This is a genomic window from Paenibacillus urinalis (assembly GCF_028747985.1).
GTDB lineage: Bacteria > Bacillota > Bacilli > Paenibacillales > Paenibacillaceae > Paenibacillus > Paenibacillus urinalis.
Genome location: NZ_CP118108.1, coordinates 4,867,672 through 4,925,342, shown reverse-complemented (window position 1 = coordinate 4,925,342; position 57,671 = coordinate 4,867,672). Strand labels below are relative to the sequence as shown.

Annotated in this window: 42 protein-coding genes; all 42 read left to right on the top strand. The window is 45.4% G+C overall.

Features of this window, described 5'->3' with window-relative positions; all coding sequences use genetic code 11:
• Positions 1–346: 346 nt before the first annotated feature.
• The 42 genes from murA to PUW25_RS22635 all read left to right on the top strand — a co-directional run bounded on the left by murA (position 347) and on the right by PUW25_RS22635 (position 57,394).
• Positions 347–1,687 (top strand): UDP-N-acetylglucosamine 1-carboxyvinyltransferase, encoded by a 1,341-nt coding sequence (gene murA / locus PUW25_RS22840; RefSeq protein WP_047912387.1) that lies wholly within the window; start codon positions 347–349, stop codon positions 1,685–1,687.
• Between the two features lie 414 nt (positions 1,688–2,101).
• Complete coding sequence (spoIID, locus tag PUW25_RS22835; RefSeq protein ID WP_274338465.1) at positions 2,102–3,796, top strand: stage II sporulation protein D; 1,695 nt, start codon at positions 2,102–2,104, stop codon at positions 3,794–3,796.
• Between the two features lie 84 nt (positions 3,797–3,880).
• Positions 3,881–4,624 carry a M23 family metallopeptidase gene (locus tag PUW25_RS22830; RefSeq protein ID WP_047912386.1) on the top strand — a complete coding sequence of 248 codons (744 nt, stop codon included), beginning with the start codon at positions 3,881–3,883 and terminating at the stop codon, positions 4,622–4,624.
• Between the two features lie 204 nt (positions 4,625–4,828).
• Positions 4,829–5,116, top strand: coding sequence for a sporulation transcriptional regulator SpoIIID (gene spoIIID / locus PUW25_RS22825; RefSeq protein WP_047912385.1), 288 nt, complete (start codon positions 4,829–4,831; stop codon positions 5,114–5,116).
• A gap of 315 nt (positions 5,117–5,431) precedes the next feature.
• On the top strand, positions 5,432–6,430 hold the full coding sequence (gene mreB / locus PUW25_RS22820; protein WP_274338464.1) for a rod shape-determining protein: 999 nt from the start codon (positions 5,432–5,434) through the stop codon (positions 6,428–6,430).
• Positions 6,431–6,539: 109 nt separating this feature from the next.
• Positions 6,540–7,424 (top strand): flagellar hook-basal body protein, encoded by an 885-nt coding sequence (locus PUW25_RS22815; RefSeq protein WP_274338463.1) that lies wholly within the window; start codon positions 6,540–6,542, stop codon positions 7,422–7,424.
• 50 nt (positions 7,425–7,474) lie between these two features.
• Entirely contained in the window at positions 7,475–8,299 is an 825-nt protein-coding gene (locus tag PUW25_RS22810; RefSeq protein WP_274338462.1) for a flagellar hook-basal body protein, read from the top strand.
• 9 nt (positions 8,300–8,308) lie between these two features.
• The gene (locus PUW25_RS22805) at positions 8,309–8,512 is read left to right on the top strand and encodes a DNA-directed RNA polymerase subunit beta (protein WP_274338631.1); all 204 of its coding nucleotides are present in this window, start codon (positions 8,309–8,311) and stop codon (positions 8,510–8,512) included.
• Positions 8,513–8,803: 291 nt separating this feature from the next.
• Positions 8,804–9,235, top strand: coding sequence for a 3-hydroxyacyl-ACP dehydratase FabZ (gene fabZ, locus PUW25_RS22800; protein WP_047912381.1), 432 nt, complete (start codon positions 8,804–8,806; stop codon positions 9,233–9,235).
• Positions 9,236–9,331: 96 nt separating this feature from the next.
• Positions 9,332–11,047 (top strand): phospho-sugar mutase, encoded by a 1,716-nt coding sequence (locus tag PUW25_RS22795; RefSeq protein WP_274338630.1) that lies wholly within the window; start codon positions 9,332–9,334, stop codon positions 11,045–11,047.
• A 334-nt stretch (positions 11,048–11,381) separates the two neighbouring features.
• Entirely contained in the window at positions 11,382–13,400 is a 2,019-nt protein-coding gene (locus PUW25_RS22790; protein ID WP_274338461.1) for a DUF5693 family protein, read from the top strand.
• Positions 13,373–14,545, top strand: coding sequence for a polysaccharide pyruvyl transferase CsaB (gene csaB, locus PUW25_RS22785; RefSeq protein ID WP_274338460.1), 1,173 nt, complete (start codon positions 13,373–13,375; stop codon positions 14,543–14,545). Before PUW25_RS22790 ends, csaB begins: the two co-directional genes overlap by 28 nt.
• A gap of 114 nt (positions 14,546–14,659) precedes the next feature.
• On the top strand, positions 14,660–15,361 hold the full coding sequence (locus PUW25_RS22780; RefSeq protein ID WP_274338629.1) for a WecB/TagA/CpsF family glycosyltransferase: 702 nt from the start codon (positions 14,660–14,662) through the stop codon (positions 15,359–15,361).
• Positions 15,362–15,521: 160 nt separating this feature from the next.
• Positions 15,522–16,643 carry a glycosyltransferase family 4 protein gene (locus tag PUW25_RS22775; protein WP_076314504.1) on the top strand — a complete coding sequence of 374 codons (1,122 nt, stop codon included), beginning with the start codon at positions 15,522–15,524 and terminating at the stop codon, positions 16,641–16,643.
• 165 nt (positions 16,644–16,808) lie between these two features.
• Complete coding sequence (locus PUW25_RS22770) at positions 16,809–20,690, top strand: S-layer homology domain-containing protein (protein WP_274338459.1); 3,882 nt, start codon at positions 16,809–16,811, stop codon at positions 20,688–20,690.
• A gap of 147 nt (positions 20,691–20,837) precedes the next feature.
• A complete protein-coding gene (locus PUW25_RS22765; RefSeq protein WP_274337601.1) occupies positions 20,838–21,179 on the top strand; it encodes a hypothetical protein in 342 nt (113 codons plus the stop codon).
• Positions 21,180–21,719: 540 nt separating this feature from the next.
• A complete protein-coding gene (locus PUW25_RS22760) occupies positions 21,720–25,040 on the top strand; it encodes an S-layer homology domain-containing protein (RefSeq protein ID WP_274338458.1) in 3,321 nt (1,106 codons plus the stop codon).
• Between the two features lie 636 nt (positions 25,041–25,676).
• Positions 25,677–27,938 carry a hypothetical protein gene (locus PUW25_RS22755; RefSeq protein ID WP_274338457.1) on the top strand — a complete coding sequence of 754 codons (2,262 nt, stop codon included), beginning with the start codon at positions 25,677–25,679 and terminating at the stop codon, positions 27,936–27,938.
• Between the two features lie 91 nt (positions 27,939–28,029).
• The gene (locus tag PUW25_RS22750; protein ID WP_274338456.1) at positions 28,030–28,536 is read left to right on the top strand and encodes a hypothetical protein; all 507 of its coding nucleotides are present in this window, start codon (positions 28,030–28,032) and stop codon (positions 28,534–28,536) included.
• A 265-nt stretch (positions 28,537–28,801) separates the two neighbouring features.
• On the top strand, positions 28,802–29,080 hold the full coding sequence (locus PUW25_RS22745) for an alpha/beta-type small acid-soluble spore protein (RefSeq protein ID WP_274337597.1): 279 nt from the start codon (positions 28,802–28,804) through the stop codon (positions 29,078–29,080).
• Between the two features lie 224 nt (positions 29,081–29,304).
• A complete protein-coding gene (gene metK, locus PUW25_RS22740) occupies positions 29,305–30,507 on the top strand; it encodes a methionine adenosyltransferase (RefSeq protein ID WP_274338455.1) in 1,203 nt (400 codons plus the stop codon).
• A 235-nt stretch (positions 30,508–30,742) separates the two neighbouring features.
• Positions 30,743–34,510: a SwmB domain-containing protein gene (locus PUW25_RS22735; RefSeq protein WP_274337595.1), complete on the top strand. Its 3,768-nt coding sequence runs from the start codon at positions 30,743–30,745 to the stop codon at positions 34,508–34,510.
• 272 nt (positions 34,511–34,782) lie between these two features.
• Positions 34,783–37,491 (top strand): stalk domain-containing protein, encoded by a 2,709-nt coding sequence (locus PUW25_RS22730; protein ID WP_274337594.1) that lies wholly within the window; start codon positions 34,783–34,785, stop codon positions 37,489–37,491.
• A gap of 47 nt (positions 37,492–37,538) precedes the next feature.
• Positions 37,539–38,699 carry a sensor histidine kinase gene (locus PUW25_RS22725; RefSeq protein WP_076314513.1) on the top strand — a complete coding sequence of 387 codons (1,161 nt, stop codon included), beginning with the start codon at positions 37,539–37,541 and terminating at the stop codon, positions 38,697–38,699.
• Positions 38,700–38,703: 4 nt separating this feature from the next.
• Positions 38,704–39,426, top strand: a complete 723-nt coding sequence (locus PUW25_RS22720) for a response regulator transcription factor (RefSeq protein WP_047912369.1) — start codon at positions 38,704–38,706, stop codon at positions 39,424–39,426.
• Positions 39,427–40,134: 708 nt separating this feature from the next.
• The gene (locus PUW25_RS22715; protein ID WP_274337592.1) at positions 40,135–40,557 is read left to right on the top strand and encodes a hypothetical protein; all 423 of its coding nucleotides are present in this window, start codon (positions 40,135–40,137) and stop codon (positions 40,555–40,557) included.
• Positions 40,558–40,768: 211 nt separating this feature from the next.
• Entirely contained in the window at positions 40,769–43,018 is a 2,250-nt protein-coding gene (locus tag PUW25_RS22710) for an ATP-dependent helicase ComFA (protein ID WP_274337591.1), read from the top strand.
• Between the two features lie 205 nt (positions 43,019–43,223).
• Positions 43,224–44,216 carry a ComFC family protein gene (locus PUW25_RS22705; protein WP_274337590.1) on the top strand — a complete coding sequence of 331 codons (993 nt, stop codon included), beginning with the start codon at positions 43,224–43,226 and terminating at the stop codon, positions 44,214–44,216.
• Between the two features lie 184 nt (positions 44,217–44,400).
• Positions 44,401–44,808, top strand: coding sequence for a flagellar protein (locus PUW25_RS22700; protein WP_274338240.1), 408 nt, complete (start codon positions 44,401–44,403; stop codon positions 44,806–44,808).
• 132 nt (positions 44,809–44,940) lie between these two features.
• Complete coding sequence (gene flgM / locus PUW25_RS22695; protein ID WP_047912367.1) at positions 44,941–45,225, top strand: flagellar biosynthesis anti-sigma factor FlgM; 285 nt, start codon at positions 44,941–44,943, stop codon at positions 45,223–45,225.
• 15 nt (positions 45,226–45,240) lie between these two features.
• On the top strand, positions 45,241–45,741 hold the full coding sequence (locus PUW25_RS22690) for a flagellar protein FlgN (protein WP_274337589.1): 501 nt from the start codon (positions 45,241–45,243) through the stop codon (positions 45,739–45,741).
• 16 nt (positions 45,742–45,757) lie between these two features.
• A complete protein-coding gene (gene flgK, locus PUW25_RS22685; RefSeq protein ID WP_274337588.1) occupies positions 45,758–47,341 on the top strand; it encodes a flagellar hook-associated protein FlgK in 1,584 nt (527 codons plus the stop codon).
• 22 nt (positions 47,342–47,363) lie between these two features.
• The gene (gene flgL, locus PUW25_RS22680; protein WP_274337587.1) at positions 47,364–48,290 is read left to right on the top strand and encodes a flagellar hook-associated protein FlgL; all 927 of its coding nucleotides are present in this window, start codon (positions 47,364–47,366) and stop codon (positions 48,288–48,290) included.
• Positions 48,291–48,306: 16 nt separating this feature from the next.
• Positions 48,307–48,876 carry a DUF6470 family protein gene (locus PUW25_RS22675; protein WP_274337586.1) on the top strand — a complete coding sequence of 190 codons (570 nt, stop codon included), beginning with the start codon at positions 48,307–48,309 and terminating at the stop codon, positions 48,874–48,876.
• A 72-nt stretch (positions 48,877–48,948) separates the two neighbouring features.
• The gene (gene fliW, locus PUW25_RS22670) at positions 48,949–49,407 is read left to right on the top strand and encodes a flagellar assembly protein FliW (protein WP_274337585.1); all 459 of its coding nucleotides are present in this window, start codon (positions 48,949–48,951) and stop codon (positions 49,405–49,407) included.
• 1 nt (position 49,408) lies between these two features.
• The gene (gene csrA, locus PUW25_RS22665) at positions 49,409–49,660 is read left to right on the top strand and encodes a carbon storage regulator CsrA (RefSeq protein ID WP_274337584.1); all 252 of its coding nucleotides are present in this window, start codon (positions 49,409–49,411) and stop codon (positions 49,658–49,660) included.
• 140 nt (positions 49,661–49,800) lie between these two features.
• Positions 49,801–50,856: a flagellin N-terminal helical domain-containing protein gene (locus tag PUW25_RS22660; RefSeq protein ID WP_274337583.1), complete on the top strand. Its 1,056-nt coding sequence runs from the start codon at positions 49,801–49,803 to the stop codon at positions 50,854–50,856.
• A 117-nt stretch (positions 50,857–50,973) separates the two neighbouring features.
• Positions 50,974–51,351 (top strand): flagellar protein FlaG, encoded by a 378-nt coding sequence (locus PUW25_RS22655; RefSeq protein ID WP_274337582.1) that lies wholly within the window; start codon positions 50,974–50,976, stop codon positions 51,349–51,351.
• A 13-nt stretch (positions 51,352–51,364) separates the two neighbouring features.
• A complete protein-coding gene (gene fliD, locus PUW25_RS22650) occupies positions 51,365–52,888 on the top strand; it encodes a flagellar filament capping protein FliD (RefSeq protein WP_274337581.1) in 1,524 nt (507 codons plus the stop codon).
• A gap of 31 nt (positions 52,889–52,919) precedes the next feature.
• On the top strand, positions 52,920–53,318 hold the full coding sequence (gene fliS, locus PUW25_RS22645) for a flagellar export chaperone FliS (protein ID WP_274337580.1): 399 nt from the start codon (positions 52,920–52,922) through the stop codon (positions 53,316–53,318).
• Positions 53,299–53,634, top strand: coding sequence for a flagellar protein FliT (fliT, locus tag PUW25_RS22640; RefSeq protein WP_274337578.1), 336 nt, complete (start codon positions 53,299–53,301; stop codon positions 53,632–53,634). The genes fliS and fliT overlap by 20 nt, the downstream gene beginning before the upstream one ends.
• A gap of 265 nt (positions 53,635–53,899) precedes the next feature.
• On the top strand, positions 53,900–57,394 hold the full coding sequence (locus PUW25_RS22635) for an S-layer homology domain-containing protein (RefSeq protein WP_274338454.1): 3,495 nt from the start codon (positions 53,900–53,902) through the stop codon (positions 57,392–57,394).
• The last annotated feature ends 277 nt before the right edge of the window (positions 57,395–57,671 follow it).

Below are 57,671 nucleotides of genomic sequence, written 5' to 3'. Positions count from 1 at the left end.
TAATAAGTGTCCCTGTAAAATAAGGGTCAAACAAGTGTTAATGGAAGCCGGAGCTAGAATATTCTGCCTTATATGAAAAAATGCTTGTCTCCTTTATTTATCAGGTGTTATGATGGAATTTAGGGGATTAGCGAATGACTCGCTTTTTCTTCGATTTGTAGTGTAGTTACGATAAAATTATTCTAATAACAATGAAAACGATTCTTTTCTGAAGAAAGACATCTTGACGAACATTAAGTAATGATGTCGAATTTTCCGATTCATTCGGGCAAGCAACGGATGATCTGTTTTACAGGATCTAAGATTGTAAGCAGAAAAGGGAAAAAAACGCGCGGAGGGAACCATGATGAGCAAATTTATCGTCCGCGGAGGCAAGAGATTGACCGGAAGTGTCAAAGTCAGCGGCGCTAAAAATTCAGTTCTTCCGATCATCGCCGCCTCTCTCTTAGGGGAAGAAGGAGTAAGCACAATTATTGATGCGCCTCCTCTCGACGATGTGATGACAATTAACAAAGTACTGGAATCGCTAGGAGCGGAAGTACAATACCAGGATGAGGTAATTACCGTAAATGCAACGAAACTAACTTCGTGCGAGGCCCCTTACGAATGGGTTACGAAAATGCGGGCTTCCTTTTTAGTTATGGGTCCTTTGCTAACTCGGATGGGTTATACAAAAATATCTTTACCAGGCGGATGCGCCATTGGTACTCGCCCGATTGACCAGCATCTCAAAGGGTTTGAAGCGATGGGTGCAGAAATCAGTCTAGGTCAAGGTTATATAGAAGCACGTTCTAACGGCAAGCTGCGCGGAGCTAAGATTTATCTGGACGTAGCCAGTGTTGGCGCGACAGAGAATATTATGATGGCAGCTACACTTGCTGAAGGAACAACGACGATTGAGAATGCGGCAAAAGAGCCTGAGATCGTTGATCTAGCGAACTACCTCAATGGAATGGGAGCTAAAGTCCGCGGTGCGGGTACAGGCGTCATTCGTATTGATGGAGTTGATAAACTTCACGGCGTGAAGCACACCGTTATTCCTGACCGGATTGAAGCAGGTACGTATATGGCAGCTGCTGCTATTACAGGCGGCGACGTTTATGTCGAGGGAGCGATCTCGGATCACCTCGGTCCTGTCATCTCCAAGATGGAAGAAATGGGCGTAACGATTATTCCTGATGAGAATGGTGTTCGTGTGATTGCGGACGGCCCTCTCAAAGCTGTGGATGTCAAAACCTTACCATACCCAGGTTTCCCTACAGATATGCAGTCGCAAATGATGGCGCTCTTGCTTAAATCTGAAGGAACCAGTGTTGTAACGGAAACGGTGTTTGAGAATCGCTTTATGCATGTCGATGAGTTTAATCTGATGAATGCCGAAATTAAAGTAGAAGGTCGTTCTTCTATTATTACAGGCGGTGCTAAGCTAACCGGAGCCAAAGTTACATCGACGGACCTGCGTGCAGGGGCTGCTCTGATCTTGGCTGGCTTAATTGCTGACGGTACAACAGAAGTCGGTGGTGTACATCATATCGATCGTGGCTATGTTCATTTGGCTGAGAAGCTGAACGGCCTTGGTGCTGACATTTACCGTGTATCTGTGGAAGAGCCGAAGCTGGAGAACAAGGCAAGCGAGAAGAAGGCGGAAGAAACACCTCTCTTCAAAGTTCAATCCAGCTTAGCTTAAGGATAGTACAAATATATGCAACAGTGTGTTCGAACAGAGAACCAGGCTCCTAGCAGCCTTGGTTCTTTTTTTTATCTTTATCGTCATCGAAGTAAGGTACTAAAGGCGTAATTCTACGAACTGGGAAGTTGCAAGGATGAGAGCCTGTGATCACTACTATTAGTAGCAGCTTCTAATATGAAGCAGTAACCATTCCTATATTGAGAATTTGAGATTGTTTATAATGACGGGCGGGAAGCGCGTTTGCGGGTTGGTTATGCTGTACATTCACTCTCTAATGATCTGCTAGTATCTTCATTTCGATTCTCTTATTTAGTTCTATCAGATGGTGGGGACTCATATGTATATTCTATGAAGTCTCTACGAGCCTTGGTTGAAACATGGCAGGCAAATAGAACGGAGGGAAACGCGAAGATGAGCAAGATACGCAGCAATGCATCTTATAAGAAAGAACGAGTTCGCACTTATCGAAGAAGCCGGATCGTCCGAATCCCATGGCCTGATCCCCGTTCTGTTGATTCTAATTCGACAGAACAGGAAATGGCGGGGATTACTCCGTACATCATCTCAAAAAAGAAGCAGAACGAACTTGATCCCAACGCTGACTCTACATTAATAGATATCAACAGGATACAGAAAAAAGAAGAGAGCAAAATGCTAAAGAATCCGAATCATCAGATTACAACTGCTGAGGAGGCGCCCGTCAAGCATGACTTCACTGAGAAGCATGCAGGACATCAATCAGGGAGCATGCAGACGGCCTCTGTCAGAAACAAGCTGCCTGAGGTGTTTTTCTTCGGTACGGCAGAGAAATCTGCGGCAGGATCGGAATCGGAGGCAGAGCAAGGAGGTAAGTTGCAGCCAGGGGTGGAGCCGCAGCCGGATCGTTCGCCGGCTGCTCACGAAGAGGACGGGCCGGCTCCCGCCACGGCCCGTTACGTCTGGCGCCGCGGCAGCAGCCCGCGGCGCCCTCCTCGGCGGCGCTTCGCACCTGCCGCCGGCCTCGCGGGGCTGGCCCTCACTGCACTGCTGATTCCAGCAGTGCTCGCTTGGCCCCGCGAGGGAACTCCGCCGCAGCCAGCGCCAGCGGCGGAGCAAACCGCGCCTCCCGCCGGCAGCAGCACCGGCGGGAAGGCGCCGCAGGAGGCAGCAGCTCCGCCGGCTGCCTCAGCGCCGGATACACCTGGATCGGCCGTTACGCAGCCGGCCCAGGTGTATCCCGAACCCATGGTGCGCGTCTACCTGAAGGAGACGGGCACCATCGATACGGTGACGCTGGAGCAGTACGTCACCGGGGTGCTGGCGGCCGAAATGCCTTCGGACTTCGGCCTCGAGGCGTTGAAGGCGCAGGCCATTGCCGCGCGCACCTATATCGTGAAGCGTCTCGCCGCAGGCGATGCCAGCGGTGTTCCGGTCAGCGGCGCCGATGTCACGGATACCGTGGATCACCAGGTTTATCATCCGTACGGCGGTCTGGAGGACAAGTGGGCCGAGCTTGGCAAGCAAGAGGAATGGGCCAAGCTGGAGCAGGCTGTAAGGGAGAGCAAGGATTCGATTATGACATACAAAGGACAGCCGATTACGGCCTCCTTCTTCTCCACCAGCAATGGATACACAGAGAACTCCGAAGAAGTGTGGCAGGAGGCGGTTCCTTACCTTAGAAGCGTGGCCAGTCCATGGGATGCCAAGATTGCACCTGGATTCCAAGAGAGTGTGACGATGACACGTGTGGAATTTATGAATAAGCTGAATGTCATTCCGGATCCGGTGCCGGTGTCTACGAATAACACAGGGGCCAAGCCTTTTATCGAAGTCATCTCTAAGACCGAGGGGAATCGGATCAAAGAGATTCGGGTAGGCAGCAAGATTTTCTCCGGACAAGATATAAGAGAGCTGCTGGGGCTCAGATCTAGTGAGTTCAAATGGTCTACCAAAGGAAATGAGATTACGATCACGACGATCGGCTACGGACATGGCGTAGGCATGAGCCAGTGGGGAGCAAACGGCATGGCCTTGGAAGGATATACAGCAACAGAGATTCTCAAACACTACTATACCGGGATATCGTTCGGACGAGCTTCTGAGCTCTTATATAACGAGAAATCCTGAACTCTCAAAAAATTTCATAAATATTTTAATAGGCGAGTATAAAAGAGTTGCGCCCGGTAACACTTGTTACTGAGGTGATAGAATATGAATGAACAAAACAAAAATCAGAACCAAGAAGATGCTCCAAAATCCAATCAAGGAGCACAAAGTTCACAACCTTCATCCTGGAAAAGGCTGTTGTCCAAACGGTGGGTATACCCGGCAGCTTACATTGCCGCAGCAGCTATTATACTAACTTTAGTGTGGGTCTACCAGGACACAACCAGACAATCTCTAGTGAATGAGACCGTAAATGAGGTTTCAGAAACAGGAGAATCGGTTCCTACCACTGGAGTGAATCTAGAAGAAGAGCCTGCTAGCAGCGGTGAAGGAGAAGGTACAGCCGAGAATCTCGCATGGCCGGTTGCAAGCCCAGCTGATGTAAGTGTCGTGAAGCCTTTCTATGATTCAGAAGCATCGAGTGAAGAAAAAGCAAGTGCATTGCTAGAGTATGACCAAACGTTTTTTGCCAATGTCGGTATTGACCTCGCAAGAGCAGATGATCAGAGCTTTGAAGTCAAAGCAGCAATGAGCGGTACCGTAACTCGTGTTGAAACACATCCGTTAAACGGAATGGTCGTTGAAATTACACATGACAACGATTTGAAGACGGTATACCAAAGCTTGTCTAACGTAACAGTGAAACAGGATGACAAGGTTAAACAAGGTGATATCATTGCCTCATCCGGAACCAGCGAGCTGAAGAAGGATCTTGGCAACCACGTACACTTTGAAGTGTTCGAAGCAGGAAAACCGGTTAATCCAGAACAGTACCTGCCACAAAAATAAGAAAAGTTCTATCTTTAATAAAGCAGCGGGGAAACCCGCTGTTTTTTCTTTTTTGCCGCTTAAATCGCGGAAATGGACAAACCTGTGGATAATGAAAATGAAAATAAATCCATCCACCGAAGCTTGTCACCCTTTGAAACCGTGAATATCTAGGCACGCCCCTCATATAATGTACCAAACTATCCACAGTAGGGAGGCGGGAGCGTGCACGATTACATCAAGGAACGGACCATTAAGATTGGACGCTGCATCGTTGAGACGAGGCATACGGTCCGGACGATCGCCAAAGAATTTGGCGTTTCAAAGAGCACGGTGCATAAGGATTTGACCGAACGGCTGCCGGAAATCAACCCTGATCTTGCCGATCAGGTAAAGCACATTCTGGAGTATCATAAATCCATCCGTCATTTGCGGGGAGGAGAAGCCACCAAGATCAAATATAAGAAATCGAGCGGCAAAAAACGGGAGGTGCTCGCCTCCAGCAAATCTTGAGATCACCCTGCTTAAGATAGGACCAGAAGCATACAAATGCATTGAATACCTCCCCTGAAGTATGATATGTTAAAAGATGGGATTACGTCGAAATATGACTAGTATACGATTGAACTTTCACATAAAGTTGCTGTCTTTTGTCGAACAATAGCTATATGAGGGATTAAGCATTCATTTGAATCATTCGAGTGGTGGAAGATTCGATATGCAGCAAACAACGTATTTTCATGAGGATTTTGCATAAATTCATTCATTAACCATTCAACTTATGCAAAATCCCGGACCTATAAAATATCACTTTGGGGGCTCTTTAATATGTTTAGCAAGGATATCGGCATTGATCTTGGCACAGCAAATGTGCTTATTCACGTGAAAGGAAGCGGAGTTGTGCTTGACGAGCCTTCTGTCGTTACGATTGAGAGCGGGTCCAAGAGAGTCCTCGCCGTTGGAGAAGAAGCAAGACGCATGGTAGGGCGCACACCTGGGAACATCGTGGCCATCCGGCCTTTGCGTGACGGGGTCATTGCTGATTTTGATATTACCGAAACGATGCTTAAATATTTCATCCATCGGGTTGGCGGCAAGAATTGGTACAGCCGTCCCCGTATTTTAATATGTGCACCAACCAATATCACTTCTGTAGAACAGAAGGCGATTCGTGAAGCGGCAGAACGTAGTGGGGCGAAGGAAGTATTTCTGGAGGAGGAGCCCAAAGCGGCAGCCATTGGCGCAGGTATGAACATCTATGAGCCGAGCGGAAATATGGCCGTCGATATCGGCGGGGGGACGACGGATGTTGCTGTGCTGTCCATGGGTGAGATTGTTACCTCTTCTTCTATTAAAATGGCGGGGGACAAGTTTGACGAAGCGATACTGAAGTATATCAAAAATAAGTACAAGCTTCTGATCGGAGAACGGACGGCAGAGCATATTAAGATGATGATCGGTACGGTACATCCGAATGGGGAGCAGGCTGAGCTCGATATTCGCGGACGGGACATGGTCAGCGGCTTGCCGAAGACGATTATGGTTACATCAGGTGAGGTTCAGGAGGCGTTGTCCGACCCTGTAGAATGGATTGTCGCCTCTGCCAAATCGGTACTGGAGCAGACTCCGCCTGAACTGGCAGCGGATATCATTGATCGTGGAGTGATTTTGACCGGTGGAGGTGCACTGCTCAAAGGATTGGACGAGCTGCTCGCGGAAGAGCTCAGAGTTCCGGTTCTGGTGGCGGAGGACCCAATGCACTGTGTCGTCAAGGGGACGGGCCTGATGCTCAATCATTTGGATCGTTCCCTTAAGAAAAAGTTCTAATCTGCCGATATAGCAATAAGCAGTACATAAATTAAATTGAGAACTTATCAAACAGCTGGTCTTTAGATGATATATACAAATATGCTGACAGCATGAAGGAGGAGTAAGGTTGATTCGTGGTCTTTATACAGCGGCAGCCGGAATGGTAGCCCAGCAGCGCAGACATGATACCGTGACGCAAAATATCGCCAACTTGAATACAACAGGATACAAGCAGGTGGAGAGCGTGAACCGTTCTTTTCCTGAAATGCTCTTGGAGCGGACAGGAGATGCTTCCTCGCCAGGCAATAAGAAGGTAGGTCTGCTCAACACAGGCGTATATGCGGAGGAGAGCTTGTATTCGAATATCCAGGGAGCGCTCACGCCAACGGAGAATAATATGGATTTTGCGCTGTATTCCGATCTGAATGTGATGGACCCGAATACAGGCCAGGCCGTACCTTTTGATGCGTCAGGTAAATATATTAGCGATAACGGCAGCGTTATCTATCAGCCGCAGGCTTTTTTCACCGTTCAGGACAGTGAAGGCAATGTTAAATATACACGGAATGGTGAATTTAGTGTGGATGCTGAAGGCAGGCTTCTTAGTGCAACCGGCTACGAAGTGCTGTCAGATAATGGCGAGCCGATTGTGTTGACAGGATCCGTAAATCAATTTAAAGTGGACGAGCAAGGACGTCTGGTGAATGCCGTGAGCGGCACCCCTGCTGGGCTTAGTCTAGGAATTTCCATTATTGATCAGCCTCACCAGCTTGTCAGAGAAGGTAATGGTAACTTTGCATTGGATCCTTCAGGCGAAGGAGCGGCAAGGCAGCTGGCAGAAGGGGATAATGTACAGGTTCAGCAAGGATTTCTGGAGCAGTCTACGGTGGATGCGTCTCAGTCTATGGTTGATATGATGGCGGCGCTGCGACTGTATGAAGCCAATCAGAAGGTAATACAATTTTATGATAAAAGCCTGGAAAAGGCTGTGAATGAGATTGGCCGTGTCTAAATCAGTGTGGCTAGAGCTTTACATATCTCTTAAGTTTGGGGGGATAATTTATGAATAATTCGATGATAAGTGCACTCGTATCAATGCAAAGTCTGCAGCAGCGCCTGAATGTAATTGCCGATAACGTGGCGAATGTGGATACGGTGGGATATAAGAGCAAACAGGCTTCTTTTGAAGATGTACTGACCACGTTTCAGGAGCAGGCTTCACCACTGAACCGGGATGGCCGTGCTACGCCGCTGGGCTTTACGCAGGGCTATGGCATTCAGATGGTTTCCATTGCGCAGGATATGACGCAGGGCGAAATGAATGCAACAGGCAATCCGACTGATCTGGCTATTGAAGGCAATGCACTGTTCGCAGTTGACGTGAACGGAGAGAAGGCCTGGACCCGTGCAGGGAATTTTCAATTTGTACCCGACCCGGCAGATCAAGACCGGATGAGACTTGTTACTGCTGAAGGGTATGCTGTACTCGGCAGAGACGGAGAAGGGATTACCGCACCGGTGAATTCATCTGCTGCTGTGGATGCAAGCGGGAATTTGCTGGTCCGTATAGGTAACTCACCTAACGCAGCGATTGCAGGTCAGCTGCAATTTGTTGAGCCGATGAGACCGGAGGGGCTCTCTGCAAGCGTGGACAACCTCTATACACTAGCACCGGGTGCGACGGAAGCAGAGGTCTTTGGAGAGAATGCAGCGGCTCGTGTTCCTGCGGGTGCCTCCATTCGTTCCGGTTACCTGGAGACTTCGAATGTGGATCTGACCGCGGAGATGACCAAGATGCTGGAGGTACAGCGCACATACCAGCTGGCTGCGCGTGCACTCAGCTCCAGTGATACGATGCTAAATCTCGCGAATAATATGAGGGCATAGGTGAACGTAATGACTCAAGAAGATACAGCTGTGGTGAAGAAGAAAGGATCCGGGAAGAGGGTCCTGCGCTGGTTGCTTATCCCTATGCTGCTCATTCTGGCACTTGTCGGCGGTATGATTGCGGGTTATGTGGTCTTTGGCGGGCAGGATATCGGCTCAGCCTTTGATTATCGTACCTGGAAGCATATTTTTGATCTGGTATTTGCACCATAGACGGTTAACATTTAAAATACGGGAAGCTCCTGTTTAGCAGGAGTTTTCTTTTTGTTCCCGAAAAATGTATAATGATGGGGGACTTTGTGCGTAAAGCAAGTGCTCCATTTAACAACAACAAAAAAGGGCTTCTCTATAGCAGGGCAAGCAGCCCATAAGGCTGTTTACGGTTCTGCAAGCGGTAGAGAAACCCCTTATCTTAACCTTCACTACTGCAGATGATGAAGGATAAGAATAGTTTTGACGAGAAGCTGAGATGTTATGCATAGAATGGAAGGAGTTTTACCAAGAATGCTGGATATTAATCAAATTCAAGAGATTATTCCACACCGTCCTCCGTTTTTGCTGGTGGACAAGATCGTGGAGATGGAAGAGGGCAAGCGTGCCGTTGGCATCAAGAATGTGACCATGAATGAACCGTTTTTTACAGGCCACTTTCCTGGTTATCCGGTGATGCCGGGTGTGCTGATTACCGAAGCACTGGCTCAGGTCGGAGCGGTTGCCATTCTTAACGTCGAGGCCAACAAGGGCAAGATCGGATTTTTGGCTGGACTGGATAATTTCCGTTTCCGTGGACAAGTTGTGCCTGGCGATACGCTGGAGCTTGAGGTGGAGATTACCCGACTGAAGGGCTCCATTGGCAAGGGAAAAGCAACGGCTCGGGTGGAAGGCAAAGTGGTTGCTGAAGGCGAAATCATGTTTGCGTTATCAGATCCTAGGTAAATTGGTTAATGATTATATAGTAATAGCAGCTCTAATGGTTGTACTTACTGGATAAACACATAGAGAAAATAATGATCATGGCCGGAGGGAGAAATGATGGTAATGTTAAGTGAAACAGCAGAACGCAGTTTGAATCAATGGCTTGCGGATCCTTCAATCGATGAGGAGACGAAGCAGGAGCTTAAAGAGCTCTCGAATGACACTACAGAATTGGAGGACCGCTTCTACCGAGAGCTTGAATTTGGTACAGGGGGTCTCCGTGGTGTCATTGGAGCAGGAAGCAACCGCATGAACCGTTATACGGTTGGTAAAGCGACGCAAGGATTTGCCAAATATATTCTTGAACAGCATCAAGGCGAAGGTCAGCCTTCTGTGGTCATTGCACATGATTCACGTCACTTCTCACCTGAATTTGCCCTGGAGGCTGCGCTAGTGCTTGCAGCGAATGGGATTGTTGCTAAATTGTATCCATCACTGCGCCCTACGCCGCAGCTGTCTTTTAGCGTAAGACATCTTGCTGCAACGGGCGGTATTGTCGTAACAGCGAGCCACAATCCGCCGGAATATAACGGCTATAAAGTGTACAATGCCTCAGGTGGACAGCTGGTACCGGACGAAGCAGAACGTGTCATCAGCTACATACAGGAGATTTCCTCACTTCGTGAAGTGAAGAAGCTGAGCCAGGCTGAAGCCGAGGCTGAAGGACTGCTGGTTTGGCTTGGCGAAGCGGAGGATGAAGCGTTTATTGAAACGGTTGCTTCCGTAAGCTTGAACCGTGACCGCATCGCTTCCGAATATGCGAAGGATTTCAACATTGTATTCACTCCGCTGCACGGGACAGGCCATCATCCGGTTCGTCAGGTGCTTGAGCGGATCGGGTTTACGAACCTGCATATTGTACCTGAGCAGGCAGAGCCGGATGCCGAGTTCTCTACCGTGAAATCTCCAAATCCGGAGGAGCGTGAAGCCTTCACCCTGGCGATTGAGCTTGGAGAACAAGTTGGAGCGGATATTCTGATTGGTACCGACCCCGATGCAGATCGGATGGGAGCGGTTGTGAAGGATAAGAACGGCAAATACTTCGTACTGTCCGGCAATCAATCCGGCGCGATTATGACCCATTACCTGCTCAGTCAGATGAAGGAGCGGGGAGAGCTGCCTTCGAACGGTGCGGTCGTCAAAACGATTGTAACGAGTGAGATGGGGGCGGTAATTGCCGAGCATTACGGTGCACAGGTGTTTAATACACTGACCGGCTTCAAATATATCGGTGAGAAGATGGATGCTTTTGAAGCGACGGGCAGCCATACGTATCTGTTCGGCTATGAAGAGAGCTACGGCTATCTTGCCGGCAATTATGCGAGAGATAAGGATGCAGTCCTTGCAGCGATGCTGATCTGTGAAGCGGCGGCTTATTACAAAGCCCAGGGCAAGACGTTATACGATGTACTGCAGGAGCTGTACGAGCAGTTCGGCTACTTCCTTGAAGCACTGCAATCGAGAACCTTGAAAGGGAAAGACGGCGTAGCGCAAATCCAGTCCAAAATGACAGATTGGCGTACATCCCCGCCTGATGAGGTTGCAGGCATCAGAGTGACAGAGATGCAGGATTACTCCAAAGGCCTGAACGGCCTGCCAAAAGAAAATGTACTGAAATTCATCCTTGAGGATGGATCCTGGTTCTGCCTACGTCCATCAGGGACGGAGCCGAAGATTAAGGTTTATTTTGCGGTACAGGGTACTTCTTATGAAGATGCACAAGCACGGATTGATCGTTTGATTGAAGCTGTCATGGCACGTGTGGATGCATAAGTTCAAGGAGTTAACGAGTTAACATAAGCAAGACTTAATTGTAGAGAGCCTTTCCGCACCGTTACGGGTTGTTTGGCGGAAAGGCTCTTCCTATGTCAGCAGATTGTAAGTTTGAATGAGAAGGAGAATTTTTTGGTTCCTTAGGGCATGATATGGAATGTATAAAAATAGGAGGTCATTTTTCACCCTATACACTTATTACCCTCCATCGTAACGATGTATCATGCGATTATAGAAATGGATCAACTTTATTTTCTTCAGCTGAATTCATTCCCTTCATTTCTACCGTCTCTATTCATTATCTTTAATTTATTTTGTTTAGGAGGTACTTTTTGTGCGTCAAAAATGGCAGTATTGGAACACCGTATCCCGCAAATGGCTCTGGATCCTTGTTATTATCGGACTCATTGCCTCGATTCCCATCATTGCAGATCGTGTGAAGACTGAATCAAGTGCGAAGAACGTGGAGCTTGCGTTCGATTATCGGGATCTTGTCGAAGTCGCAGCTTATCAGGTGCACCCACAGGATTTTATTGACCAGAAGCTGACGGAGCTGAAGGATGCGGGTGTCATCACGATGGCAGTATACGAGAGCACATTGGAAGAATTCCGCAAGTCAGAGAGAATTACAATCTATGACAGTGTACAAGCGGCCAACCTGACAGGCCAAATCCCACCGGTTAATGAGAACTATACGTATATTCTCTTCACATCGGATGAGAGCCGGGAGGCATTGTCTCCAATTATCGAGGATACCTTCGAAAGACTCGATATTCCCGTGAATCCATGGACCTATTTGAATGAACAAGGACTGGTTCTTCAGACGCCGACCGAAAATGCGAAGCTGAAGCCGATGCTTCCTGATCCTATTGCGATGGCGGACCTCCATGAGCGTGGCTTTAACATTATGCCTCGTCTGGGAGATGCACTGCCGTATGATCAAGAAGCAGCTGCTGCGATGATGGAGACCTTTGAGCAATATGGTGTATCGCGGATCTTGTTTGATGGTGATAAAGTTAAGGGCTATAACGATAATGAAGACATGAAGAGTCTGTCTGCCTTTGCAGAACTAATGAACAAGCATGGGATCGGGCTTGCTGCCATCGAGAATCTGAAGAAGCCTCAGAGCGGATTCAGCACGCTTGCCTACCTGACGGATTATAATGTCACTCGTCTATATTCGCTTAGTGAATCGGATGCGAACCTGGATGTGAACGTGATCTCGGATCGATTCGCACTGGCAACGAAGGATCGGAACATCCGAATGCTGTACCTGAATGCCGCTCCGGCAAGAAGTGCACTTACGGCCCAAGTAACGGATCCTTTGGATAACCTGATGGATGCATTAGGTGAAGAAGGAAATGCGGTTCAGCGAATGGAAGACAACGGTTTTGTCATGGGTAAGGCAGAGCCATTTAATGTTGCAGAAACAGGCGGTGAGAGATACTTTAAGGCCGTCGTCGTTGTCGGCAGCGTGGCGATGATTGCGCTGATGATATCCTACTTTATTCCGTTCCTGACCTTGCCGGCCTTTATTCTCGGACTGATTGGAAGTGCTGGACTGTTCCTGCTGAGACCCACTCTGCTTGAACAAGCGTTGGCTCTCTTGGCTGCGATCAGTGCACCAACCGTTGCGATGATCCTTGCGGTAAGAAAGATCAATGCTGCACAGGTGAGGACGCCTGACTTATCGGTGAAGAGCCGGTTATCGAAGAGCATCCTGCTATATGTATGGACATCCATTCTGTCCTTCGTTGGTGTTCCGTTCATGGTTGCACTGCTTAACAACATTACGTATTCACTCGTCATTGATCAATTTAGAGGCGTAAGTATACTGTACTCCGGACCTGTTTTGCTCGTTGCCATCTATGTATTTTTCTACCTGAAGTCGATATCAGTCGCTTCAATTCGCCAATTGCTGAACCGGCCGATCACGATTTTGATGATAGTGGCAGTGGGTATTGTCGGTGTGGTAGGCTATTACTATATGACTCGAACTGGGAACGCCGGAACGGTACTGCCGTTTGAAGCACAGCTGCGTACATTCCTTGAGAATACGTTTGGCGTACGTCCGCGTAACAAGGAGTTCCTGCTGGGCCATCCGATGTTCGTGGTAGGAGCATTTATTGCTCTTAAATACCGTCATGGGATTTACTTGCTAATCATTGCAGCTATTGCACAGCTATCTATGGTGGGCACATTCGCTCACATTCATACACCAGTGCATCTATCGCTAATTCGCGGACTGCTTGGTCTCGGACTGGGACTGATTGTTGGACTGATTGCAATACTGGTGTGGCAAGTTTTGGAAGGATGTTGGAAAAAATGGTCACCAATACTACTAAGAAAATAGTTATCTCAGGATATTACGGCTTTCGAAACAGCGGCGATGAAGCGGTGCTGAAGTCGATTCTTACAGCGCTCGCGGAACAAAGCCAGCGTTCGTCAATTGATATTGAGCCCATCGTCTTATCGAGTGATCCGGAATGGACACAGCAGACGTATGGCGTGAGAGCCGTACATCGGATGAAGCTCGGAGAGGTTCGGCGGGCCATTAAGGAGAGCGACGGTCTGATCAGCGGAGGCGGCAGCTTGCTGCAGGATGCAACGGGCTGGAAGTCCATTCCTTATTATCTGGGCATTCTTAAACTGGCACAGAATATGAAGAAGCCAACGTTTATATATGCTCAGGGCATCGGCCCTGTACACCGGAAGATTTTTCACCCGATGATCCGTGGGGTATTCAAACACTGTGAATATATCTCCGTACGTGACGATGACTCAGCCAAGCTCATTCAGAGCTATGGAATACAGTGGAATGATGTCAAAGTCGTCCCAGACCCTGTCATGGGACTGCCACTGCCCGATGAATCCAAGGTGAAGAAGGCCGCTGCGTATGGCGGAGGAAGCGCAAGAAGAACGACACCGAGACAGGAGGAGGAAGACCTGCCTGTAATCGGGGTGTCGGTTCGCTTCTGGGACAAGGAGAGAAGAGAGCTGGATGCCATCGGCGAAGGACTCAAGAAGCTCGCGGAGCAGCGCAAAGTGCATATCCGGCTGCTTCCGTTCCACCTTCCTTCGGATGAGGAAGCCTCCGCGTATGTGAAGAAGAAGATTGGACATTTGAATGGGACAGGCAGCAAGGTGAGTACCTGCTCCCAGCAGACCGATCCACAAATGATGCTGCTGGAGGTATCCCGATGCAGGCTCGTCCTCGGGATGCGTCTGCACAGTCTGATCTACGCTGCATCACAGCGGGTACCGCTCGCAGGTGTATCTTATGATCCCAAGATCGATGCATTCCTGCATCGACTGAACAGTGAGCCTGTCGGCAGCACAGAATCGCTGGATGCAGACAAGCTGCTTGCTACACTTAATGACATGCTGGATTCCCATGCAGAATGGCTTGCGGACAAAGAAGAGGCTATCGCTGCATTGAAACAGCAGGCTCAGGAGCCAGCAGCTCACATTCTAAAATTTCTTAGCGGCAAAGGATGATTGAACGTCATGATAGAGCGTAAGGAACAAGCGTCTGGCGGGCCGGCAGATCAAGCGCAAACCCCCGCGAGAACCCTACCGACGGTGCCAATCTTTGGCATTCCGTTTTCGCGTATGAATATGAAGGACACCGTGGCTTATCTGACCGAAGCAATACAGAGCGGCAAGCCGCATCAGATCATTACAGGCAACCCGATTATGGTCATGGCCGCACTGGATGATCCGAAATATATGGAAATTATGAAGTCGGCCGAGCTGATCGTTCCCGACGGTACCGGTGTAGTCTGGGCAGCTGAATACTGCGGTGTTCCTGTAGCAGAGCGTGTTGCCGGATTTGATCTGTTACATGAACTCATGCATGTTGGAGAATCCTATCAGTGGAGAGTGTATTTGCTCGGTTCTACAGAAGAAGTGATTCAAGAGACAGCAAGCAGGTTACAAAAGCAATATCCTGGCATCGTGGTGTGCGGATATCGCGATGGCTTCTTCGGTGAGTCCGAAGATCCGGAAGTTATTGCGCAGATTCGTGCAGCGAGCCCGCACCTGCTGTTTGTAGCCAGAGGCGCAGATACCCAGGAGCCTTGGATTGGTAAATATAAGGAGCAGCTCGGCGTTCCGCTGATGATGGGTGTGGGCGGCAGCTTCGATATTATTTCCGGAAGGTCTAAGCGTGCACCGGTCATATTCCAGAAGCTGAGAGCGGAATGGCTGTACCGGCTGCTCAAGGAACCGAAGCGGGCCAAGCGAATGCTTGCCTTGCCGCAGTTCGTACGCAAGGTGAAACGTGAGAAAGAAAACGTGACGAAAATAGTGTAAATCGTGTGAAAATACAGGAAGATCTGTTAAAAACAATGATTTTTGCTAGAAAAAAAGAATAGTAATTCAGAGGTCAAGAGAGTATAATGCTGTTCAGTTGGGTCATGGACAGATTCGTGAAGGATTCTTTGTTTTTAAAAATTGGGGGTTGAATGAACAAATGTTAATGTTCTATATCTTGGGATTTATCGTGGCTCTCGGACTTGCGGTAGGACTTACGCCTCTCGTGAAGAAGTTTGCGGTAAATGTGGGAGCCGTTGACGTGCCTGATGCACGTAAGGTTCATACCAAGATTATGCCTAGACTCGGTGGTCTCGGTATTTTTCTTGCTTTCATGGTCACGATGCTGGCGCTGCTTCCGTTTGTTTCGGAATACTTCACTGCAAGAGATTCCCGATTCATCCAGGCTTTTATGATAGGCGGTACAATGATTGCCCTGATCGGTGCGCTAGATGATCGGTTCCAATTGTCGGCCAAGGTTAAGTTTTTAGCTCAGATTATTACGGCGTGTGTCGTTGTGTTCGGATTTCAGATCCGTATAGATTTTGTAAATATTCCTTTTGCTGATGCGTATTCATCACTTGAACTATGGATCTCGATTCCGCTGACGATCTTCTGGATTGTCGGTGTGACGAATGCGATCAACCTGATCGATGGACTCGATGGTCTTGCTGCGGGTGTGTCTGCCATTGCAATTGGTACGATTGCGGTCATGTCCTTCATTATGGGCAATGTTACGACTGCACTCATCTGTCTTGTGCTGCTCGGCAGTATTATCGGATTCTTGTTCTTTAACTTTCATCCGGCCAAGATCTTCATGGGAGATACAGGATCACTGTTCCTGGGCTTCAGTCTCGCCATGCTCTCGCTTCTTGGATTTAAGCAGATAGCTGTCGTATCCTTGATCACACCGCTGATCATTATCGCTGTACCATTGTCCGATACACTGTTTGCGATTCTTCGCCGCTTCTTGAACAAGAAGCCGATCTTCGCACCGGATAAAGGTCACTTGCATCACCGTCTGCGTGAGCTTGGCTTCAGCCACCGTCAAACGGTGCTGATTATCTACGGTATTGCCGCATTCTTCGGCGTACTTGCCGTGATCCAGTCTTCTGCGACGATGCATGAGGCGAACTGGGTTACCTTTGTCGTGATCTGTGTCATGATGTTCTTCCTGCAGATCGGAGCAGAGGTCATCGGCCTGATCGACAAAACGAAGCGTCCGCTGATCAACTTCTTCATGAAGCTGAGAGTGAAGGCGTCCGAGTCTCGCACGAAATGATAAGTGAATTGAACAGCCATTATATCATCTATTATTTAAACCTTTGAACTATAATTAACCAGCCTTGTTCCTATTTAGGGAATAAGGCTTTTTTTGTTGAAACTTCTTCATATTTGACCCAGGCCATCCGATATAAGAGGTAACTATATTTAAAGGAGAGATTATATGCAGCGCATCAAACGGCCGATGGTATGGCTGCTGTTAGTAACACTTATTGTTTCACTGTTCCCCCCTGGTTTGGTTAATAAGGCAGAGGCAGCGGTAACGCCGACTTATTTCTTCCCTGAGAATCCAACGCTTCGAGGATCACTCGGTAAAGGGTTGAATACGGGAGACAGCGATAAACTTACAACTGATAATGCACTTCAAGTGACGGAATCAAATTTGGAGGTTAAAGGCTCCTACTTAAGAATTGTAGGCTCTACAATGAGGGTAGAGGTTCAGGCTCTTACTCAAAAGGATGCCAGCTCAAGCTGGACTGAAGTAGCCAACCAAATGAATACAGGGTCGATCCAACGAGATGCAGACTCTCCAGATAATAAATTTGTAGCTAATGTGCAGCTATATTCAGGTATGAATAAGATCACTTTCAGCGGTATACAAGGCGATAACTCTGGAGTATCCGGTAGTAATTCCAAGTATGAGAGCTTCTATGTATACTTCAAGCCAACCACATACATCAAGAATGTGAACATTCTTACCGGTTCGCAGCCCATCGCTCTAAATGAAGGAGCAACAGTTGTTGTGCCCCAGCAGATTATTTCATTGGAAGGTACTGTAGCCAATGCAACACAGGTTCAAGTGACATTGAACGGAGGTAGTAATCTGCCTTCAACACTCCTTGCTGACGGAACGTTCTATTCCTCGGAGATGAACCTGAAGCCAGGAATTAATAACCTGACACTTCGAGTATCAGACGGTACAAGCACAGTGAATAGACCCTATCAACTTTATTATTATGAAGAGGGCAATAGTATTGTATCTGCTCATTTAGGTACGGGTGAGAATAATAAGATTGATCTCCTGGGTGACGACCCAACTTGGACAGCGGGGAATAGCAGTGCAGGCAAATTATTTCTTGAAGTTCTATTAGAAGATATTAATGGAAAGTCCTTTGAAGACAATGGAACCATAGAGATTAATGATAGTAATGGTTACACTGTAACCGATATTACAGAAGAAGTGTTTCAAGGAACACCAGGTGTAGTACCAAGCTACCGTATGGTAACCTTGACTGTTGATGGAATTGAAATTGATGCGAACAATACTTCAATTACTGCAGATGTTATTTATGATGGAGCTTCAATTTCCAATCGTGTATTAAAATATACGTTTGCTACAGATCAAGTTCGGATCAATCAGATTCAATTACTTCCTTCTTCGTTCACAGCAGGAACGGGAGAGAGTGATACATTTACAGAAAGTGATGTGTCGGGTGGGAGAGCTCTTAATAACTCTGAAGTCAGTTCAAGCTCCTTCTATATTCTTGTTGAGACGAGAAGCCCGATCAATGATGCAGTACTTGCGGCAAGTTATATTCCAACCGGAACTGTCGATGTAACGAAAAAAGGTAAGGTTAATAATAAAAATCAATATGTATATCAAGTGACTGGGTTTAAGAGTGGCGTGCAAAATGTAAAATTTAATTATGGTGTGAACTCCAACTCTGTGCAGGCTAAAATAACCTTTGTTTCTAAGACAAGTATTCACGTAAGCAGTCATTCGAATGGTCAAGTTATCCCTGTAGACTCCAGTGTTATTGAGAACTTCTCTATTGATCTAATAGGAGAATACATGGATTTCCCTGAAGTTGACAACAGAATTGACGGCAATCTGTATGTTAATGGTGTCTTGGTTAGAGATGCAGCCTCTGACTGGATAACGACTGCAACTGGCGCCTTTTTAGTTAATCTAAAAATGGAGAGTGAGGGGAACAATACAGCTCTAGACAGAGTTCTGGTATTTGGTGAGAATCGTATTGTGCTCAAAGGGAATGGCGATACCTATGTTACTGAGCTTGTCATCTATATTATTGATGAGAATCAGCCGAATATCAGTAATTTTATGCCTTCCAAAGCCGGAAACAGCATGACGAAATTTCCAGAGACTCAAACAGAAGTAGAAAGCTTCTTCAACGCATCTCCAGAATTCACATACGAAGGCAGCAATACGTATAAGACGGTAGAAAAAGGATATAACTTAATCTTCCGTGGTAATGGTGCTTCCAAGTTTGAGTTGCTGCAAGGCACGCAATCCATTATCGGTCCTACTAATATTGCCGCCACAACGGGACTTGTCAAAGTACCAGGACAGGACGCATTAAGTTATCAAATTTATGGTGACCAGAATGACTTTGTTATTAGAGTGCAGGGCTTCACATTATCAAACCCTGGAACATACAGCTATAATCTCAATGTTTATAAAAATACGGGTTCATACAGTTCCGCGAATGTGACCATTATTAGTGAAGTGAAACCATATGAGATTTATGCTCCTAAACCAACGGTTGACGGTGGCTACGTCGTAAGTAAAAACTTTATCCACTTTGATATCTATGCACCAGGAGCAACTTCAGTAGTCATTGGTAAGGAAGCAGCAGTGCTCAATCCTCAAACAGGACGTTACGAATTGGATTACGTTGGATTAAAGCAGGATAAGAACAATGAAATTGACGTAGAAATTTCAACAGGTCAGACTAGTTACACTGAAACCTTTAATGTGTATTACACAGGAGCTGTAGGTGTGGATTCACAGTTTATGCCTACCAAGACAGCGAATAAGTACAGTGTATTTAATAAGTCCGTAGAGCTTTCCTTCCCGAAAGGTACAATTCTTCAATCAGAAACAGACCTTGGAATTACGAAGTATTATCCAGATACCAAGATATTGTTCGGAATTGCTAACCCAGAGAATGGAATTGTTGAACGACGCAATGATTATGGACAAATCGTAAGACTTCCTGGTCCTAATAATGATGTTGATAATGGATTGCCTAAGATTCAAGTAACAGCTGAAGATCTGATGAATTTCCAATCGACGGATAAGACAAGGAACTTCTCACTGATCTCAGATGTGTACTGGATTAATGGAGGACTTGGAGAAGTAGAAGGTACAACATCCAAATCTACAAATGGGCTTGCGCCGTATTCAGTAGAAGGCATGTTCAATAATATTAAGAATGAACGCAAAGTTACGCCAAGCCAGCGCGGGGAATTGACTCTGAGCTACGATCCTAACGTAGTAGATGAGGTGGGTTCAACCATTGCTGTGTTCCGTTACTCACCAATTACCCTGGAAGAAAAGAATGCAACGGGTGATTCAAGACCGAAATGGGAACGGATTGGTGGAGTCGTTGACACGAAGAATCATACCATCACAGTACCTTTTGATAAATTTGGTTACTATAAAGTAATGAAGCTAAGTAGAAGTTATCCAGATATTACGAACCACTCTTGGGCACGTAATATTCTAAATGGCGTTTATTCAAAAGGTTATATGGAGAATCTTACTTTCGAGCAGTTTGGTGCACAGGATCAAACGACCAGAGGTGAGTTCGCAACGCTCTTGGTTAAAGGACTTAACCTTCCATTGAACTATGAGGGGAAACTTACCTTTACCGATGTGTATTTAAATTCTTCGACAGTTGTATGGGATTACAAGCATATTGAAACGGCAGCTAGAGCTGGAATTATAACAGGAATTAGTGAAGGAGTGTTCTCTCCGAATTCTCCTCTAACCAGAGAGCAAGCTGCTACCATGATTGCAAGAGCAACCAATCTCAAGCTTGCTGCTAACGACGATAAGCTGGCAGACAATCTGGCCAAATCATTCATGGATTCAGGACAAGTTGATTTATATGCAAGACCTTCTGTACTCGCTGTGTCTAAAGCTAAGATTATGGTGGGATCGCCAACTTCGGTTGCGGGTCAATCCAAGGTACAATATATGTTTAACCCGAAATCGAATCTGACACGTGCTGAAGCGGCGAAGATCGCAGTAGAGCTGCTCAAGAATTATACGAAAGTCTTTCCGAAGAACTTAAGCTAGTAAAGTAGAATAAACCAGGAAATGCTGTTGTTACATGCACTTCCTGGTTTTTCCATTGGTAGGTTTAGACATTAGTTTTTGTAATTTAATAGATTATAAGATACAATAACGTAAAATACACATTTTTCTAAAGGGTGAAATTATCTGATGAAAGCTATCTATTCGAAAGCTCAGCTTGGCTACATGAAGGCAAAGACACAGTTCGAGAAACAAGCAGCGATTCTAGAAGTAGAGATTGAGAAGACACGCAAGACTCAGGATATCTCGCAGGAAGTGATGGAAGGTCTTGTGATGAAGACTGGATTCCATGATGCATATAATAATTTGATGGCAGCAGAGAATGAACTCATTGAATGGTCTCATGTTACGATTAAGCATGAAAAGACTTATCGAGATAATAAGAAACCGATTGAAGATATGTACGAGAATCTAAATACCGATCCTAAGCTGCGTGCTCGCATCATTGAGCTGGCGATGAAGATTAAATAAGCAACAGAAGAGAATAGCTTGAGATGAAGGTGCCGAGATTCGGCATCTTTTTTGTTTATGTTTCATTTGATTTATTGCGATTTTTATTTCGGTAGAAGGTAAATTCAAATTTTTTTGAATTTCACTTTATTTGAAGGATATTCCAATCCTGTTTTTGGTTACATATAACTTAGAGTTGTCGCGCTATTCATTATCAATTATTTGGAACCGATATTGTATATTGAAGGATAACTCCCATGATTTTAAAATTAGTGAAATTTTTTTTTGAAACTTCGCAACTTTTTAGAAACTACTGCGTTTAAGATGTAGAGCCAAAACGATGGAGGATTTAGGAAAGAGATTCATGGAGAATTTTGTCTATTTATTAGAAAAATTTTCTTTACGTCTTCCGAACCACATTGTATAATACGATAGGTAGGATTAGGAAACTACTCTATTTTTTCTTACCCTGGCTTATATTTACTAGTTTCTGTGATCTATCACAGACATCATTTTATATGGATTTACTTGCTCAACTCTAGAAAGGGGGTGTATCGGCTAATGAGTGACACGGGCAACCCATTTACTAGTACTATCAATCATAAAGAAAATAATCATGTGATGATTTCTCGAGGAGGAGAAAAAAAGGTTATGAAGAAAATTTTATCCGTGGCTTTGTCTACAGCAATGGCATTCTCCATGTTTGCTTCTGTAGCATTCGGTCAAACTGGTCTTACTGATGTAAACGCGCAATACAACTACTTGAAAGATAAAGGGATCTTCGCTGGATTCCCAGACGGTCAAGCACACCTTGACAGACAAATGACTCGCGCTGAGTTCGCTAAAGTCATCACTAAGACAATGGGTCTTAAAGAAGTAGAAGGCGTTTACTCCTTTAAAGACAAAAACTACGGTGAAAAACACTGGGCAGCTCCTTATGTAGAAGCAGTTTACGCTGCAGGTATCATGGAAGGCGTTAACTCTACTAAGAAAATCTTCGGAACTTCTAACCCAGTAACAATTCAAGAAATGGCAACTGTACTTGTACGTGCGCTTGATCTTGAAGTACCAACTGAAACTAACAACTCTGCAACAGCATGGGCTAAAGGTTATGTTCAAGCAGCAATCAACGCAGGTCTGGTTGACGCTAACGCTAACTTCCAATCCAACGCTTCCCGCGAACTTCTTGTAAGTGCTGCATACGCAGTTGATCAAGAACTGAGCTTGCAAGTTGAGTCTTACACAGTTATCGAATCCGGTAAAGCTGTTGAGTTCAAAATGAGCGACGGCGAAACTGTGAAAGTAACTTTGGATAAAGCACTTGTAGCTAACACAGAAACTGAAGTTAAATTCACTCACAAAGATAAAGAATTTACTGAGAAAGTTACTTATGTAGTAACAACTGCTACTAAAGTAGCTAGTGCAGTTTCTGCTAACCTGAAAGAAGTAGATGTACAGTTTGATGGTACTGTTGATAAAGTATCTGCAGAAGATAAAGACAAATACTCCGTTGACAGCTCTGTAACAGTTCAATCTGCTACTCTTCTGGAAGATGGTAAAACAGTTCGCTTAACTGTTGCTGGTACTTTGACTAATCAAAGAGCCTACAAACTAGATGTTAGAAACGTCAAAGCTGGAGACAGAACAATTGACGCTGAAGATGTTGCATTCACACCAATTGATAATGCACTTCCAGAAGTTAGTGAAGTTAAGGCTTTGGGAACTAAAGCAATTAAAGTTACGTTCTCTGAACCAATCAAAACCGCTTCTTCAGCTAACTTCAAATTGGATGGTAAGACATTCTTTGGTAGTGTAGATACTGGATCACGTGAATTGATCCTGAAACCATACACTGCTTCTGATCTTTCTGTAGGAAACCACAAATTAGAGGTATCTGGCGTAGAAGATTACAATAATTTCAAAGCTCTTACTAAAGAATTTGACTTTACAGTTGTAGAAGATACTACTGCACCTACTGTAGCAAATGTAAGTGCGACACTTGAAAAAGTTACAGTTACTTTCAGTGAAGAAATTGATCAAGATACATTGTCTGCTTCTAACGTTTACTGGAAATCCGGAAATGACAAAAAAGCAGCTTCTTCCATCAATCGTGTATCTGCAACAGTATACGAATTTGACTTCACTGCTAACTCTTTGCCAGGTTACGAAACTAGTCTCTTCGTAGAAGGAGTTAAAGACTACTCTGGTAACCAAATTAAAGACACAGAAGTTAAGGTAAGAGCTGAATTGGATCAAACTCGTCCAGAGGTAACTGAGGTTCGTATCAGCCAACTTAACAACAAAGAAGTTAATTTGAAATTCTCCAAACAAGTTAAAATTGAAGATGTTAAATACTTCACTCTAACTAAAGCAAATGGTGATGTAGTACCTGTTCGTACTGTAGCATCTACTGATACTTCTGATCCAACTGTAGGTAAAGTATTTACACTTACTACTTATGATGCGTTGGATGAGTCTTATACATTGAAGATTTCTGGTGTTCGTGACACTACTAAACTTCAAAATACAATTGTAGATTACACTACAACTCTTAATGGTTCTGATGTAACAGCACCAAGTTATACTTCTAACTCCGGTACTGGTCGTACATTGATCATTAACTTTGACAAGAAACTCGAACTCGCAAGCTTGGGTAGCGCTGGTAACTACCTTGTAACTATCAACGATAGAGTACAACAATTGCCTGCTGGTACTGAAGTTACACCTATCCAAAATGGTGAAGCAGTTCGCTTGGTATTCCCTGAATACATTGATAATGCACGTGTAGGAATTAACGATACTACTGCGGGTGCTAATGTAACGCATTTCCAATTGTTGGGTCTTAAAGACGCTGCTGGTAATGTTATTACAAACTTTGGAGCAGGTGCTATTTCAATCAACTCCGGAAGTGCTAATCTAGCAGATGGATATGATAATTCTACTTCTGAGCCTGCTAAGTTGACAGCAAAAGGTGAGATCAAAGTTAAATTTGATCAACCAATTGGTAGAGCTGCTGTAAGTGACTTTGCTCTTACTGGAAGTGCAACTGGAGTTTCTATCTCTTCCGTAACAGCTAATGGTTCCAATATTGTTACAGTTAAATTGTCTGGTGACGTGAGCAACACAGCTCTTACTAACACTGATGATGAACCATTTGGATTGGTGATCAGAGCTAATAACAACATCGTATCTACTTCTGGTATCAAAGCAGTTCAAACAGAAACTCAAGTAGATATTAAAGATGCAGTTAAACCACAAGTTCAACTTGCAAGCGGACAAACAAGACTGAATGTAAATAGCAATGTAATTATCCTTCCATTCAGTGAAGCACTTGGCGGTACAGCAACTGATTACAAATACGATCTTGTTGTAACTAACATCAGAACTCAAGAACGTGTACCTGTTACTAGCTATACAACAGGATTATCAGCTGATGAGAAAAACATTGAAATTAGTCTTACTGCTGCAACAACAGATGAGTACAGTGTACGTGTAATTAATGATGCTGCTCATATTCAAGACAAGGCTACTAACAAAGCAGCAGTTTCTTCGACTTATAACACTGCTGTTGGAGCAATTGATACTGTTGCCCCAACTGTTACAAAAGCACTGACTGGTAATATTGCACATGGTGCTACTGCAACAATTACTTTCTCTGAATCAATTAATGCTGCTTCTCAAACTGCTGTAGAGAGTGCAATTGTTACAGCTTCTGGTCTTACAGCAGCAGATCTTGCTTTCACTTGGAATGGTGCGACAGTGACTGTAGCAAATAATTCTACAGCTACTGACACAGCTTTCACAGCTGATGTAACTGTAAACATTACAGATTTAAAGGGTAACCCAACTACTGGTGCTAAAATCGTTGACGTTGCTGAGTAATTAAAATTGTCAAATAAAAAGAGGGCCATTTTGGTCCTCTTTTTATTGTTTTTTAGAAACTTTCTTCTGATAATCAGCGTCTATATAGTATCTTCAAAAAAAGGAAACAATTGGAGGTAAGACGTGAAACATAAACACTATCAAAAAACAGTACTTTGGACTACTACTGTATTGCTTATTTTAGGACAAGGATCATCAGTCGTTGCAGATGCTGAGAGCACGAATTTTAAACAGGCAAATTTTTATCATCCAATGAATCTATCCGTCTTAACTGATTCGATTTCATCTAATTTTTCCAGTAATAATAATTTAACTCCATCCAATCTGTTATACAGCGGCTCAAATCCTACGGTTGCTCCCCTAGGGACAGCTTTACCTAGCGCTCCAATTATTGGTGCCTCAATAGGAAGTAGCACATCAAAGACTGCCGCGGCTCAAAAAACTTCCACTGTGAAAAGCTCTAGTTCATCGTCGACAAAAAGTGACAAACCCATACATACACTTAATAACCTCAAACCCGTCAAATTAACCTCTAAGAGCACTGTTAAACTTACCGACCTCAATGTACTCACACAAGAAGATGGCAAGACTCTCACCTACACCCTGACCTATCAGAATAATGACAGCAAGACGTTAATGCTTATTGATTATTGGACCAAAGTGAAGACAAAGGGCGGAACATTGTATTCTCCGAATCTTATCGCACGTGATCAGGAGAAGAAGAGTGTTGCCGCTGGCTCGTCCCTTGCCGTTACCTATATTGTGAAGGTTGGAAAGAACGTAAAAGTCAGTGATCTCCTGTTCCAGATCGTGAAATGGGATTTCACCAAACCGAACTATGAGAGCCATTTAGGGCATTTTAATGTGCCGGCGTCTTATACCTTGTCTACACCAGTCAATCAATCGAAGATCATCCGCTTAAATGACACGCCAATCAAAATTAAAGTATCGAAGTTTGAGTTCCATTCAGGCTCGGATTACAACTATGCAGAGGTCAGTGTGAACCTGCATAACACGGGCTACAAGCTGCTGGAGAACCCTACCGCCAAATGGATTCTGAGAACAGCAGGAGGCAGTAACTATCCGCTGCTCTTGGATTCGGCAGAAGCTACCTTTAGTATTCAGCCACAGGAGAACAAGACATTGAAGCTGCTCTCCAGTATTCCGAAGTCGGTCAAGCTGGCGGGAGCAGAGCTCATAGTGGTAGAGGAGGAAGGCGAAGCCAAGACGGTGCTGCCGCTTGCTACTTTACAATTGCCTGCAGCAAGTACGACAAAGACTGTAGCGACGCAGCCTTTTAAACCAAGACAAGTCACGGTGGAGAATTTGAAGCTGGAAACGACGCTGGAAGCTGCGACGGTTAGTCAGAGCTATGGCAGCAATGATTTGTCCTTAAGCTTTAAATTCAAGAACATCAGCAAAGAAACCATTACGGTGCCTAAATACGAATTTCTATTGAAAAGCGGTAATGGCAACTCCTATCCGATGACTACGAAGGCTCTAGAGAATCTATCCTTGCAGCCAGGTGCAGAGAAGACGATCAAGCTGGATATCTCCGTATCCTATGAAGTTGCTCAAGGTGCGCTCAAGCTAATTATGAATACTCCTAAATCGGAGGATCCAGAGAGCAAAGCACCTGCTTACAGCTATCCTGCAGGAATCTATATACTTCCTCAGCCATCTTCATTGCAGAATACACTTGGGCGAGAGATCTCTGTGAAGAATGATAGCGGAACCTATGGTGTGACCTGGTCTTCCATTCAACGTTTGCCTTGGACTGATGGGGATCTGCTCTCTGCCAAGCTGACGGTTAAGAACACTTCGGTGAAGACACTTCGTCTGCCAGATCTGCAAGGTGTATATACAATAGATGCAGCGAAGGATGCGGGCAGCACCAAACTGATTAAGAGTCAGGCTGCTTCACTGCTCGGACCAGGGCAGGCAGTAGATATGTATCTGGTAACGAAAATTCCTACAACGCTAGATATTGCTCAGCTGCAAGTAGCCCTTGAAGAGAAGGTAGGAGAAGAGTCAACAGAGTGGATCAAGCTGACGAATATTGGAGCCATCCCAGAGGTTCCGGAGATTGAGAAGGATGCAGCCTACACGTTAACCACACTCGGTAAAAAGGCGGAAGTCAAGACACGAAAATCCGTCGTCTATCCAGGGACAACGACGGATCTTGTGTATACAGAGCTCGAAATGACCAATATGGAGAATCGTCAGGCCGATCTGTCGCAGCTCAGCGGATACTATATGTCTTCCAGCGGTCTTTATTTTAAAGCAAATGTCAAACAGATTGATTACCCGGCTGGCCCTGAAGACAAGAGCATCGTAACCATGTGGACAAAGATTCCGAAGCGGGTAACCGTGTCAGATATGCGACTAATCGTCGGTGAGGGAGTTACAGAGGATAAACTGACACCAGTAAAAGGAGAAGCTACTGGCTATGTTAATGCGGCATCCCTTGAGATCACTCCACAGCAGGTCACGGCTCTAGCAACAATTCAGAATTTTGAGCTGTTCCCTTATCAAGTACAGACGCATACCTTCGATGCTTACCTGTCCGGTGGATCCAATGTATCTATTGAATGGTACTATACGCTTAGCCAAAACAACGAGTATAGCCTTCCTGAGAATGAGCACAAGTTCATTGTCGAGATTACCGATTCTACGGGCAGAGCCTTTGCCAAGGAGCTTGTACCGGGTACGGACATGAAGCTTGGAGCGAATCAGCTGCTATCCTGGTCGATAGATGATCGGATCTTTGAAGATCGTAGAGCGGGAACCTATCAAATATCCATTTATGACGAGTTCCAAGGGGAGAGGTTAAAGATTGCTGGCCAGTCCATGTACTATAATCCCAATCGCCTTCCTGCTGTAATTCCAGAAGAATAGATTATTCTTATTACCAAGTTCTTCTTGTCTATATGGCAAAATCACTCTATCATGATAATTATGGAATTGATAGATTTAGAGGAGGAACATCATGAAGCGCGTGTTGAAATTAGGTATGGCTACCGTCGCGATCGGTGGTGGAATATGGATTGGATCGGTTATGAATATTACTGCAGATGGTGCATCAGAGAATACCCAGCCGGGTACAGTAGATGATCCAGTCGTTACGAAGAGCTATGTAGATCAAGCAATACAAAATGGACTAAATGGCGGAAGCGGAGCAGGTCCATCTGAACCGTCCACCCCAGCTGCAGGGGAAGAACTGAAGATTGTCGTTGTGAAGCCTGGACAGCGTCTTGTTGCCGGAGCAGGAACGGAGTTTATCGTTCGTAGCGGTAAGGCCGTTATCTATTCTGCAGATGCGAACGGTGTAGCCGATCTGACTGCAGGCCAGGACTTGACCAATGGGACGGCGATTACGAACAACCATCTCCTCTCTTTCCCTCGTGAGGGTAGAGGTATCGAGGTACAGCAGGGCAACAAATACAATCTGACGGTTATGGTTCGCGGTAATTATAATCTCTTCTTAGTTCCTTAGGGTTTGGTTTATTATTTGGTTATTACAAACCGAAGTTATATTTTATAGCTTGTTATTTCTAAGTATGCGACGTTTTGCTTCATATTATATATGAGGCGGAACGTCTTTTTTCTTGGATTTCAGTTTCTTGGATTTCAGTGTGTGTCGATGGATGATTTTTAATGTGTGTCATTTTTCCATAAGTAACAATGATTCGCCAGTCTATAAAGCCCCTGAGGTGCAAACAATATGCCTGCAAGACCAATACACAGGAGGTGCATAGATCATGGCAAGAAACAAGAGCAAGCTGGTTCCGGAATGCCGTCAAATGCTGGAGCAAATGAAGTATGAAATCGCAGCGGAGTTTGGGATATATACGGGCGGTTCCCATGCAGGGGGTGCAGACACAGAGTTTGGTGATGAGCTGGGCTCAACCAATGGCCATTCTTCGTTTGCTGGATGGGGATATCTAACCTCTAGAGAAAACGGATCGATCGGCGGAGAAATCACAAAACGTCTTGTCCGATCGGCGGAGTCTAGTTCCTTCCAGATCCCTAATCTATAGTAAGCACACTGCATTCTGTCTGTAAAAAAAGGCAATAAAACCGTAATATCCGACTGGAATATTCATACTTTATCTGATTGACACGGATTGACAAATACGTTAACATGTCGTATGAGGATGTACTGCAACCTTTTCCATGGTGGAAAAGGTTCGTTTTTTGTTTAAGGATAAACGTATGGGCGATAGACCATAATATCCATATATGTGGGAGGTTGATTACTACAATGTCTGTTAAAGGGCGTCACTTATTCACATCAGAGTCCGTAACTGAAGGGCATCCGGATAAAATCTGTGATCAGATATCAGACGCAGTACTGGATGCATTTCTTGAAGCCGATCCAAATGCCCGTGTAGCATGTGAAGTATCTGTCGCGACCGGACTTGTGCTGGTTATCGGTGAGATTACTTCAACAGCTGATTATATCGACATTTCGGCCATTGCGCGTAACACCATTAAAGAGATCGGATATACACGTGCGAAATATGGTTTTGACTACCAGACTTCTGCTGTACTTACTTCCCTGAACGAGCAGTCCAAGGACATTGCTCAGGGTGTTAATGCGGCCCTAGAGAACCGCGACCCGGCTCTAATGGAGAAGGAAACGGAAAATATCGGTGCGGGTGACCAAGGTCTGATGTTTGGTTTTGCAACCAATGAGACTCCAGAGCTTATGCCGCTCCCGATTGCTCTGTCTCACCGTATCGCTCGTCGTCTGGCTGAGGTTCGTAAGGATGGCACACTTGGATACCTTCGTCCGGACGGCAAGACCCAAGTCACGATTGAATATGACGGCAACAAGCCGGTTCGTGTGGACACCATCGTAGTATCTACACAGCATGCCGAAGATATTACGCTGAAGCAAATTCAGGCTGACATTCGTGAGCATGTGCTGTCTCCTGTCGTTCCGGCAGAACTGCTGGACAATGAAACAAAATACTTCATTAACCCGACAGGCCGTTTTGTCATCGGTGGACCTCAAGGGGACGCAGGACTTACAGGACGGAAGATTATCGTGGATACATATGGCGGCTATGCGCGTCATGGCGGCGGTGCTTTCTCCGGTAAGGATCCTACGAAGGTAGACCGTTCTGCAGCTTATGCAGCGCGTTATGTAGCGAAGAATCTCGTTGCAGCAGGACTTGCTGACAAGGTGGAGATTCAGCTTGCATATGCGATCGGTGTAGCGAATCCGGTATCGATTAACGTCGATACCTATGGCACAGGCAAGATCAGTGAAGAGAAGCTGGTTGAACTCGTGCGGAACAACTTCGACCTTCGTCCGGCTGGCATTATTCGCATGCTGGATCTGCGTCGTCCGATTTACAAGCAAACAGCGGCATATGGCCACTTCGGCCGTACAGATATCGATCTGCCTTGGGAACGCATGGACAAAGCAGACGTATTGAAGAGCCAAGCTGGTCTATAATTAGCAAGCAGATACGGATAGAACGGATTGAATAAGCTCGATATACGAGAGCGACCAAATTTAAGCCTTCGATGGATAACCATCGAGGGCTTTTTTTCGTTGTGAAGTCATTGTGGAGAGCCTGGATTCGAACGTTGGGCGCGTGATGACTAAACTATATTTTCCATTTAACCGATGTAAAGAAGAGGTCTGGATTATTTTAGAGTGCAAAATGGAAAGGAGTGAGTGCTGCATAATGAAAAAAGGATTATCATGGGCGCTGGTCTGTGCACTAACCCTCCAAGCTGCTGTCAGTACAGGAGTAGGTTCAGCCTATGCAGATGCACCCGTACAGATAACAACAGGACAAAACATGTCGCTGCAGGTAAGTTCTCAGCTTGCAACTTCCCCTCAGGTGATGACAGGACAGACAATGACGGCTCAGATTGAGGATGTGCAGGAGCTGAAACCGTACTCTGGGCAAGTTGAGGTATCTAAGAAGCCAAGCTTGTCCATTCAGTTGACGGAGTCTGTAAGAAAAGGGCAGGATGGCGGATCGGTAATGATCCAGAGTCTGTCCGACAATCGCAAGGTCAAGCAATTTGATATGGATACAGAAGTGAAAATATTTGATCATAAAGACGGAACAGAAGTTCCTTCTGGCGGATATGGTACATACATTACCTTCGATATGGGTACAGATGAGCTGAGCAGCGGTGGATATTATGTTCTGATAGACAACGGTGCCTTTGTGAACGAGCAGGATGTCCCTTTTGAAGGCATACAAGATGCAGGAACATGGCGCTTCTGGACAGAGGGGATGGGAGAAGTCCCTGTCGTAGAAAAGACACCTGCCCATAATGCAGCAGGAGTACTCCCTGCTTCTTCGCTAGCTCTGAAATTCAGCAAAGACATGTATCCAGCGGCAGGCAGTATTGAGATTATCCAACGATCGAATAATCAAGTTGTGGATACAATTCCTGTAACCTCTTCCCGCGTGAGTGGCGGCGGAACGAGCACTATTCGGATTACGCCAACAACAGCATTAGAAAATAATACTGTATATGATGTCGTTGTCCCGTTAGGGGCATTCTGGGATGCGTATCAGAATCGAAGTCAGCCCATAGCCAAGGGAAGCTGGAGCTTTACGGTGTCAACCGATACATCTGCGCTTACGGTATCGTCCTTATCTCCTAGTGATGGAAGCATGAGTGCACCGGTGGATCAACCGCTTATACTTACGTTTAATAAGACGCTGAACCCTGAATATACTGGATCTGTGACGCTTCGTAAGGCAGGCGGGTCGACTGTTGGTGCACGTACAGTTATTAATTCATCCAATCCTAGACAGCTTGTGATCACCCCGACTGCACAACTGGAGCACAATACAACATACCAGGTTGATGTACCCGGTGGTGTGTTTAGAGATGCAGCAGGAAATACGTTTGCAGGACTAACAGGAAGCAGATCGTGGAGCTTCAAGACGTATACGAGGGACACGACCGCTCCTGTACTACAATCCTCCAAAATGTACACCAATACCCTTATCCGACTGACATACAATGAGGTGCTAGGTACAAACGTCAAACCACTGACTTCCAGTTACTCAGTAACTGTGAACGGAGAGAATCGCGGAATTAGCGATGTCAGTGTATCCGGGGATACCGTCTATGTCATGCTGGACACAGGAGTTGCGGTAGGTCAGGTTGTCCGTTTGTCCTACACGCCGGGTGTAAGACCGGTACAGGATTTATCGGGAAACTCGGCTGCCTCCTTCTCAAATCGCGAGATTGTGAATGACCTCGACTCTGTGTTGTCCAAGCCGAGAGAAGGGACCGTGTACGGAAACACGCTATATTTATACTTTACCGAAAGTGTAAAAGTGACAGCTTCCAATGCCCGGGATCAGTTCCAAGTCACTGCGAATGGCAACAGTATAGGTGTAAGCAGTATTAGCATAAGCAGCGGATCAGCGGTTACGCTTATTTTGAGTCGGGCAGTGACGGATGGAGAAGTTGTTCGTGTAACTTATACGCCGGGATCCTATCCGCTGAAAGACTACAGGGAACAGGCACTTCCCGGGTTTGGTGATTTCTTTGTTCGGAACAGCTATGATACCAGAGCTCCTGAGTTCGTAGAGACCTGGGCAGGTGGTAATAAGCTGTACATACAATACAATGAAGCACTTCGAACCGATAATCTTCCATTAAAAAGCCAGTTCTCTGTCCTGGTTAATCGAAGTCCGTTGTATGTGAACAGTGTCGAGGTTAATGAAGATACCGTAGAATTAACGCTGGCTAACTCGCTAGCCATGAATCAGGATGTGACGTTATCCTATATTCCTGGTGTGAAGCGGTTGACCGATCTGAACTACAATCCTGCAGGGTATCTTGATCTGATTCCGGTTATGGTGTATGGGAGCGGCAGTGTAAAACAGGGTTCAGTCCAGAGCCAAACCGTAACCTTGACCATGTCGGAAGCGATGCAGATGCAGAGCTCAATTACTCCATCTCAGTTCACGATCATCGCGGGTGGTCAAGGCGTTCAAGTTGCATCCGCTTCGGTGCAGAATCAGACGGTGACCATAACACTCACTGCTCCGGTATATGCCGGACAGAATGTCACGCTTGCTTACTCACCTGGTGCTATACCGCTGAAGTCAGCCACAGGAGAGACTATAACAGGTTTTGGACCATTTGCGCTCCAGAACCGAACGAGCAGCACAACAGGCGGAGGCTCGACCAGTATGCCAAGCGGGCTTACTGTACTTGATTCGTCACTCTTTAACGAGACAGGTTATGTGCTGAATAGTATTGCAGCAGCCAAGTCGTCGGTAATGTCGAAGTATAACCGCAGCGCGAATGCTTATACGCCGAGCACGGAGCTGCTTAAACAAGCTTATACGTATATAAATGCGTCCGGAGGCACACCGCTGGTCGCTGTCGAAGTTCCTCAGACAGAGGGCGCTGCTGTCGTTGGTTTCAAGCTGCAGGCACTCGATGAGATGAAACGATTGAATTCAAGAGCTGTCATCGGGGTCAGATATGGAGATACGCTGTATACGGTTCCTGTAAGCCAGCTTGAGCTGAATACGATGGCAGGAGCCGCGAATACAACGATTAGCGGAGCGACACTGTACATTCAGTTAGAAGCGGTAACTCCTTCATCTTCTGTAGCTATGGATCAATTGCTCGGACAAAGCTCAGCATCCAAGCTGTCCAGTATCATGGATGCAAGCACTTATGTGTCTAACGATTCATCAACATATAAAACAGCCCTGGCATCTAACGGACAGCTATATCTTCGATTAAGTGGCACCGTAAGCAGCAGTACACTTGGACTCGTGAAGATGGATAACACGATTCAGAGACTAAGCCCTGTTCCGTTCCGAATGACCAAGACAAGGGATGCACATATTGTGCAAGCGAAACTAGCTGGCAATCAAGCGGTCGTTCCGGCAAATCATTCAGTGTCCTATGTAGGCATGTATAGCCACTGGGCAAGAACTTCTATTGAAAGACTGGCTTCGATGTGGATCATTGATCAGCCTGGAGGATCAAACTATGAACCTGACCGGCCGATTACCCGGGCAGAGTTTGCCGGAATGATCGCAAGAAGTCTTGGTCTAGATGGTGATTTTGAAGAATCACGCCGATTCGGAGACGTTCCTTACAGCATATCTGGCGCTTACATCGGTGCAGCCACCAAGGCGGGCATCATTACAGGGCATCAGGACGGTACTTTTAAACCTGATCAGCTGATCACGCGTGAGCAGATGGCGATTATGATGGTTCGTGCACTGCACTATGGCGGTCATGAATCGGCACTTAACGGTACACCGAACAGCATCCTGAGCAAGTTCAAGGATCGTGTGTACATTCAAGCACCCAATATCGTGGCCGAGGCTGTCCAGCAAGGGATCATCGAGGGGATGACACACAATACGTTCAAGCCTGGCGGTCAGGCGACACGAGCACAGGCAGCGGTGATGATTACTCGAATGCTGAGCATTTATACAGAATAAGAGAGTCATAGTAGAGCAAAGGCACCGAAGTCTAGTGGATAGATGAAATAGATGCAGATCCCTTTGTATATATTTTCAACAAAACCGATAGATATGTTCAACTTGCTAGATTCTATTCATAAAGTTAGAGAAAGAGCGTAACTTTTTCCATTTTTAGCAGTCTATTATTGAGAGGATGTTCGTGTCTTCAGCTCCGTGAATCTCTATTACAGAGGCTTGCGGGGCTGAACTCATTAATAGAAAGCACATAGGATGGGAGAGGCGCTTTTTTTATGAGCAAAGAGAGGAAGCAAACGGGGAAACTGGCGGCAAGATCAGGCAAGAAGTGGATGATTGTGACGATCGCAGGCGTATTATGGGTGACCCCCGTTCTTGGAACAGGGCAGGTACTGCAGGATACCCTTCAAATATCAAGTGTGGCCATGGCGGCAAGTACAACCAAAATATCAGAAGAGATGATCACGGCGGGAGCCAAAATGATCAATTATCGATATACAACAACGCGTTCTGGGGCTTCATCAAACGTGCTGGCGAATGTAATTCAGGTGGATTTGAACAATCCGAATGTGAAATTGGATGTGATGACAGGTAAACAAGGCAAGTTCAACAGCAAACAGAGCACTGGGGGAATGGTGAAGGAAACCGGCGCAGTAGCCGGCGTGAATGGTGATTATTTTAATGTGAGCGGGGAAGGCGCGCCGATTGGCGGTCAGGTGATGAATGGCGTGCTGATGTCGACCCCTTCCGAGCTGTCGGGGATGCAGGCATTGACGGTAACCAAGGACGGCAAACCGATGATTGATGAATACAGCTTTGAAGGCTCGGTTACGGCTTCGAATGGGTCTACCTTTAAGCTGAGAGGAATGAATAAGGAAGATTACACTCTGGAGTCCGGCTCTGTCAAATACAGTCATGCCAATTCGATGTATATTTATACATCCGCATGGACTTCAGTGAAGCGGCCGAATGATCCGGCCACTGCTGCTGCTACAGAAGTGCTGGTACAGAATGATGTCATTCAGCAGATTTCCTATAAAACTCCACTCAACACGACCATTCCGGAGGGTGCGTATATTTTGCGCGCTCATGGTACGGCAGGAGACTGGATCAATACGAATCTGGCCGTTGGACAATCCATTCGTGCGGATTATAAGCTGATTGCGAAGACCACGGGACAAACCGTGAATCCGGACAACTTGGATATGATGATTGGCGGGCATACGCTGCTCGTGAATGGTGGGGGAGCCTCCTCCTTTTCAAGAGATGTATCGAGTATTGGAGGGTACCGTGCCCGCACGGCAGTAGGGTATTCCCAAGACGGCAGATATGTGTATTTAATTGCAGTTCAGGATAACAGCTCAAGCTCGGGAATGTCACTGTCTGAACTGCAGAAATTCATGGTAAGTATTGGCGTGTGGAAAGGGATGAACCTTGACGGCGGCGGATCGACAACGATGATTACGAGACCGCTTGGTGAAATGAACACAGGCCTTGCTTTTGCAACGGAATACGGGACAGAGCAGCGCGCTGTTATTAATGGTCTGGGGGTCTATTCTCTGGCACCACAAGGGCAGCTGAAGGGACTGACGATCAGCGGAACGTCCTCTATGCTCGTTGGACAGGAAGGAACTTACAGCCTCAAGGGCTACGATACGTATTATAATCCATATGATATGAGCGGCGCTTCAGTGACTTGGAAATCCAGTAACGGCAATGTCATCAGCACAAGCGGCGGCAAAATAACAGCCAAAGGCGGAGGTACAGCAACCCTGACCGCAGTGAGCGGCTCGGCAAGCGCGAAGATGCAGATCACCGTTGTGGGCGCAAGCAATCTGAAGTCACTTAAGGCTGGAGCAGGTACAGGTTCACTGCAAAAAGGAGCGGCCATCGCTGTTCCGATTACGGCAACGACCAAAGACGGACAATCCGTCTCCCTTCCGGCAGACAGCTTGAATTGGGAATTCGTTGGATTTAAGGGAAGTGTATCGGGTGATACACTCACTGTATCCTCTGTCAATTCCGGAGCTTCGGTAGGGTATGCCATCGGCCGCTATGACGGCTTCAGCACCGTTGTTGTCTTGACGACTGCAGGACAAACGATGTGGGAAAACTTTGAGAATGTAAGCTATCCGATCAGCTTCACGACGAATGCATCCGGCGTGACCGGAGCAGCACACGTTGTTAACGGAACTGGCGAGAAGTCCGGCTCCAAAGTGCTGGAGCTGAGCTATGATATGAACGGCGGAAGTGGTAAAATGTATGCTTATGCACAGCTTAATGGCACTTCCGGTAAACAAATCGAATCCAGTGCTACGGCGCTGTCTATGGACGTCCTTGGTGATCACAGCCTGAATTGGCTGCGGGCAGAAGTGCTTGATGCAAATGGCAAAACGGTATACATTGATCTTGCCCGCAATATTAACTGGACTGGCTGGAAGAACATTAGCGTCGATCTAAGCGGTTCAGGTATTGCGTATCCGGCGAAGCTGAAGCGGGTATATGTCGTCAATCTTGAGGAAGGTCAGGATGAGAGAGCGATGGCAGGAACGGTAGCCTTTGATAATATTGCTCTGACCATGCCTTCCCTATCTAGTGAAGCAGGATTACCAACAGGAACCGCCAAGTTTGTCATTGGACAAAAATCGGTGACCTTCAATGGAACGAAGAAGGCAATCGATGCAGCACCTGTACTGAAGAATAACACAACCTATGTACCAATCAAGCATGTGCTGGATGTGTTCGGAGGCAGAGCAACCTGGGATAGTAAGAACAAGCGTGTGACGATTCTCCGCGGCGGCAAGCTGATTGATCTTACAGTAAACGAGAAGGAATTTATCCTTAACGGGCAGCGCCTAAGCGCGAGTGTGGCTCCGTATATTTCCGGTGGTAGGACTTTAGTCCCTCTCAGACTAGTATCTGAACAACTTGGCCTTACCGTAAAATGGGAACAGAAAACGAAGACCGTCACTATCGACTCGTGATATGGTATGATATATCCTGGAAACGTTAGGAATGGAGTCGAACATTTGTGGACTTTCAAGCTGATGCTCTTGACCGCGTCATAAAAAACGCCATGCAGGTCATGGAAAGTAGTAAATATCAGATTTTTGAAATAATGGACTCAGCTCGAACCGAGCTGAAGACGCTCAATCAGGAGATTCAATCCATCCTGAAAGAGACGGCGGAAACGATCGAGAAGGTCGATCAGCTTGAGCTTAATTTCCGCCGGTCCCGAATCCGGCTGACAGAGGTCAGCCGGGATTTCGTCCGCTTTTCCGAGCATGACATCAAGCAAGCTTATGAAAAGGCGACACAGCTTCAGCTGGATTTGATGATTTACAGAGAGAAGGAAATGTACCTTAAAGCACGCCGCGACGATCTGCAGAAGCGTGCGAGAAGCATTGAGGAATCTGTGGAGCGCGCAGAGACCATCGGTTCACAGATGAATGTTGTTATGGAGTACCTATCCGGCGAATTAGGTCAGGTGACCCGAATCATCGAGTCTGCCAAGAATCGACAAATGATCGGTTTGAAGATTATCCTGGCCCAGGAAGAAGAACGCAAAAGAATCGCCCGGGAAATCCATGACGGCCCTGCGCAAATGCTTGCAAACTTAGTGCTTAGGACGGAAATTGTAGAAAGAATGCTGGTTAAGCAGGATTTTAAGATGGTGCAGGCCGAAATAGTAGATTTGAAGAAACAGGTTCGTTCAAGCCTTGGAGAAATGCGCAAAGTTATTTTCAATTTGCGTCCAATGGCACTGGATGACCTAGGCTTAATTCCCACGCTTCGAAAATACGTGCAGGATTTTGAAGAAAAAACGAAAATTCGCGCGCTTTTTGAAACCAGAGGGAAGGAACACCGTTTGTCTTCGGCTATGGAGGCTGCCGTTTATCGTTTAGTGCAAGAAGGCTTGTCGAATGCAGCCAAGCATGCATACCCGACCTATGTCGTGGTGGAGATCACTTTTCAGGCACAGCTCGTCAAGATTGTTGTACAGGATAACGGGCTTGGCTTTAAGCCCGAACTGCTGGAACAGAAGAGCAAGGACCATTCACACTTTGGTCTGATTGGGATGCGTGAGAGAGTCGAGCTGCTCGAAGGCCGAATGGAAATTGAATCAGGAGAGAATCAAGGCACCAAGATTGTGATTCATATCCCGACAAACGTGGAAAAGGGAAAGGAGTAGCAGGATGGAAAACCAGAACATGATAAGGGGTAACATTAAGGTATTGCTGGCTGATGATCATCAGCTGTTTCGTGAGGGTCTGAAACGAATCTTGAACATGGAGGACGATATCGAGGTCATTGGCGAATGCGGCGATGGCATTCAGGTATTGGAGTTCTGCAACCAGAGTAAGCCGGACATCGTTCTTATGGACATTAATATGCCTGTAGAGAACGGGGTTGAAGCGACGGAGAAGCTGAGAGAGCTGTTCCCGGACGTGAAGGTTATTATTCTATCGATTCACGATGATGAGAGCTATGTATTTGAAACATTGCGCAAGGGCGCGAATGGGTATCTGCTGAAGGACATGGAGGCAGAGTCGCTTATTAACGCAATCCGTTCTGTACATGAAGGCTATGCCTTTATCCATCCCAAAGTAACAGGCAAGCTCATTATGCAGCTGCGCCGGATGACATATTTGAATGAGACAGGCGCTATGAATGAAGGCGGCGTGAAGGAAGCTGGCGTCAAATTCGTTGCAGGCGATAACAATCCGCTGACCCGTCGTGAAGCCGAAGTACTTCGTTTGATGGCGGAAGGTAAGAGTAACAAGATGATTGGTGAGTTCCTGTTTATCAGTGAGAAGACAGTGAAGAACCATGTCAGCAGCATTCTGCAAAAAATGGAAGTGGATGACCGTACACAAGCCGTTATCAATTCCATTAAATATGGATGGGTTACCCTGTAAAGGGAACGTAGCTTTCGGTATAAGGGAAGTGTGATCTGCCGCTTGCCCTGGGGGAACTACTGAAGTCATGCGTACAGCTAGTGGTCTCTGGTACTACATAGGTAGCATGTACGGGGGAGCGTTTCTTGTGCTGTATATTCATACTGCCTTGAAATGTGAGAAGATATAGATTGATCTAAAGTTGAGGACGCTAACGTTGATATTGTCGTATTTTCAATCGGGTTACGATTGTGATTCTGATTCGAAGGTTACGGCAAAGAACCAATGAGTTATTACTTTAGTTCGGTTATATAGTTATGGGATTTTTGAAAGCGCAAGAAAAAATAACATTTCTTTTCATAAAGATAGAATGTTACATTTCTATAGTATAGTAAAGAACTAAAGCAAAGAGTAGAGGATGCTTTAGTTCAGTGTATGCTTGATAGAATCATTTGAAATCGTGCAGTCCGGTCTATCTTCGCTATTGTTGGATCGCACCCCATCATAACGAATGGAACTGTCGCTCTAAATGCTCAATCTATTGTGTTAGTAAAAAATAAGATTTATCATATGTTCTGCTGATTCATTTGACTGTGTCACCGTCCCGGGTATCCGCATATATTGGCGGTATAACAAGATCCGCCGGCTGGTCATTCACACGGCTGCTGTGAAGTGAGTAGTTTTGCGGTTAATTGCATCCATGGATGCAATAGGGAGGTGTAGTCGTATTTGATCGAACATTTGATATGGATTGCGCTTGTCTATGGCTTAACAGCCTTATGCGTTCGGTATGTATACGCACGTTCACAGACCAAGCAGCAGCCTGCCGCCATACCCGTTCACTATGTTCTCATCACATGTAACCATGGACTTCAGCTGGAGTGGATTATCCGCGGATTGTCCATCGACGCTCTGTTTCGAGGCACGATTCATAAAGTAACTGTGATGGATCTTGATTCCAAAGATGATACTCTTCCGCTTCTCTACCGCCTCGGTGGTATGGCAGGCGTGGATTTGAGCATTGTCTCAGCAAGTGAGGAGCCGATGAGCACCTTATCTGCCTTACAGCCTTCAACGTACGAAGAGGTCAAGTTCGTTGATCTTCGCAACGATGCAAGTCTAACGGAATTTCCGTTCGTAACTAAACATTAATCATATTATAAGACGAATATATCGTTAAAAAGTTGCGGTATTGTCATTAATATTGTAAATATAGGATCTTTTTGGTTTAATTTAACTGTAGATGAAAAGTATGAAGCACATACTTCGGCAAATACGCCGGGTATGTGCTTTTTTTGCTTTCATAAATGGGTATTTGGTCGAAATTGGAAGCTTGAGATACGAGGGGAAATGAGGGGATCAGATGAGAATTGGTCTATACGCGATCAGATTATGTGCGGGGTCCGGCAATGGCAGGGAGTGGAGAATATTTCTGTCACTTCATTTGAGCGTAGATTGGCTGTGGTGGAGAGAGCAGCTTCGTGAAGCGTCTCCAGCAGGAGTATGGCAGGTGGTCATGATCTCAGAGGCTATGCCGTTATCCTGGGCGTATCGGGTACAGGCAGGATTATTTAAAGACGGGACAAGGACTTTGGGAAGTGGGGGAGCAGAGAGAACTGAAGTTCAGTGGAGGGAGATGGTGAAGTCTTTACTTGCTCCGCTGATCAGTGCAGAGCCTGGGGAGCAAGGAGAGCGGATGTTCCGAGAGTGTGTGGAGATAAGGGAGTTTCAGATTGGGCATAGCGGGCTGGAGGAATGGGGAGAGCAGAAGTTAGGCATTGTTGGTGATTTAGCAAAGGGGCAAAAGACTAAGTTAGAGGACGAATTGTACAGAGAGAGGGGGTGTACAGAATGTGCCGGCCTAACTGTATCAACCGTGGCTGGAAAAGCGATGCTTAGACCAGGAGGAAGATCAAGAATGGAGATGGATGGGATGTTGTATGAGCATTGCCTGAGTACAGAGACGGCAGCCCATGGGAGCGTAGAAACACGGAGATCTGAGTTGAGGAACAATTCACATACGATGGAAGTTGGACCGTATAGAGTGGTTGCGAGTACAGAGCATGGAGATCAGAGGAGAGCAGGTAGCCAAAGGTTTAATTCAGTGGATGAGATATACCAGCTGAGAGTGAAGGCAGAGCGTGTGGCACAGCAGCTGGCAGGAAGACAGCTGCTTATGCCGGAGGCAGAGGCGCTGCTTGCCGAGATCGCTCCCGAGGTAGGTTGCGAGTGGCAGGCTGCAGTGCAGCTGGCGTATCTGGCGGGGCGGGTTAGATACAGGCCCACCCTTGCTTCGCCGCAGGCGGCGCGCTCTGCGCGATTCGTCTGGCCTTGGGTCAGACGAGAGCAGCTGCGCTGCCGCCGATGCGGCAGCATGGCCGCACAGCAGAGTGCGTGTGCGGCCTGCGGATCTGCGGCGTGCGCCTATTGCGAGGCCTGCCTCGCGCTCGGGCGCAGCCGTTCTTGCGCGCTGCTGCTCGAAGGAGCAGCGCTTCCGGCCGTGCGGGGCACGGCCGGGGGTTCCCCCACCGATCTGGTGAGTCGGTGGGGACTTAGCCCAGCGCAGAGCGCAGCCACTGGCGCGGCGCTGGCGTATTTGGCCCGGCGGCGTGAGGACGCCCGGGCGAAGGGCCGATTCTTGCTCTGGGCCGTGACCGGCGCAGGCAAGACCGAGATGACCTACCCGCTGCTGGATTACATCCTCGCAAGCGGGGGCAGCGTGCTCGTCGCCACACCGCGCCGCGATGTGGTGCTCGAGCTCGCACCGAGGGTGGCCCGCGCCTTCCCGGATACGGCGCGGGTCACCCTCTATGGCGGAAGCAGCGAACGCTGGCAGCGAGGGCAGCTGACCCTCGCTACGACCCACCAGCTGCTGCGCTTCCGCCACGCCTTTGACCTGGTCATCCTCGATGAGCTCGATGCCTTCCCATATCACAACGACCCCATGCTTGCCTATGCCGCCGAAGCATGCTGCAAGCCGGGAGGCAGCTTCATCTATCTATCTGCCACCCCGCCTGCACAGCTCCAGCGAGAAGCAGCCCGCGGCAAGCTGGCTCATGCCAGAGTGCCGGTTCGCTTCCATCGTCACCCGCTGCCTGTCCCGGTATACATGAAGCTCCCGTACGTAGCGCAGCAGATTAAGCAGCGTAAGCTGCCACGCGAGCTTCAGCTCATGCTAAAGCGTTCGTTGGAGCGAGGGGCGCAGGTGTTTCTATTCGTTACACGGATCTCACAAATCGAGTCCTTCGTTGCGCTTCTTCGAGCAAGCTTGCCAGGTATTCGTGTCGAGGGCACCTCTTCCGAGGACCCTTTACGTGGTGAAAAAGTCATGTCTTTTCGCGATCGCGAGATTCGGCTACTCGTAACAACAACTATATTAGAGCGTGGTGTGACCGTTCCCAAGAGCGATGTCTATATTTTAGATGCAAACACGCGGCTGTTCGATGACGCATCGCTTGTGCAGATGGCAGGTCGAGCAGGCAGATCCAAGGATGATCCGGCGGGGACCGTCATTTTCGGCGCTCCAGAAGTGAATCGTGCTCAGAAGGTTGCCGTCCGCCAGATCAAAAGAATGAATGCCATCGCTCGCCGTAACGGTTATCTAGTAGATTAACCCGGACGATTCCCTTTGAGCGCAGTGTAGTAGGAGGCTGTCGCAGGTACCCCGATGTCAGAGGGGCTCGGCCGTCGAATGCTTTAGTTAGATTAAGTGGATTACATTCAAGCTGAAAGAATGATTTTTACAGTTGCATAACAATACCGTACTCATAGACCAATACAGACCAATATAGTCCAATGAAATGAGGGAGTCCAAGAGAATGAACATATTGAACCGCATATCTGCATTTATGCACAGCTTGGCATCCCCTTCCGGGAATACCTGTCTCGCCTGCGGTACACATGCTCCGCTCTCTAAGGAACTGCCGGGAATCTGTTATCGCTGTGTCCGTTCCATTCCTTGGATTACACAGATTCGCTGTGTTAAATGTGGACGGGCAATAGGCTGCCCGGATTGCTCCAGAGGAGACCATAACCGGAGATCCTTTGAGTGTAACCGAAGTGCTGTAGTATATGATTCTTTAATGAGAGAATGGCTGGCGGTATACAAGTACCGGGGGAAAGAAAGATTCGCTCCACTATTCGGGGCCATGCTTAATAAGGCGTATTTGGGAATGCAGAGAGAGTATTCCGCACAGCTGCTTCGAGGTGACATCGGTCAGGTGGATGAGCATGAGGGTGAGCGTGCAGAACAATCTAAATATAACGAAGGTAAGGTTTCTATTATCAACCGCTATGATTTATCCATAAACAAACACAGACCAGATATCTGGCGAGCCGATGCGATTACTTATGTGCCTGTAAGCCATGAGCGACTAATGGAGCGAGGGTTCAATCAGGCCGAACGGATGGCTGTTGAGCTATCGAGGTATCAGGGGTTACCTGTAATACCTTTACTGCAAAGAACCAGGCATACAGAGAAGCAGAGCTTCAAGGGACGAAGAGAAAGAGAAATCTCCATGCAGCATGCTTTTGAGATGAACAGAGATGTAGAAGAAGAACTCCATGCGTATCTAATGCATAATAAACAAGAGACAAATAGATCAACGAAGGAGAATAAAGTACATGGTGCTCCTCATTTCCGAAATGCTCAAAGCACACATGAGAATAAGCCCACTTTAAATCTTCTATTAATAGATGATGTCTATACGACGGGAAGTACGATTGAAGCCTGTAGCCGGGTTCTCAGAAAATGGGGATCAGACATGGGAGTTGAAATTCGCATTTATGCATTATGTTGGGCTCGTTCCTAAATTATACTTGTCTATTCTACATGGTAAATATTTCTGGAATGCTGAATGTAGAGAAAGTGGCTTTATTTTTATGGTGTTCATACCGATATATTGAGTAGAGAGTTCACTTGGATGACAAGTGAAAATCAGGTGGGTTATAATGTCAACAACAATGGTTGTCTATATAAAAGGGGGCGTAAAGAGGATGAATGTCGGTAATTGTCCTCGCTGCGGCAAGCTGTACGTACTGAATGTGATGGAGGCTTGTCCGTCGTGTCTGAAAGAGATTGAACAGCAATATTTTGATTGTGTGGAATACCTGCGTGTAGAAAAAGGCGCCAATATACAGCAATTATCTGAAGCAACAGGCATATCGATTAAGCAGATCACGAAGTTTATTAGAGAAGGACGAATTTCGATTGTAGATGCTCCAAACATGATGTATCCTTGTGAGGTGTGCGGAACTCTGATCCGGGAAGGTCATATGTGTGACGGATGTCGTGCGCGTTTGACCAAGGAACTGACGGGTGCAACCCAGGAGGTTAGTCGGAAGGACTCCTCCACTTTAGGCTCTGGTGCCTACAATGCAATCGACAAATTTAAGCGTTCTTAGGATGCATGACTCATTTCAGACATAGTCTATAAACAATGTTTCAACCTCTACCGATAACTTTAGTAAAGATTATCGGTTTTTTATTTTAGGACGATTCTTGATCCTAAATTCTTATGAAAGCAGGTGTTCATTATGAAGATTAATGAATCCGGACGAATTGGAGCGATTAACTCTTATTCGAGAAATATAGAATCCGGTCAGCAGACCGAAAATAAGAAGAGCAAGCGTAAGGATGAGGTATCCATCTCGCCTGAAGCTATGGAAATGCTCAAGCAGCAGGAACAAGTGAATAGCAGCGAACGCGCACAGCGCATTCAGGAACTGAAGCAGCAGGTCGCTTCAGGAACATATAAGGTCGACACGGAACAGCTGGCAGAACGCATGATGCCGTATTTTAAACCGAGCTCGGAGAAATAGGAGAAGCCAAACAATATGTCCTTAAATCAATTGATTGATGCACTCCAGAAATTAATTGTCACTCATCGTCAAATGCTGCATACGGCCGAAGTGAAACGAGAAGCTATTGTAAAAAATGATACGGATACGCTCATTAAGCTATTGAATCAAGAATCGATGATTCTGAAGCAGATTCAGAGTCAGGAGGCTGAGCGGAGCGAGGCTGTAGGCGCTTTTTTACTGGAACGGGGAATCAAATCAAAGCTGAATCTTAACATCTCCGAAATCTCGCGTCTCGTCTTCGATGTAGAGGATAAGAGAAGGCTGCAAGAGGTTCAGAATGAATTAAGCAATACCTTAAGGGAGCTCAAGGAATTGAATGATCTCAATCAGAGATTGGTAGAGCAGTCCCTTGCTTTCATTGATTATTCGCTGGATGTGCTCGTAGATAAACCGACCCAGGCACCCGTATACCAGCACCCGGATCAACGTCAGAGTACGATGGGGCAATTCGGATTATTTGACTCTCGTGCTTAAATAGGAGGATTAGACAATGGTTTCAACCTTTCATTCAATAGAAACAGCCAAACGGAGCCTGTTTACCCAAACGGCTGCACTGAATACGACAGGCCACAATATTTCGAACGCGAATACGGAGGGGTACTCAAGACAAGTTGTCAAAATGACAGCCTCTTCCCCAATGGAACCGCTTGCGTTTCTTAGGTCTACCAATCCGGGGCAGCTTGGATCTGGGGTCGAGTTCTCCGCGATTGAGCGTGTTCGCCAAGGGTTCTTGGACAGCCAGTACCGCAGTGAGAACTCCAGTCTAGGAAATTGGGAAGTTCAGTATGATACGCTTGATAAAATTCAGGGGATTATGACAGAGCCTTCCGATACGGGACTTCAAACGGTATTGGATAACTTCTGGGGAGCGTGGTCAGATCTAAGTAAAGATCCAGAGAATTTAACTGCCCGTAATATTGTCAAAGAGACGGCTCTAGCTCTAACGGATGCTATGAATTTGATGAGTAATCAGCTGAACGGCTTGAGTCAGGATCTTACGAATAATGTTGGCGTGAAGGCTCAAGAGATTCAAGGATATATTACTTCCATTGGAGAGCTTAATCAAACGATCAGCCGGATCGAATCACTTGGAGATAATGCAAACGATCTTCGAGATCAGCGTGATCTCTTAACAGATAAACTGTCCAAGATTGCGAACGTGACGGTAACAGAGAATGAACAAGGATACAACATCTCCATCGGCGGACAAGAACTGGTCAACGGAACCGCAGTTACTCAGGTGACTAGCGACCTTCTTACCGATGCTTATGCTGCTGGTGATCTTACAGGTGGGGAAGTCTACGGGATGATCGTATCCCGGGATCAATTCGTAACCGGCTTCCAGAATGACCTGAATCAACTCGCGAATACCATTGCAAACGGAGACGTCACGGTTAAGATTCCTGCAGGCTCTTCTATTCGTGAAGGTACTGTGGCTAGTCAGGATACGGTTATTACCGTGAACGGAGTTGAATCCACTGTTGCTGCCGGACAAGCCTTTCCAGCAGGAGCTGTTCTTAAGAACGAGACACCGCTGACCGTACAAGGAATTAACGGACTGCATCAACTGGGTTATGCCCTAGATGGCTCAGCAAGTGCGGGTATTCCTTTCTTCACATCAACAGACGGTGGTCCAATTACAGCTGGGAATATTACACTGAATCAGGTTATCCAGTCTAACCCCAACGCAATTGCTTCCTCACTTCGTGTGGATGCTAACGGCAATGCAATAAAAGGAAATAACACGATGGCTAATCTGATGGGTAGTTTGAAAGATCAAGCTTTTACAGTGCCTGGTGGAACGGATTCTACAACCATTAACGACTATTACAAATCCATGGTAGGTGAGCTCGGTATTCAGACGCAGGAAGCTTATCGTAAAGCAACTAACTCTACATCTCTTGTTATCCAAGTAGAGAATTCAAGACAATCTGTGAGCGGTGTCTCTTTAGATGAAGAGATGAGTAATATGATCAAATTCCAGCATGCGTACAGCGCATCTGCAAGATTTATGACCACTTTTGATGAACTGTTGGATAAGTTAATTAATAGCACAGGAACCGTAGGAAGATAAGATAGATTGGTAGGAGGGCTTTATGATGTTTAGAGTGACCTCAAATATGATGTCCAGCACACTCATGAATAACATTAACCGCAATGCGAAGCAAATGAACGATACACAGATCCAAATGTCCACAGGGATGAAGATTAACAAGCCTTCGGATGATCCTGTAGGTATTACATATGCCCTTAGATATCGTACAGAGCTTAATTCGAATGAGCAGTACCAAAGCAATGTAGATTCGGCAATATCATGGTTAGACTATACCGATACGGTTGTAACTCAGACGAATGAAGTACTGCAGCGGATGAGGGAACTGACGGTTACAGCATCAAATAGTACGAATCCGCAGGAGTCACTGGAGAGCATTCGTCTTGAAGTGGGTCAGCTTAAAGAACAGCTGATTGAAATTGGGAACAGTCAATTGAATGGTAAATATGTTCTTAACGGTCAAACTTATGATCAGAAGCCATACGATTTTCCAAAGAATGCGGAAGGGCTATCGGATACCTCTGGATTTGCTCAGGTTATGGTTGATACAGGTGACGTAAATTATGCAGTCAGCAGCGGCATTGAGCTGGCGATTAACGTGAATGGAAACGCGGTTATGGGCTCAGGTGGGGAAGAGGATAACGTATTTGCTATTGCTGATCGTTTGAATCAAGCATTGGCAGATGGCAATTTCGAAGACATTTCTGCCGAGTTAACTCAGCTTGATTCCCGGGTAGATAAGATTCTTGCAGCACAGGCAGGTGTTGGTGCAAAGATGAATCGGGTTGAATTAATGCAAAATAGATTAGGGGACATGGAATACAACTTAACCAGTCTGCGGGCCAAGTCAGAAGATGCGGATTATGCTGAGCTTGCCATTCAGTCGCAGATCCAGGAGAATATCTATAACGCAACACTTTCTGTTGGTTCTAAGATCATTTCATCTTCACTGGTAGACTTTCTAAGATAACTGGGGGGAATTGCTTATGAGCACAATCCCTATACTGCAAATTAGACAACAGCCAGGTCGTATCGGCATGGATGCAGATTTGGGACAATATTCTATAAGGCAGCCCAAGGCTGATCTCCAAATTAAGAGTAATCCTGCCCTTTTAACGATTGATCAACACCAGCCTGAACTTATTGTCGACTCTTCGAGAGCCAAAGCTGCGTTCACGGGAGGGCCGCATTTAGAAATGACACAGCGGTTATACTCCAATGTAAAGCAAATCTTTCTTGAGGGGATTGCCAAGCGGGTTGAAGAGGGAAACCGAATGGCGGAATTCTTCAAACCAGGTAATACGATTGTGGAAGTCTACGGAAAAAGTCAGCCGCTGCCCGTGTTAGGTGAGTTCAGAGGAGAGGCATCGATTGATAACGTAGATGTTCGATTTAATGTAAGACCGGTAGATATAGAAATTGAGAAAAGTCCTGTTGAATTTAATGTGCAGGTAAATAAGCCGGAGATTGAATATAACCGTGGGAAGCTGGATATTTATATGATGCAGTATCCTTCCGTTGAATTTATACCACCAGAGATTGATCGGACTGTGTAATATAAGAGCTATGGAGAGGCAATGGCCACTATCTGTAGCTCTTTTAGTTTATTTATAAAAGGAGAGAACGACATGACAATCATGATTGAGACCTCATCATGGGGACAGATGGAAGTTGAAGTAGATCAGATTATTCAATTTAACAAGGGAATTCCAGGATTTGAAGAAGAGACGAAGTTTGCCATTATTTCATATGATGATAGCCCATTCAGTATCATGCAATCGATCGCAGAGCCGAGTCTTTCATTTTTGTTGGTAGATCCATTTTTATTTGAGCCAAAGTATGAATTTGAACTTCCAGAACATGATGCTGAAGAACTCGAAATCAATGGTAAAGTAAGTGTACTTTGCATTGTAACCATTCAAGAGACGCTGATAGAATCCACCATTAATTTGCTAGCACCTATCGTGATTAATCCGGTTAATTGTCAGGGTAAACAAATTGTGCTTCATGATACTGGGTACGCTACACGCCATAAGGTTAGTGAACTCTCTGCTTCAGAGCAACTATTTGCAAAGGAAGGTGAATAATATGCTGGTACTTTCCCGCAAACGTGGCCAGTCCATTATGATTGGAGATCAAATTGAAATTACGGTGCTTGGAGTTGAAGGAGATAATGTCAGGATAGGAATCTCCGCGCCTTCAGAAGTTGATATTTTTCGGCAAGAGGTGTATGTCTCTATAAAAGAGGAAAATAAGCAGTCTGCTGCTCCAGCAAAGGATCATGTGCAAGCGCTGATGGCACAGCTTCAGGGTTCATTTATTCAAAAAAATAAGGAATAAAGTTTTAAGAATACTATTAAAAATAGCGTGATTGTCGTCGATATATATTATAAGCGCTTAGGGCAAGGGCGGCCGACCTTTCGCTTCAGGCGTTCCACATGGACGTGGGAACTTACTTATTTCAGGGAGGAAATTATATCATGATTATTAATCACAACATCGCGGCTATGAACACTCACCGTCAATTGGGTTCTGCAACAAACGCACAATCCAGCTCTATGGAGAAACTGTCTTCTGGTCTTCGCATTAACAAAGCTGGTGACGATGCAGCTGGTTTGGCAATTTCCGAAAAAATGCGCGGACAAATTCGCGGTCTAGACATGGCTTCCAAAAATGCTCAAGACGGTATTTCGATGATTCAAACTGCTGAAGGTGCTTTGAATGAAACTCACGACATTCTTCAACGTATGCGTGAACTTGCTGTTCAATCTTCAAATGATACAAACACTGATGAAGACCGTGCGGAACTTCAAAAAGAGGTTAACCAGCTTGCAGAAGAATTGACACGTATTTCCACTGATACAGAGTTCAATACGAAGAAATTGATTAATGGAACAGCTGAAGGCGTGACTTTCCAAATTGGTGCAAACGCTGGTCAAAGTATAAGCCTATCCATTAACGATATGAGCTCAGGTGCTCTTAAAGTTGGCACTAACCTAACTGCGGCTACTGATGATGACGATAATAGAGTGCTTCAAGATGCAGAAGGCACTACAGTAGCTACTTGGCAAGCAGCTAAGGCTGCTCAAGATGCTGTAGCGGATGACCCTGTTACCCCAGAAGATGAAACTGCAGCAGCTGTACCAGCTAAGGTTGCGGGCTACTATAACGAAGATGGTGATCTTGTTAAAGCGGCTGATGCTGCACTTGCTGACGATGCCAAGGTGTCTGAGGGAATCAATATATCCGACCAAGAATCTGCTGATGCAGCAATCACTACAATTAATGAAGCGATCGTAAGTGTATCAGGTGAACGTTCTAAACTTGGTGCGGTTCAAAACCGTTTGGAGCACACAATCAACAACCTGGGAACAACTTCTGAGAACCTGACAGCTGCTGAATCCCGTATCCGTGATGTTGATATGGCTAAAGAAATGATGGAGCAAACAAAAAATTCTATCCTTTCCCAAGCTGCACAAGCTATGCTTGCACAAGCAAACCAACAACCACAAGCAGTTCTTCAATTGCTTCGTTAATCTATATCTTATCCAAAGAGACTCTAGAATTTTTAGAGTCTCTTTTTATATTTCGGCTAAAGCTATGAAGCAGATTATCCGATATAAGTAGTAAATGACATGCGGGGGTAACCAGTAATGAATATCCAGTTTTCGATATCTGCAGGCTCCACAGCAATCACACAACAAAATATAGACGATGCTAGTGTAACTAATGTACAACAAGATATTCTTCATATGAATAATGTGAAGCCTGCTCAATCGGATTCTAAGGTGCAGGGAGTATCGGCGGGGAATGAATACTTAATCCGTAACATTGAACGGGCTATGAAGGCTTTGGAAGGGCCGCAAACGACACTAGATATCAGTATTCACGAGAGAACCCATGATATTATGGTCAAGGTACTAAATAGGGAAACAGGGGAGTTGATACGAGAAATTCCACCTGAAAAAACATTGGATCTGGTGGCCAAGATGATGGAAATTGCAGGAATACTTGTGGATAAGAAAATATAAGGGGGGATTTTACGTGAGAATTACAGGATTTTCGGGTATGGATATCGACACTATGGTCTCGCAGCTAATGACAGCAAGCAGAGCTCCTTTAGATAAATTGAATCAGCAGAAGCAGCTGTTAAACTGGCAGCGCGATAGCTATAGAGAGTTGAATAGTAAGCTGTTTGATTTCAGAAACAATAAACCGATGAGTTTTAATAAGTCGGCACAGCTCAATACACAGAAAGCAGTCGTTACTGGTAATACTGATGCAGTAAAGGTCGAAGCATCTCCTACTGCTCAGAATATTCCAATGACCATCAGTGTAGTAAATTTAGCTAAAGCTGCTTCAGTAGAAATGCAAGGTTTAGACGGCATTAAAAGCTCAAAGACATTAAAAGATTTGGGCGGAGATACAAGTCAAAAATACACCATTAAGATCGGTGGAAAGTCCGGAGGAACCTCTAAGGAATTGGAATTCGATGCAAATACCACGATTTCCACGGTTATTTCAAGGATTAATTCAGACCCAGATGCCAATGCAGTAGCCAGTTTTGATGAAATAACAGGGAAACTAACAATCTCATCCAAAACTACGGGTGAAAAATCGAATATTACAGTTGAAAATGGAAGCAAAGGCAATTCTATATTAGAGTTATTTGGAGCTGCGAAAGGGAGCTCTCTTGCCGCTCAAAATGGCGAGAATGCACATGTAGTCATTAACGGAAAAGAGTATAAGGATCTTACCAGTAATACACTTACAGTTAACGGTATCAATCTAACATTTTTGAGTGAGACAGGACTTACTAAACCTGCTGATAATGCGACATATCCTATAAATCAGAGTTCTGATGCTACTGCCGTAAAGGTTTCTATTCAGACAGATCCAGAGAAGTCTCTATCAACCATAAAGAGTTTTATAGAAGAATATAACACTCTTATAAGCTACATGAACACTAAATCAAGTGAAGAAAAATATCGAGATTATGCCCCGCTTACAGATGAGCAGAAAAAAGAAATGTCTGATAATGATATTGAGCTTTGGGAAGAAAGATCTAAAAGCGGCCTTCTAAAAAATGATGAAATTATAAAATCAACGATTTCTTCAATGCGATCAATTATTACAGAGAATCTATCACAACTCAGTGCATTAGGGATTACAACGGGCCAATACTATGAGAATGGTAAACTATACCTTGATGAAGAGAAGTTTAATAAAGCAATACAAGCAGACCCTCAGAAGCTTACTGAGATTTTTCAGGGAACAGGAAGTTCATCCGGTATCTTCAGTAAGATGTCAGAAACAATTAATGGATCACTAGATAAACTCGTTACAAAGGCTGGAACAAGCAAGTATTCAGGAGATCTAAACAGTATTTTTAAAGAAGAAAGTACTATGGGCAGACAGCTTAAAGATTATAATAAACGAATCGAAGCTTTTCAGAATAAGCTGGAGAATCTTGAAATTAGATATTATAAGCAATTCACCGCTATGGAAGCGGCCATGAACCAATATAATTCACAATCTGCAAGTCTTGCGAGTTACTTCTCGCAATAGGGAAATAAACGAGAAATGAGGAGGAGCACATATGATAGCAAGTCCGTATGAAAAATATCGTCAGTCCTCTGTCCAAACATCAAATCCTGCCCAACTGGTTATTATGCTTTACGATGGAGCAATCCGTTTTATACATTCCTCAATAAAAGGAATGGAAGAGAATGATCTTGAGCAAGTGAATTTGAATCTAGGGAAAGCGCAGACGATAATAAGCGAGCTGATGTCCACCTTAAACCAAGAGATTGAGGTTTCGAAAAGTTTATATTCACTATATGAATATATGAACCACTTGCTGGTACAGGCGAACATTAAAAAGTCACTGGAACCTGCAAAGGAAGCACTAGATTTGCTCACTGATTTAAGGGATACATGGCTTAAAGCAAGTAAAATAGTAATGACAGGTTCAACATATGAAGCAGCTAATAAGTGAACTGGAGATCTTAACTTCGGAGTTTCTCCTTCACATTGACGAAGTTAGTTATGAAGAAGTAGAGAGTTTTGTTGAGAAGCGTCAAAGACACGTAGACTCCATATTGGTTGAAGTCGTCCAGCATCGAATGGATTCAGAGGATGAACAGAGACTGAAAGTGCTGCTAAGTAAGGATGAAATTATAGTTAACAAGATGATTGATCTTAAAAAAGAAGCCCAGGATTGGCTTCAGCAGCGTAATCGGATCAAAGCCCAGCGTAACGCCTATGAGAATCCGTACAGTGCGGATAGCTTATTGCTGGATCGTCGTAAATAAATGATAGAGAGACTATTAAACAAGAGGACTTGTTTGATAGTCTCTTTTTTACGACATAAATTCTGAATTAAATACATAATTATACAAAAAACAACTAGAAAAAATTCCTATTAAGTGGTAGGATATTCCTCAGTGTATAGTTCTTAAGAATCATGTCTTTAGATTCATGAAGATAACATTCGTCTTTGTTTATGACGAAGTATGGGTCTTGAGATTCAGTTGGGGCTGATTGCTATATCGACCTTACTAAACAGGAGGAGAAATCGTGGGTAAAAAAATTCGTGGTACAGTCACAGGGTTATTGAGTATTAGTATGGCACTTGGTTCAATGGGATCAGTCGGTGCAGCAGCAACGGTGACAAATGATATTCAAGGCCATTGGGCGCAAAGCCAGCTTCAGCATTGGATGAATGAAGGTCATCTAACAGGATATGGAGATGGTTCTGTTAAACCAAACAAGTCTATTTCTCGGGCCGAGTTCGTTTCGTTAATAAATAGAATTTTTGGATATTCCGAACAGGCTTCATTATCCTTCGCTGATTTGTCACCTTCAAACTGGGCATATACCGATATTGCATCAGCAGTAAAAGCAGGCTATGTACAGGGTTACGAGAATAACACATTCCGTCCAGGTGCGGATGTAACAAGACAAGAAGCAGCTGTTATGATTTCGAAATTGTTGAATGTGAAGAACGTTAGTTATGATACGTTAAACCAGTTTTCAGATCGAGATATGATTGCCGAATGGGGTAAGACTGCAGTTGCGTCTGTTGTCGAGCAGGAAGTGATGGAAGGATACCCTAATGGTACATTCTCTCCTCTTCGTTTGCTTACAAGAGCGGAAGCTGTGGTGTTAATTGAAAACGCATTAGCAAGTAAAAAAGAATTAAACACCGTTACATATGATATCGCTGGAACCTATGGTTCTGAAGAAGAAACGACAGTTATTGAAGGAAATGTAATTATCAATGTACCTGATGTAACGCTCGTGAACACAGTTGTCAAAGGTGATCTTCTGTTTGCTGAAGGCATTGGAGCAGGAGATGTCACGATTCAGAATGTAAAAGTGCATGGTACAACCAATGTAGAAGGCGGCGGTGAGAACTCCATCCATTTTGTGGATTCTGTACTGCTGAATGTAGTGGTGAATAAAAAGGATGGTACCGTTCGCATCGTTGCCGAAGGAACGACGACAGCAGAGAACGTCATTGTTCAATCATCAGTAAAACTTGAAGAAGATAACGTTGCAGGAGCTGGCTTTACTGACGTTGAATTGGCTGAAATTTTGCCGGCTGACAGCAAGGTGGTATTGAACGGAACTTTTGATGATGTTGGTTTGTATGCTGCTTCTGTATCGGTTGAGCTTGACCGTGGATCTATCGGAAATTTCCTAGTGGATAAAAATGCAGAAAAAAGCCAGATCGCTGTAAGCAGCAACGCTCAAATTGCTCAGCTCATACTTAATGCGATCACGAAATTGTTAGGTTCGGGGACAATTAGTAAAGCTACGGTAAACGAGGGAGCGGAGGGGTCATCCTTCCAAACGAAGCCAAGTCAAATGGATGGTTCTCAAAAAGATAGTGTGACTTTACCGGCATCCCCTCCTCCAGCATCTAGTGGTGGTGGTTCGAGTAGTGGTGGATCTGGTGGAGATACATCTCCCGGTGATGGAGGAAGCAATCCAGATATACCGGACGGACAAACGGATGAAGAGAAAGTAGCAGATGCGATAGAAGCCATCGAGGCGCTGAGTTTAGAGTGGGACACGGATGTAGCAAAAACAGTGGAGAAAGCGAATGAAGCAATTGCTTCGCTTGGATTGACAGGGGTAACAGTCATTGTATCTCAAGGAACAGAAGCCAGCGCAGGAAATGTGGTAGTTACCGTTTCGAGTGGAGCAGTAAATCAAACCATTGAGATTGTTGACCCAAGTGTAGCTGAAGTATCCTCACTTATAGAATTTGAAGAAGCAATAATGAATACAAGCAAATCTATTATTAAGTTGAAAAACAGCTTCACAACTGACAAGAAAATAGTTATAAGTCGTGCAGTGACAATAGATGGACAGAATAAGCAGATTAAATTAACAGGGAACGACAAAGTGTGGAATTCCAATTATGTTCTCCAGGTATACGATACGACAGGTGTAATCATCAAAGATGTGAAGCTTACTGGTGGAGATGCGGGGTTATTAGTTAATGGTTCTTCTGTAGAATTGAAAGGGACCATCGATGTGAGTGATAACTTCTTCGGCGGTATTGAATCCTCCAAGGGTAAAGGGCTGGTGAGCAATCCTCAACTGAACGTAAGTAGCGCTACTTTGGTTAATACAACAGAAGCATTTGGGCAACCAACACTGTGGGAAGATAAAATTACAGGAACTATATCAACAAGTGGTCAGTTCACATTGATTACTTTGAAAGATCAGCCACATTATTATCTCAAAGAGGAAAATGCAGAAGATCCAGCAACAATAGCTGAAGTTTCAACTGCAGATGATTTTAGGGCAGCATTAGATAATGCTAGTATAATCAAAATCAGACTGAAATCTGATATCGAGACAGACGAAAGGTTCGTTGTAAGCCGTGCGGTGACAATAGATGGACAGAATCATCAGATTGAATTAATAGGGAACGACGAATTATGGGATTCCAATTATGTTCTGCAAGTGTACAATACGACAGGTGTAACGATACAAGATGTGAAGCTCACCGGGGGAGATGCGGGGCTGTTAGTTAACGGTTCTTCTGTAGAATTAAAAGGCAGCATCGATGTGAGTGGGAACGTCTTCGGCGGAATTGAATCCTCCCAGGGTGTAAATGTGCCGAACACTCCTCAACTGAACGTAAGCACTGCCAAATTGATTAATTCATCAGAAGCATTTGGGAAACCAACACTATGGGAAGATCAGATCACAGATACGATCTTAACAGGTGAAGATCAGTTCACATTGATTACTTTGAAAAATCAGCCACAGTATTATCTGGAAGTGAAGAATACAGAAGATCCAGCAACAATAACAGAAGTTTCAACGGCAGAAGATTTTAGAGCAGCGCTAGGAGATGACAGCATCGTCAAGATTAGACTGGCATCTGATATCGCGACAGATAAAAGGTTCGTTGTAAGCCGTGCAGTAACAATTGATGGACAGAATCATACGATTGAATTAACAGGGAACGACGAATTGTGGGATTCTAACTATGTTCTTCAAGTGTACAATACGACAGGTGTAACGATACAAGATGTGAAGCTTACCAGAGGAGATGCGGGGCTGTTAGTTAATGGTTCTTCTGTAGAATTAAAAGGGACCATTGATGTGAGTGGGAACTTCTTCGGTGGAATTGAGTCCTCCCAGGGTGTAAATGTGCCGAATACTCCTCAACTGAACGTAAGCAGCGCCACTTTTGTTAATACAACAGAAACATATCATCAACCAACACTATGGGAAGATAAAATTACAGAAACTATTCAGACAGGTGAAACTCAATTACTCCCAATTAATAAAAAAGCTCAGGTGCACTACTATATAAATTCTAGCAACTCTATTGCTCCTGAATCGGATGTATCTAATAACGAGAATAATGAAGCCATAACTGAACCGGAAACAGCTCCCGAGTCAGAGATAGTAATAGATCCGGAATCGGATCCGCAAACTGGTGCAGAGAGTGATGTTCAATCAGATGTAGACACTAATTCAGAAGGAGCATCAGGAACAGACTCAGCTAGTACTGAAAATAATGCTGAACTTAAACCAGAATAGTGTAAAATACTTTCCGGTTATAGCGTACAAAGTTTATTTATTCTGGCGGGAGGACCCCTCTTGATGGGGTTCTTTCAGTCGGTTTTAATGTGATGTTTTCTGATTTACTGACTTTATAATTTGTTTGTGATTAGATCTTTTTGTCTCAAAGTTCGACAAAATATTAACATTATTATGTCATATATTAGAAGGTAATCATTTTCTTTTCCAATTGACAATGGATAAGTTTGGATGGTATAGTCGGAGTTGTGAGCCAAGCTCACTTCATTTGATGACG

Coding starts and splice junctions, on each gene's coding strand:
- PUW25_RS22795 (WP_274338630.1), top strand. CDS start 9,332: ATGGTAATGTTAAGTGAAACAGCAGAACGCAGTTTGAATCAATGGCTT.
- PUW25_RS22805 (WP_274338631.1), top strand. CDS start 8,309: ATGACTCAAGAAGATACAGCTGTGGTGAAGAAGAAAGGATCCGGGAAG.
- PUW25_RS22675 (WP_274337586.1), top strand. CDS start 48,307: ATGAGCACAATCCCTATACTGCAAATTAGACAACAGCCAGGTCGTATC.
- flgK (WP_274337588.1), top strand. CDS start 45,758: ATGGTTTCAACCTTTCATTCAATAGAAACAGCCAAACGGAGCCTGTTT.
- PUW25_RS22690 (WP_274337589.1), top strand. CDS start 45,241: ATGTCCTTAAATCAATTGATTGATGCACTCCAGAAATTAATTGTCACT.
- PUW25_RS22710 (WP_274337591.1), top strand. CDS start 40,769: ATGAGAATTGGTCTATACGCGATCAGATTATGTGCGGGGTCCGGCAAT.
- mreB (WP_274338464.1), top strand. CDS start 5,432: ATGTTTAGCAAGGATATCGGCATTGATCTTGGCACAGCAAATGTGCTT.
- PUW25_RS22760 (WP_274338458.1), top strand. CDS start 21,720: ATGAGTGACACGGGCAACCCATTTACTAGTACTATCAATCATAAAGAA.
- spoIID (WP_274338465.1), top strand. CDS start 2,102: ATGAGCAAGATACGCAGCAATGCATCTTATAAGAAAGAACGAGTTCGC.
- fabZ (WP_047912381.1), top strand. CDS start 8,804: ATGCTGGATATTAATCAAATTCAAGAGATTATTCCACACCGTCCTCCG.
- csrA (WP_274337584.1), top strand. CDS start 49,409: ATGCTGGTACTTTCCCGCAAACGTGGCCAGTCCATTATGATTGGAGAT.
- PUW25_RS22700 (WP_274338240.1), top strand. CDS start 44,401: ATGAATGTCGGTAATTGTCCTCGCTGCGGCAAGCTGTACGTACTGAAT.
- PUW25_RS22705 (WP_274337590.1), top strand. CDS start 43,224: ATGAACATATTGAACCGCATATCTGCATTTATGCACAGCTTGGCATCC.
- PUW25_RS22735 (WP_274337595.1), top strand. CDS start 30,743: ATGAAAAAAGGATTATCATGGGCGCTGGTCTGTGCACTAACCCTCCAA.
- PUW25_RS22775 (WP_076314504.1), top strand. CDS start 15,522: ATGTTAATGTTCTATATCTTGGGATTTATCGTGGCTCTCGGACTTGCG.
- PUW25_RS22745 (WP_274337597.1), top strand. CDS start 28,802: ATGGCAAGAAACAAGAGCAAGCTGGTTCCGGAATGCCGTCAAATGCTG.
- PUW25_RS22765 (WP_274337601.1), top strand. CDS start 20,838: ATGAAAGCTATCTATTCGAAAGCTCAGCTTGGCTACATGAAGGCAAAG.
- PUW25_RS22810 (WP_274338462.1), top strand. CDS start 7,475: ATGAATAATTCGATGATAAGTGCACTCGTATCAATGCAAAGTCTGCAG.
- PUW25_RS22720 (WP_047912369.1), top strand. CDS start 38,704: ATGGAAAACCAGAACATGATAAGGGGTAACATTAAGGTATTGCTGGCT.
- PUW25_RS22750 (WP_274338456.1), top strand. CDS start 28,030: ATGAAGCGCGTGTTGAAATTAGGTATGGCTACCGTCGCGATCGGTGGT.
- fliW (WP_274337585.1), top strand. CDS start 48,949: ATGACAATCATGATTGAGACCTCATCATGGGGACAGATGGAAGTTGAA.
- metK (WP_274338455.1), top strand. CDS start 29,305: ATGTCTGTTAAAGGGCGTCACTTATTCACATCAGAGTCCGTAACTGAA.
- PUW25_RS22655 (WP_274337582.1), top strand. CDS start 50,974: ATGAATATCCAGTTTTCGATATCTGCAGGCTCCACAGCAATCACACAA.
- PUW25_RS22755 (WP_274338457.1), top strand. CDS start 25,677: ATGCTTATTGATTATTGGACCAAAGTGAAGACAAAGGGCGGAACATTG.
- PUW25_RS22830 (WP_047912386.1), top strand. CDS start 3,881: ATGAATGAACAAAACAAAAATCAGAACCAAGAAGATGCTCCAAAATCC.
- PUW25_RS22730 (WP_274337594.1), top strand. CDS start 34,783: ATGAGCAAAGAGAGGAAGCAAACGGGGAAACTGGCGGCAAGATCAGGC.
- flgM (WP_047912367.1), top strand. CDS start 44,941: ATGAAGATTAATGAATCCGGACGAATTGGAGCGATTAACTCTTATTCG.
- PUW25_RS22780 (WP_274338629.1), top strand. CDS start 14,660: ATGAATATGAAGGACACCGTGGCTTATCTGACCGAAGCAATACAGAGC.
- PUW25_RS22770 (WP_274338459.1), top strand. CDS start 16,809: ATGCAGCGCATCAAACGGCCGATGGTATGGCTGCTGTTAGTAACACTT.
- fliT (WP_274337578.1), top strand. CDS start 53,299: ATGAAGCAGCTAATAAGTGAACTGGAGATCTTAACTTCGGAGTTTCTC.
- csaB (WP_274338460.1), top strand. CDS start 13,373: ATGGTCACCAATACTACTAAGAAAATAGTTATCTCAGGATATTACGGC.
- fliS (WP_274337580.1), top strand. CDS start 52,920: ATGATAGCAAGTCCGTATGAAAAATATCGTCAGTCCTCTGTCCAAACA.
- murA (WP_047912387.1), top strand. CDS start 347: ATGAGCAAATTTATCGTCCGCGGAGGCAAGAGATTGACCGGAAGTGTC.
- flgL (WP_274337587.1), top strand. CDS start 47,364: ATGATGTTTAGAGTGACCTCAAATATGATGTCCAGCACACTCATGAAT.
- PUW25_RS22660 (WP_274337583.1), top strand. CDS start 49,801: ATGATTATTAATCACAACATCGCGGCTATGAACACTCACCGTCAATTG.